We start from the raw sequence: 57,285 nt of genomic DNA, 5'->3' as shown, positions 1-57,285 counted from the left end.
TGCTTGGGTTCGGTGCGTACGCGGCGGGCCACGGCCACGTCACGATGGGCACCCTGGTCGCCTTCATCACGATGATGCTGTCGCTGGTGTGGCCGATCGCCTCGTTGGGTTTCCTGCTGTCGATGACCCAGGAGTCGTTCACCGCGGCCAACCGGATCGCCGAGATCTTCGATTCCCCGATCGACATCGCCGACGGCCCGGTGTCGCAGGCGCCGCGCGGCGGGCGGTTGGAGCTGCGGGATGTGGGCTTCAAGTTCCCCGACGGCGAGGACGAATGGGCCCTGCGGCACGTCAACGTGGTGGTGGAGCCGGGGCAGACGCTGGCGCTCGTCGGCGCGACCGGTTCGGGCAAATCGGTGCTGGCCGCGTTGTTCTCGCGGCTCTACGACGTCACCGAAGGCCAGATCCTGATCGACGGCCGCGACATCAGGGAGCTGAGCCTGCCCGTGCTGCGGCAGGCCGTGGCCACCGCGTTCGAGGACCCGACGCTGTTCTCGATGTCGGTGGCCGAGAACCTACGGCTGGGCCGTGCCGATGCCACCGACGAGCAGTTGGGCCAGGCCATCGAGATCGCGGCCGCACAGTTCGCCTACGACCTGCCGTTCGGCCTGGACACCCGGATCGGCGAGCAGGGCATGAGCCTGTCCGGTGGTCAGCGCCAACGTCTTTCGCTGGCCCGCGCGATCCTGGCGGCGCCCAAGATCCTGGTGCTCGACGACACGCTGTCAGCGCTGGACGTGCACACCGAGGCCGTGGTGACGGAGGCCCTCGGGCGCGTCCTGCGCGGGGTGACGGGCATCATCGTCGCGCACCGCGCGTCGACCGTGCTGCTGGCCGACCAGGTCGCCCTGTTGCAGGACGGGACCATCACCCACATCGGTACGCACACCGAATTGCTCACGCGGGTACCGCAATACCGCTACCTGCTGGCCGCCGATGACCAACTCGACGACGCGAGCGAGCGCAGTTGCGAATGGGAGGACGACGAGGAGCTGGGCCGGTTGCAGCGCGGGCAGGCCGAGCGTGCGGCCATCGACGAAGTGGGCGAGCCACCGTATCTCGGGGCGGAGGTGCAACGTCGATGACCACCACACAATGGCGTGGCCGGCTGACCGACGACGAGCAGGATGACTCCGACGGCACCCCCGCCGGCGCGTCCGCACTTCCGATCGACGAGAGCGTGCCCCGGCGCCGCGAGGCCCGGGCGCTGCTCATCTCATTGCTGCGCCCCTACCGCTGGACGGTCGCCGTGCTGGCGCTGGTGGTCGTCGTGGAAAACGCTGCCCGGCTTTCTGTTCCGATCCTGGTGCAGCGCGGTATCGACTGGGGCATCCCACCGATTCTGGAGGGCGGCCCGGCCCGTGAGCTGATGCTGATCGTCGGCACGCTGTGCGTGGTGGTGATCGTGCAGGCGATCAGCCGCATGTTCTTCCTGCGGCGCTCCGGCCGGGTCGGGCAGCGGGTGCTGTTGGAGTTGCGCCGGCGGGTGTTCCGCCATTTCGGCAAGCTCGATGTGGCCTTCCACGACCGGTATACGTCGGGCCGGGTGGTCAGCCGGTCCACCAATGACGTCGAGGCCATCCAGGACATGCTGGAAACCGGTTTCGACAGCCTGATCACCGCGGTGCTGACACTGTTCGGTACCGCGATCCTGCTGGTCGCGCTCGACTGGCGGCTGGGCCTGATGTGCCTGGCGGCGTTCCCGATCCTGGTCGCCCTGGTGTGGTGGTTCCGCAACGAGTCGGGCAAGACCTACCGGCTGGTGCGGGAAAGCGCGGCGCTGGTGATCGTCCAGTTCGTCGAGACCATGACCGGGATCAAGGCCGTGCAGGCCTACCGGCGCGAGCCGCGCAACCAGGAGATCTTCGACGACGTCGCCGACGAGTACCGGGCGATCAACGAGAAGACCTTCAAGCTGCTGGCGATCTTCATGCCCGGCGTCAAGCTGGTCGGCAACCTCACCACGGGCGTGGTGCTGCTCTACGGCGGCTCTCGGGTGCTGCACGGTGAGATGACCATCGGCACGCTGGCCGCGTTCCTGCTGTACCTGCGGATGTTCTTCGAACCGATGCAGGAGATCTCGCAGTTCTTCAACACCTTCCAGTCGGCGTCCTCGGCTCTGGAGAAGCTGGCCGGGGTGCTGGCCCAGCAGCCCGCCATCGCGGAACCCGCGCGGCCCGTCCCGCTGCCGGATTCAGGCGCGGACCCGAAGGGCGACATCGTGTTCCACGATGTGCGGTTCGAGTACGCGCCGGGCCGTCCGGTGTTGCCCGGGCTCGAGCTCTCGGTGCCGGCCGGTCAGACCGTGGCGCTGGTGGGCACCACCGGCGCGGGCAAGACCACCATCGCCAAGTTGATCGCCCGGTTCTACGACCCCACGGCCGGATCGGTGACGCTGGACGGCGTGGATCTGCGCGAGCTCGCCCAGGCGGACCTGCGCCGCCACGTCGTGATGGTCACCCAGGAGAACTTCATGTTCTCCGGGACGGTCGCCGACAACATCCGGTTCGGACGTCCCGGGGCCACCGATGAGCAGGTGCGGGAGGCCGCAGCCGCGGTCGGTGCGGATCGCTTCATCGAGACATTGCCCGACGGGTATGACACCGACGTCGCCAAGCGCGGTGGCCGCCTGTCGGCCGGGCAGCGTCAGCTGGTGGCGTTCGCCCGGGCATTCCTGGCCGATCCGGCGGTCCTGATCCTGGATGAGGCGACGTCCTCACTGGACATTCCGAGCGAACGAATGGTGCAGCGCGCGCTGGAAACCGTGTTGGCCGACCGCACCGCGCTGGTGATCGCACACCGGCTCTCCACGGTGCAGATCGCCGACCGGGTCCTCGTCCTCGAGCACGGTCGCATCATCGAGGACGGCGCACCGGCAGATCTCATCGACCGGGCCGACGGGGCGTATGCGGCGTTGCACCGGGCCTGGGTCGATTCGCTGGCCTGAGCTCCTCTTTATTGCGCGAGCAGACGTGAAAGCACCCTAAATTGTTCGAAACTGGGTACTTTCGTGTCTGCTCGCGCAGCCGTTATCGCTTGGCGGTGAAGCGCAGCGTGGCGTCGTAGCTCTGTGAGCCCGCACCGATGCGCACGATGACGTCCCACTGGCCCGGCACGGACAGGTCTATGTCGGCGCTGTAGTCGTCCGTGCCTGCGGGTGTGGCCTCGACGGTGGGGGCGGCCAGACCCATCTCCGGCAGGCGTGGTTCGAAGCGGACCCACTCCGGTGTCGGGGTTTCGCCTGCGCTTCCCAGGATCTCGATGGTCAGCGGGCCGACTCCCACCTTGGGTGGATCGCCCTTCAAGCGCACCAGGTACGGCCCCGCGGTGGCTTCGGCGACGATCGGTGTCCGCGGTTGCGGCCACAACAGCCACAGCATGCCGCCGCCCACGGCGACCACCATCACCGCGATGCCCAGCCAGCGCAGGCGGTTCACGGTGCTGGCTACAGCTTTTCGATGTCGGGAAGCGCCCAGGTCTTGTCGAACAGGGCGGGTTTCGGGCCGTAGAGCCGGAACAGTACCTCGAACTGGCCATCGGGTTTCGTCGGAATCCAGTTGGACTGCTTGCCTTCTGGGGCGGACGGGCCGAAGTAGACGTCGACGGACCCGTCGGGGTTCGTCACGAGGTCGGGCCGGTGCGAGGAGCGGCTTCCGTGCGGCAGGTCACGGATCAGCGCGTGTGTCGCCCGGTCGTACACCGTGGCCGACCAGTACAGCGAAACCGGCGGGTCGGCGGGTACCCGAAGTCGATAGGTGGCCGCACCGTCGAGCGACTGACCGTCGGCATCGACGATCGTCATCACGTAGAACTGGCCCTGCCCAAGGTGTTTGGCACTGAAGTAGATGAACGAGTACAGCAGGCCGCGATCGTCGACAGGGTAGCTGGCGGGGTCGGCGAATCCGCTCTGCATGCCCTGCACCACCTCTGGGGAGGCGGGCACGGCCCAGTGACTTCCATCGAAATACGGCGGCGTGAAGAACCGTGGATAGTTGGCGTCGAGCCAGTCGTGTGCATCGGCCGCCGCCGCCTCCAGTGCCGGCTTCAACTCGGCGTCGGGTTCGAACGGCTTGCCCTTCTCGATGCCGATCGATTTCAGCACCGAGATCATCACCCGGTCCCGCTGCAACCACGGCTCGCGCTGGACGAACTGGTGAAGCAGTTCGAAGAACCGGATGTCGTACGGGATCGTGCTGTCGTACAACGCACCTGATGCGTCGGCGAAGGCCGTCGGCTCGGCGCCGGACAGCGGGTAGACCTTGATGCGCTTGCCGTACTCGGCCGCCGTGGCGACGTCGGCGTCGTCACTCGACGCGACGTTGGACCGCAGCGCCCCGAACCCCGTGTACGTCGCCGACGGCATCGGGATGTAGCCGTCGGGAACCTCACCGTCGAAGCCCGGCGGCAGGATCAGGTACTTGCCGCCCGCGCCCTTGTCGACCCCGGCGGGCCCGACATCTTCGAGTGCTTCCTGCCAGCCGTTGTCCACCGACCCGGTGATCGAACCACCTTCTGCGGGTGGGATTTCCAGCACGACCGGGCCGGCCTCGGTGTTGTAGAGCGGGAAGAAGTACAGCGTGTCCGGATTCGGGGTCAGCGTCTGGTTCTTCCAGTCCAGCAGCTTCGACCAGAACACCACCTGGTTGTCGCCCGCGCCGACTCCGGCTGCCGCTTCGCGCAGCAGCTCGAAGTTGACGGCGGGCATACCCCAGATCACGGCCTGGACAGCACGGGAACGCACCAACGGGTCCATGCCCAAGACGCTAGTACGTCACCGCACGGTGTCGAAGAACGTCTTCACATCTTCGACGAACAATTCCGGCTGTTCGAAGGCGGCGAAATGTCCGCCGCGCGGCATCGTCGTGAAGTGGGTGACGTTGTAGCCGGTCTCGCACCAGCTGCGCGGGGCGCGCAGGATCTCCAGCGGGAACGACGCGATACCGGTGGGCAGGCTGACATATTCGCCGCCGGCGAAGGTGTTGGCGCTTTCCCAGTACAGCCGGGCCGACGAGGCCGCCGATGCGGTGAGCCAGTAGAGCATGACGTTGTCGAGCATCTCGTCTCTGGACACCACGCTCTCGGGGTTCCCGTCGCAGTCCATCCACGACCAGAACTTCTCCACGATCCACGCCAGCTGACCGACCGGGGAGTCGACGAGCCCGTACCCGACGGTCTGCGGCCGGGTGGACTGCTGCTTCATGTAGCCCGAGTCCCACTTGCGGTAGTACTCGATCCGGGCCAGGGCCGCCTGCAGGTCCTCGGTCATCTCGCCGATGCCCTCGGCCGGCGGCTGCGCGATCGGCATGTTCACGTGGATGCCCACGCACGAGCCCACGTTGCGGCCGATCTGCGTCGTCACCGCGGCGCCCCAGTCGCCGCCCTGCGCGCCGTAGCGGTCATAGCCCAACCGCGTCATCAGGGTGTCCCAGGCCTGCGCGATCTTCCCGATTCCCCACCCTGTCGCGCTCGGCTTGCCGGAGAACCCGTAGCCGGGCAGTGACGGGCACACCACGTCGAATCCGGCCTCGGTCAGCGGTTCGATGACCTTGTGGAACTCGACGATCGACCCGGGCCAGCCGTGGGTGATCAGTAGTGGGAACGCGTCCTCGCGCCCGGATCGCTGGTGGATGAAATGGATGTCCAGGCCGTCGATTTCGGTGGTGAAGTGGTCGAACCGGTTCAGGGCGGCCTCGCGGGCGCGCCAGTCGTACTCGTTGGCCCAGTAGGCCGCCAGATCCTTGGTGTAGTCCAGCGGGATGCCCTGGGTCCAGTCCTCGACGCACTCGGCCTCGGGCCATCGGGTCCGGTTCAGTCGCTGCTTGAGGTCGTGGAGATCGGCGTCGGGAATTGCGATGCGGAAGGGGCTGATCGACTGGTCGCTCGAGGTCATGTAGGCCATCCTGTCGCGCCGAAGCGTCCAGCGGTATCAATATTATGTTGACAACAAAATGTTGAAAAGTCACCCTGGATGCCATGACGAACGAATCGCTGCAGCCGCCCAATCCCAGCCGCGAGCGTGCTCAGCGCGAGTACGCGGGGCTGTTCCGAATCGCGGAGCGTCATGCCGATACCGCCGACAGGCGAGCCCGGAGCAGCAACGCGCACATGGTCGAGCCGCACGAGGCCGTCCGAATCGTCGCGGCATTGGCCGGGGGAACGTTCAGCCCGGAACCCGGCGAGCCCGACATCGATGAGGACGACCTGATGGCCGCGCTCACGCTGATGCCGAAAGTTCGCCTCGACCTGGACGAGCTCGAAGCGCTCCTGCTGTTGGCCGCGCATCGACGCGGATTCACGTGGCAGCGCATCGCGTTCGGCCTGGGGCTGGGCAGTGCGCAGGCCGCCCGGCAGCGCTACGAACGCTTGGTCCGGCGGACCGGCTGAAGGTGCGGTCAGGGAATCTGGCGTAACCGCCGCGCCTTGGAGACCGCCTCGTGACGGTTGCGGGCCCCGAGCTTGGCTGCCGCGCTGCGCAGGTAACTCTTCACGGTTTCCGGCTTGAGTGAAAGTCGCTGGGCTGCTTCGGCATTGGTGCAGCCCAGAGCAACCTGCGCCAGCACGTCGACCTCCCGCGCGGTCAGCGGGGCGCTGGCCGGCGGATCGCCACGCAGGGCGACCGCCAGCCGGTCCGCGAGCTCGCGCAACGGCCCGGCCAGGTCCGGGGTGTCGGCGGCCAGCCGTCGCAGGTCGGCGTGTACCTCGCGGATCTGCTCGGTGTCGGCCGGTTGGTCGGTGAAGTTGGTCAGCGCGGTCTCGCGCATCCGCAGGCGCCGGTCCACCTCGTCGCGGACGCGAAGCTCGTCGCTCAATCGCTGGGCCGAGGCCACCATCGCGGCCGCGGTCCGGTCGCCGATCGGGGCACTGGTGCGGTGCGCTCCGTAGAGCACGGCCCGCGCCGTGCCGTCGACGACCACCGGCACGGCCAGGATCGAGCGGATCCCCTCGGTCAGCACCGGCTCGTCGTAATCGTGGGTGATGGTCGACGAGCGCCGGTAATCGGGCACCGAGATGGGACGGCGGGACGCCACGCTGGCCCCGCCCAGCCCGGCGCGGGGCAGCACCGCGAGCCCGCGCATGGCGCCGGTGCGGGTGCCGAAGAACTCGCTCAACAGCAGGGTGTCGTCGTGCACCTGCCCGCCGAACGCCAGCGGAAGCCCGGTATCGGTGGCCATGCGGCGCAGCTCGGCGCGTACCGCGTCGCCGTCGCGGGGCCGCAATAACCAGGGGCGCATCGTCGGTACACACTTTCGGGGGTAGCGGGCGGGCGAGTGTGACGTAGAGCATAACTGTCATGAATGTCGTCGCGAGCAACACGGACCGCTACCGCGGTGCCCGTGACCAGCTGGTTGCCACCATCGCGGACTACGCCCAGGCGGTCGAGGAATTCGCCTGGCCGCAGATCAGCGGCACCTTCAACTGGGCGGTCGACTGGTTCGACGCCATCGCCAGGGGCAACGACCGCACGGCGCTGTGGATCGTCGAGGAGGACGGTTCCGAACAGCGGGTGACCTTTGCCGAGATGGCGCAGCGCTCCGACCGTGTCGCGGCCTGGCTGCAGGGACTCGGTGTGAGCAAGGGAGACCGGGTTCTGTTGATGCTCGGCAATCAGGTCGAGTTGTGGGAGGCCATGCTGGCCATCGCCAAGCTGGGCGCGGTCATCATGCCGACGACCGGGGCGCTGGGGCCGGCGGACCTGTCCGATCGCATCGCCCGCGGCGGCGCGCGGTTCGTCGTCGCCAACACCGCCGACGCGGTCAAGTTCGCCGAGGTGCCCGGTGACTACGTGCGGATCGCGGTCGGTGAGACGCCGGCGGGCTGGCATCGCTACGCCGACGCGCAGGACGTGGCACCGCAGCGGTTCGAGGCGTGCACCACGGTCGATGACCCGATGCTCATCTACTTCACCTCCGGCACCACGAGCAAGCCGAAGCTGGTCGAGCACTCCCAGGTGAGCTACCCCGTCGGCCACCTGACCACGATGGCCTGGATCGGCGTCAAACCCGGCGACGTGCACCTCGCGATCAGCTCGCCCGGCTGGGCCAAGCACGCCTGGAGTTGTTTCTTCGCACCGTGGATCGCCGAGGCGACGATCTTCGTCTACAACTACGCACGCTTCGATGCGGCGGCCCTGCTCGGTCAGTTGCGGCGGGCCGCGGTCAACACGTTCTGCGCCCCGCCGACGGTGTGGCGCATGCTGATCCAGGCCGACCTGGGGGAGCGGCCCGAGGGGCTGCGCGAGATCCTGGGCGCCGGTGAGCCGCTGAACCCGGATGTGATCGCCCAGGTGGAAAAGGCCTGGGGGCTGACGATTCGTGACGGGTTCGGCCAGACCGAGACCTCGCTGCTGGTCGGCAACACCCCCGGCCAGCCGGTGAAACCGGGATCGATGGGCCGGCCGATGCCGGGCGTCCCGGTGGTGCTGGTGGATCCGATCACGTCGACGCTCGCCGACGAGGGGGAGATCTGCCTGGACCTGGCCGCGCACCCGCGCAACCTGATGACCGGCTATCTCGGTGACCCGCAACGCAATGAGGCCGTGATGGCCGGCGGTTACTACCACACCGGCGACGTCGCCGGTGTGGACGAGGACGGCTACATCACCTACATCGGCCGCACCGACGACGTGTTCAAGTCCAGCGACTACAAGGTGTCGCCGTTCGAGTTGGAGAGCGTGCTGATCGAGCATCCGGCCGTGGTCGAGGCCGCGGTGGTACCGCAACCCGACGACACCCGGCTGTCGGTGCCCAAGGCGTATCTCGCGCTGGCCGATGGCTGGGAAGCCAACGCGGACACGGCGAAAGAGGTCATGGTGTATGCCCGCGACCATCTCGCCCCCTACCTCAAGGTGCGCCGGGTGGAGTTCTTCGACCTGCCCAAGACGATCTCGGGCAAGATCCGCCGCGTCGAGTTGCGTAAGCGTGAGGACGCGGCTCATGAAGCGGGCCAACCTATTTCCACCGAATTCCGATACGAGGATCTTGTGGAATGAACGCAGCGATGAGTTCCTATGACCGTGGCCCCACCGATGTAGCCGTGCTCGAAGAGACCATCGGGGCGAACTTCGAACGCATGGTGGCGGCCGGGCCGGACGCCGACGCGTTGGTCGAGGTGGCCACCGGGCGGCACTGGACCTATGCCGCGCTCGACGACGAGGTCGACGCGGTGGCACGTGGTCTCATGGCCCTGGGCGTGCAGAAGGGCGATCGCGTCGGCATCTGGGCGCCCAACTGTGCCGAATGGGTGATGCTTCAGCTCGCGACGGCCAAGATCGGCGCGATCCTGGTCAACATCAACCCGGCGTACCGCACCCACGAACTGGCTTACGTACTCAAGCAATCCGGCATTCGGACCCTGGTTTCGGCCACCGCGTTCAAGTCCTCCGACTACGTGACGATGGTGGCCGAGGTGCAGGCGGAATGTCCGGCGCTGAAAGACATCATCTTCCTCGGCACCCTGGACTGGGACCGGCTGCACATCGAGCAGGCCGGCGAGGATGAATTGCGGGCACGGACCGGCGAGCTGTCCAACACCGACCCGATCAACATCCAGTACACCTCGGGGACAACAGGATTCCCCAAAGGCGCGACGCTGAGCCATCGCAACATCCTGAACAACGGGTTCTTCGTCGGCGGGCTGATCAATTTCGAGCGCGGCGACCGGGTGTGTATCCCGGTGCCGTTCTACCACTGCTTCGGCATGGTGATGGGCAACCTCGGTGCGTTGACCCACGGGGCGACGATCGTCATCCCCGCACCGGGATTCGATCCCGGCATCACGCTGGCCGCGGTCGAATCCGAGCAGTGCACGGCGCTGTACGGGGTGCCGACGATGTTCATCGCGATGCTCGGGCATCCCGACTTCGCCCAATTCGACCTGTCCTCACTGCGGACCGGGATCATGGCGGGCTCGGTGTGCCCCGTCGAGGTGATGAAGCACGTGGTGGCCGACATGCACATGGCCGAGGTGGCGATCTGTTACGGCATGACCGAGACGTCACCGGTGTCGTGTCAGACGCTGGTCGAAGACGATCTGGAGCGCCGTACCGCCACCATCGGTCGCGCCCATCCGCACATCGAGGTCAAGATCGTCGACCCGGATACCGGCGAGACAGTCGAGCGCGGGGAGCCCGGGGAGTTCTGCACCCGCGGTTACTCGGTCATGCTCGGCTATTGGGATGAGCCTGCGAAAACCGCGGAGGCCATCGACACCGACGGCTGGATGCACACCGGGGATCTGGCGGTGATGCGTGAGGACGGCTACTGCACGGTGGTCGGCCGGATCAAGGACATGGTGATCCGCGGCGGTGAGAACGTCTATCCCCGTGAGATCGAGGAGTTTCTCTATACCCATCCCGACATCGACGACGCCCAGGTGATCGGCGTACCTGACGCCAAGTACGGCGAGGAGGTCTGCGCGTGGGTCCGGATGAAACCGGGCCGTGCGCCGCTGGACGCAGAGGCGCTGCGGGCGTTCGCCTGCGGGAAGCTGGCCCACTACAAGATCCCGCGTTATGTGGTTGTCGTGGAGGAATTCCCGATGACGGTGACCGGAAAGATCCGCAAGGTCGACATGCGGGACGAGAGCGTCAAACTCCTCGGCCTCGGCGACAGCTAGCTTTCAGGTGATCAGCCCCAGCGCTTGATCACGTCACCCACCGGCTTACCGGTGGCCAGTGCCGCCATCATCAGCACCCGCGCCTGGCTCGGCCGTAAGTGGGGGACCATCACCGCGCCGGCCTTGACCATGTCGTCGCCGGGACCGTATTCGGCGATGACCTCCCCGTCCGGGACGCGGCTGGAGATTCCGAATGCCACCCCGGCCGGTGCGTGCCGGCGTACCGCGTCCACCACACCGTCACCGGCGTTGCCGGATCCCAGTGCCTCCACGATGATTCCGCGTGCTCCCGCGGCCACGGCGGCATCGATGGGGCCGGGGCCGTCGCCGGGGTAGGCCGCGACGACGTTGACCCGCGGTGCACTGACCGCGGGCACTTCACCGAGGAACGGCCGCTGCGCGGGGTGGTCCAGCTTGAACGTGTTGTCGGCGACGGACCCGATCGGCGGGGTGCCGCCGAACGCGTGGAGATCCTGGGTGTTCACCTTGTGGGTCCCCAGGGCCTGAAAGACGTCGCCGGCGAACATGATCATCACGCCCTGGTCGCGCGCGGCGGGACTGGACGCCACGGTCAGCGCGTCCCGCAGGTTTGTCGGCCCGTCGGCATCCGGGGCGTCGGAGCTGCGTTGCGCCCCGGTCAGCACTATCGGCGCGGGCCCGTTGTAGGTGACGTCCAGCCACATCGCGGTGTCTTCCATCGTGTCGGTGCCGTGGGTGATCACCACGCCCGAAGCACCGTCGGCCACGGCCTTCTTGGCCGCCGCTCCGATCACATCCCAATCGGCGGGCGTGAGCTGCGAACTGTCCTTCTTCATCACATCCATGACCTGGACGTCGAGCCCGGCCGCCAGATCGGCACCGCTGACCGTCGGTCGGCGCACGCCGTTGGCGTCGGTGCTCGTCGCGATGGTTCCCCCGGTGGTGATCACCACGACGCGGCTCGCTGCCGATTCGCCGTTGGTACCTCCGGCCGTGTCCGTCGTCGTATCAGTCGAGTTCGTGTTGGTCGAACATGCGGCCATCAGCGCGACGGTGAGAAGGAATGTGCCCATCACCAGTGGCGACCGGGTCAGCCGGGCTTTGAAGTGGGTCATAGGGCAGACGCTACGGTGGTGGACGAACACGCACCGGGCTTTTCGCGGCCCATACCCGTTTCGGGCAGCGCGGGCTTGCCATTGCTGCGACGATGGAGCCATGTCGGCCGCGCACGCCTGCAGTGTTCTCGGGCGCCGGACGTGTGCCCTGCTGGCCGTGAGTTCGGCAGGGCTGCACGTGGTGATGCTCGGCGCGACCGCCAACCCGGTGGCCGCCGTGGTGCTCGCGGCGATGATCGTGGGTTGCCTGTACTGCGCGGGTCACCTGTGGCGCAACGGCACCCCCGCAGTCTGGTGCACGATCGCGTTGATGAGCCTGGCGATGATCGCCCTGCACACCCCGATGCCCATGCATCACCACACCGTGGCGGCCACTGCCCCGGCCTCGGCGATGATGACGACGGCGACGCTGCTGGCCCTGCTCGAGGTGATCATCGCCGCGGCGGTGCTGACCTACCGCACCCGGAATCGCTCGGTGATCAGCCCGTCGGTGGGATGAACTGGCTCAGGATCAGCGGCGCGCCCTGCGGGTCCTTGATCAGGGCGGTGTTCGTCCACTCGGTGTCCGAGCTGGAAACCACGGTGGCGCCGAGCTTTTCGGCCAGCGCCGCGGATTCGTCGCGGTTCGCCACGGCGAACACCACCTGCCAGTGCTCGGGCTGCTGCTCGTCGGACAACTGCCCCGTCCAGCCGATCGCGTCGGAGAACCCGGGAGGGGTACCCGGGGTGGCATGACGTTCCTTGATGCCGGGATCGATGGTGGCGGCCAGGTGGTCGCCGTATCCCGGACGTCGGATCATCGCCGCGCCGCCTGCGACATCGAACTCCCAGTTGAACAATGGCCCGTAGAAGGCCTCGGCAGCCTGCGGGTCCGTTGTCTGCAGGTTGCTGAAATTCCAGGCGCCGGGAACGTTGACCAGCTGGGCACCGAGGCGCCGCCGGGGCTGCCACAGCTTGAAGTGCGCGCCCCGGGGATCGGCGCAACCGGCCTGCCGCCCACCGGGTCCCGCGTCGACGGGACCGCTCGTCACGGTCCCGCCGGCAGCGGTCACCGCGGCCGCCGTGGCGTCGGCGTCGGCCACCGTGACATAGGTGTTCCAGGCGATCTCGTCCCCGGTCCGCGCCGACGCGATCGCGGCCACGTCGTGACCGTCCAGCGTGGCGATCAGGTACTTCTCCTCGGCGTCCTCGGGCAGCACGTTCTCGAATGTCCAGCCGAACAGCCGACCGTAAAAGTCTTGGGCGGCAGCCACATCCTGTTGATCGGTGTCCACCCAGCAGGGGACGCCGGGTGGGTAGGTCCTTGACTCGGTCATCTGCCCACCGTCGCACCCGATGCCACCGACCGCGCCGATCTCCGGCGCGGTCGGTGGCACTCAGCTGGTCAGAACCATTGACCGAACTTGCGGATGTAGATGGTCTTCATGGTCTGCGCGACGACGCAGTAGGACACCAACGTCGCGACGAGCCATCCGAAGTACGCCCACGGCAGGGGCTGCAGTCCGACGGCCGCCCCCAGCGGCGAGAACGGGATGAGGATCCCGAGCACGCAGACCGCCCCGGTCGTCAGCAGCACCGGCAGCGCCGCGGTGCTCTGGATGAACGGGATCTTCTGGGTTCGCAACATGTGTACGACCAAGGTCTGCGAGAGCAGGCTTTCGATGAACCAGCCCGACTGGAACAGCGATTGCATCTCGGGTGAGTTGGCCGCGAAGACGTACCACATCACCGCGAAGGTGGTGATGTCGAAGATCGAGGACGTCGGTCCCATCCAGATCATGAAGCGACCGATGTTCCTGGCGTCCCACTTGCGCGGCTTGAGCAGGAATTCCTTGTCCATGCGGTCCCACGGCAGGGCCAGCTGGGAGATGTCGTACAGCAGGTTCTGGATCAGCAGGTGGATCGCCAGCATGGGCAGGAACGGGATGAAGGCGCTCGCCACCAATACGGAGAACACATTCCCGAAGTTCGAACTGGCGGTCATGTTCAGATATTTGATGATGTTGCCGAATGTCTCGCGGCCCTTGATCACGCCCTCTTCGAGCACCATCAGACTCTTCTCGAGCAGGATGATGTCCGCCGATTCCTTGGCGATATCGGTGCCGGTGTCGACGGAGATGCCCACATCCGCATCGCGCAGTGCCGGTGCGTCGTTGATGCCGTCGCCCAGGAAACCGACCGTGTGCCCGTTGGCCTGCAGGGCCCGCAGCACCCGCGACTTCTGCAGCGGCGTCAGCTTCGCGAAAACGGTTCGTTCGTCGACGACGCGCTTCAGCTCGTCGTCGTCGAGGTCGTCGATCTGGGGACCGAGGATGGGCTGCCCGGGGTCGAGTCCCACCTCGTGACAGATCTTGGCGCTGACGACCTCGTTGTCACCGGTGAGGACCTTCACGGTGACGCCGTGTTCGGCGAGTGCCGTGATGGCCGGGGCGGCCGTCTCTTTCGGCGGATCGAGGAAGGTGAGGAAGCCATGGACGACGAGGTCCTTCTCATCCTCGATGCGGTAGCGGTGCGTGCGTTCGATGCGGGGGATCTCCCGGGTGGCCACCAGCAGCACCCGGAATCCTTCGCGGTTGTAGTCGCGCGCGGTTTCGGTCAGCGACTCGCGGTCGGTGTCGGTGAGCGGCCGGCACGTGGTGCCGTCCCACACCTGGGTCGACACAGCGAGCATCTCCTCGACGGCGCCCTTGCAGACCATCAGGTGATTCCGGTCGACGTCTGAGACGACGACGGACAGCCGGCGTCGCTCGAAGTCGAACGGAAGTTCGTCGACCTTGCGGTAGGCGGAGGCGGCGAGCAGCGCCTCGGGGGTGTCCTCGGCGAAGTGCAGGACAGCGCGGTCCATCAGGTTCTTCACTCCGCTCTGGTGAAAGCTGTTGAGCCAGGCCAGGGTGAGCACGTTGTCGTCCCGATCGCCCCGGATGTCCGTGTGATGCTCGAGGATGATCCGGTCCTGGGTGAGCGTGCCGGTCTTGTCGGTGCACAGCACGTCCATCGCGCCGAAGTTCTGGATCGCGTTGAGGCGCTTGACCACGACCTTGCGACGGGACAACGCCACGGCACCCTTGGCGAGATTGGACGACACGATCATCGGCAGCATTTCCGGGGTGAGTCCCACCGCTACTGCGAGCGCGAACAGGAACGCCTCGGGCCAGTCGCCCTTGGTGAAGCCGTTGATCAGCAACACGATCGGCACCATCACCAACATGAAGCGGATCAGCAGCCAGCTCACGCTGTTGACACCCCGGTCGAAGGCGGTCTCCGCGCGTGAGCCTACGATCGCCTTGGCCAGTGACCCGAAATAGGTGTGTATTCCGGTAGATACGACGATCGCGGTGGCCGTGCCGCTCACCACGTTGGTGCCCATGAAGCAGATGCCGGGCAGGTCGAGCGGGCCGGCCTCGTCGTCGGCGGCCACGGTCGCGGATTTCTCCGCCACCGCGCCGAGGGTGTCGTACTTCTCCACCGGCAGGGCCTCGCCGGTCAGCGCCGCCTGGCTGACGAACAGGTCGCGAGAATCAAGCAGGCGGATGTCGGCCGGAATCATGTCGCCTGCCGACAGGTGCACGATGTCGCCGGTGACGATCTGGGCCATCGGGATCTCGACGAGTTCGGGTGTGGCGTCCGGTGCGGCCCGGCGCTTCACCGTCGCGGTGGTCCGGACCATCGCCTTGAGGGTTTCGGCCGCCTTGCCCGAGCGGTACTCCTGCCAGAACCGCAGCAGGGCGCTGAGGATGACCATGGTCACGATGATCAGGACACCGGTGTAGTCCGCGGCCTGGCCGTCGCGCATCGGGAGGTAGATGTCGGTCACCGAGCTGATGGCGGCCAGCACCACGAGTACCGCGATGAACGGGTTCTTGAAGGCCTCGAGGAACTGGAGCAGCGCCGGAGGGGCCTTGTCGTGGGCGACCTCGTTGGGGCCGTCGGCCGCGAGGCGTTCGGCGGCGTCCTCGGTGGTCAGGCCGTCGAGGTGGCCCCCGACGTTCGCCAGCGTGACCTCGACTTCGTTGTGTGCTTCGGCGGCGGCGCGCAGGGACAAGCTGCGGCCGTCGGGCGCGGTTGGTGTCAGGGTGCTCTGGTCGACAGCGGTGTTCATCTGGCTGCTCCTGTCGGTGGTGAGCGCGCACCACAAGTCGCACCGAATCGGCTGGAGCAAGGCGAGATTCGGTGAGACTTGAGGTGGCGCGCGGTATTGGGAGGTGTCAGTTCACGTGGTTGAAGACGTGAAAGATGGCTTAATAGAACGGATCTGAGATGGGCCGGCTATCGAGCGGTATGCGAACCGCCGCCCAGGGACGCGGTCAGGACCGCCACCGGGGTGCTGCTCATCCTCAGGTTGTGCCGCTCCTGCGGGGTCAGTGACGCACGCGTGTGGATCCACGCGATGGGGCCCTTGACCACACCCTGGGCACGACGAAGAAAGGTGTTGCGCTGCATGGGATCAACTCCAGTTCAATCGGAGCTCTCCGCGTCGATGCGCATGCGGCAGTTGTCCACCGCGCCAGGCGCTCCGGCGTCCTGGAGTGGCGGATCTAGGCGGTCATCGACAGCGGAAAGGTGTTTATGGACAGACGTTTTCGAATCGGACTGGGATACGGACTGTCACTCGACGTCATGTCGTCGTCACCTCCTCGCTGTCGGGCGCACGCAACGCCGCTGATCTTGACGCAACCGTCAGATGCAAACACGCTGAAGAGGAAGTCGGCACGTGGCCAGACGCGCCGGTGGGCGCGAGCACTTCCTCATCAGAGCTTTGGCACTACACGACGTGTCCCACCAGGGGTGGGAAGCCACTTCGGGTCATCCCTTAGGCCGGGAAGACCTGTCCTAACCCTGGGCGTCTCTCGACGTCGTCGGATCAGTGGCCTGTGTTCGCATAGGAGCCTCACCTAACGAAGCGCGGGTTTCATTAGAACCTTACACCGGGCAATTGTCAACACGGTCCGCTGCCAGATCTCGCCTTCCAAATCGGTTGTGTCAGTTCGGTAATGGCACGTCGAGCATCGGACGTGACGGCCGTCACCGGAAGTCTCCAAGCGTTTCCGCAGGGTTCACCCAAGAATCGGCAGGGCAACGAGGTTTGCGGTTGCCTGTGCGCACCCGCTCGATGTGTTGTGATGTGCCTATGCCTGAGCAAAGTCCCGAGCCTGATGCCGGCGAGGACGAGCAAAAGCCACCGGCAATAACTGCACGCGCGATCACCATGCACGGTCCCTGGGGCCCTGTGTACGGGCCTGTCGACCTCGACATCGACGAAGGCGGCGTCACGGTGCTGGTCGCACCGGCGGGTACGGGTCGCACCGCTCTGCTGATGACACTGGCCGGACGGATGAAAACGGCGCGCGGTCAGCTGACGGTGTTCGGGCGCACCCGCGCCACCGATATCTTCCGTTCCGCGGCCCTGGCCGGGATCGATGAACTCGACACGGTGTCCGAGTCGGTGACGGTGCGCGACCTGGTGACCGAGCAACGCCGGTGGGATGCACCCTGGTACACCCTGGTGGGCCGGGCCGACGAAGACGCCCTGGCCGCCATGTGCGCGCCGGTGTTCGGCGATCTGCCGTTGCCGTCGCTGACGGCGTATTTCGACGGGCTCACCGAGCTCGATCAGATCCTGTTGCGCATCGCGCTGGCCAACACCTCGACCCCGCCGCTGCTGGTGGTCGGAAACCTGGACCACCTCACCGATGACCGCAACCGGGACATCCTGCTGGGGCGCCTGATCGCGCTGGGGGAGAACCAGACCGTGATCACCGCGACGGTCAACGGGGTGCCCGGCCATCTCGCCGCGGCGATGCGCGCGCAGGTGACAGTGCCCAATACGACGCCGGCCGAGCTGGCCGGTTCGCAGAAAGGTGGCGAATAGCCGTGCTGGCCGGAATGTCGTTGGGCACTGACCTCAAACGTTTCTCGCGCGGCACGATGCCGCGGATCGCGCTCGTGACGGTCATCCTGCTGCCGCTGCTGTACGGCGCGATGTACCTGTGGGCGTTCTGGAATCCGTTCGGTGAGGTGAACAAGGTGCCGGTGGCACTGGTGAACGAAGACACGGGCACCGTCGCCGATGGGCAACAGATCAAGGCCGGGGACGAGGTCTCCGATGCGCTGGTGGATTCGGGTCAGCTTCAGCTGCACCGGGTTTCGGCTCAGGAGGCGGCCGACGGGCTGGCCAGCGGCAGGTACTACTTCTCGATCACGCTGCCGGAGGATTTCAGCACCAGCATCTCGTCGCCGTCGGGCGGCTCACCGCACCAGGCCAACGTCCGGTTCACGTTCAACGACGCCAACAACTACCTGGGCTCGATCATCGGCCAGAACGCGGCGCGTGAGGTGATCAACCAGATCAACGCGAACATCGGTGAACGCACCGTCGGCACTGTCCTGACCGGGTTGACCGATGCCGGTGCAGGCCTGGTCAAGGCGGCCGACGGTGCGCAGCAGTTGGCCACGGGCAGCGCTGCGGCCAATGACGGTGCGCACCGGCTGTCGACCGGGGCCGGCGCGTTGACCGCGGGGCTGGTCACCGCACGCGACGGATCTGCGCAGCTGGCCGCGGGCACCAGGCAGCTGTCGACGTCGGTCGACACGGCGACCGATCCGTTGCTGACCGTGCTGGACCGGGTCAGCGGACTTGGCCTGGACCCCAACGAGGTCGGCATGGCCGCACAGCGGCTGTCTGGTGCCGTGCGCTCGACCACCGATCGGATCGCGGCGCTGAACATCGATCAGGCCCAGGCATCGGCGATCGTCGATCAGGCGGTCGGTTTCTTGCGCAACAGCCCCGACCCCGCAGTGCGCGACACCGGGGAGTTCCTGGCCGGCGCGCAACGGCTGCTACAGGCGCGCGGGCTCGACCCCACCACCGATGAGGGTCTGATCCGGTTGCGGGACAACGCCACCCAGTTGGAGAACGAGCTGGGTGACCCGAACAGCAAACTGCGGGTGTTCCTCACCAAGGCGGTCACCGGGGGTTTGCGCTCCGACGTCGTCAAATTGCGCGACGGCGCGCACCAACTCAACGCGGGCGCCCAGCGGCTCAACAGCGGCCTGGTGCAGCTGACCAACGGTGGACGTCAACTGTCCAGCGGGGCAGGCGAACTCGCCGCCGGTACCGAAAAGCTCCAGGCCGGCAACCAGCAGCTGGCCACCGCGCTCAAGGAGGGTTCGACCCAGGTCCCGTCCTGGACCCCGCAGCAGCGCACTCAGGTGGCGCGGACCCTGGCCGCTCCCGTGGCGCTGGACATCCAGACACACAATCCGGCCGCCACGTTCGGCACCGGTTTCGCGCCCTTCTTCCTGCCACTGGCGCTGTTCATCGGTGCGCTCATCATCTGGATGTTGTTGAAGCCGTTGCAATCCCGTCCGGTGGTCAACGGGTTGGGGGCGCTGCGTGTGGTGCTGGCCTCCTACTGGCCGGCCTTGCTGATCGTGTTCTGCCAGGTTGTGGTGATGTATGCCGTGGTGCACTTCGGGGTGGGCCTGCAAGCGAGATACCCCCTGGCCACCGTGGCGTTCCTGCTGTTGGTCGCGGGCACGTTCCTGGCCCTGATCCAGGCGTTCAACGCACTGTTCGGGGTATCGGTGGGCCGGGTGGTGACGCTGGCTTTCCTGATGCTGCAACTGGTCTCGGCCGGCGGTATCTATCCGGTGGAGACCACGGCCAAACCGTTCCAGATACTGCACCCGGTCGACCCGATGACCTACGCGGTCAACGGCCTTCGCCAACTGATCGTGGGCGGGATCGATTCCCGGCTGTGGATCGCGATCGCGGTGCTGTTCGGTGTCCTGGTGGTGTCGCTGGCCGGCAGTTCGTGGGCCGCCCGAAGAGACCGGCAGTACACCATGGACAGGTTGCACCCGCCGATCGAAGTCTGACAGCGATTTGTGGAGTTCCAGCCGTGCTGGTGACGGCTGAGACTCCACAAATCACTGGGAGTCAGAGCCCGATCCGCCGATAGCGGTCGAGCCGGGTCTGCAATCGCTGCTCGGCGGGCACCGTACGCAATTGGGCGAGCTCGCCGGCGATGGCCGTAGACAGCCGCTGGGTGAAGGCCCGTGGCTCGTCGGCGGCATCGGGATGTTCGGGGACGATAGCGTCGGCGATTCCGGCCCGCACCAGATCCGTCGAGCGAACCCCTTGCGCGGCAGCCAGTTCCGCGGCGTGTGCGGTATCGCGGTAGACGATCGCACTGGCGCCCTCGGGTGGCAGCGGAGCCAGCCAGCCGTTCGCGGCGGCCAGCACCCGGTCGGCGGGCACCATCGCCAGCGCGGGCCCGCCGCTGCCCTGACCCATCAGCACCGACACGGTCGGGGTGTCCAGCGTGACCAATTCGGCCAGGCAGCGGGCGATCTCGCCGGCAAGCCCGCCCTGTTCGGCCTCGATCGACAGGGCCGGGCCCGGGGTGTCGATCACCAGCACCAGCGGCAGCTGCAGTCCGGCCGCCAACGCCATGCCACGTCGCGCCTCACGCAGGGCGCCGGGCCCGATCAGCCCGCCCTCGCTGTGGCGCTGGCCCAGCACCACCGCGGGCTGCCCGTCGAACCGGGCCAGCGCCAGCAGCATCGTGGCGGCCTCGCCCCGTTCGGTGCCGGACAGCAGCACCCGGTCGGTGGCGCCATGCCGCAGCAGATAGCCGACTCCGGGGCGATCCGGCCGTCGCGACGCCAGCACCGATTCCCAGGCCGGCACGTCGGGCAGCGGTTCAGGCTCGGGAGCAAGAGGAGGTGGGACAGGAGTGTCCAAGACCACCCGCAGCGTGCGGTCCAGGGTGTCGCGCAGCAGCGCCAGGGGCACCACCCCGTCGATGACGCCGTGGGCATGCAGGTTCTCGGCGGTCTGCACGCCGGAGGGGAAGGGTTCGCCGTACAGGTGCTCGTACACCCGCGGGCCGAGGAAGCCGATCAGCGCGCCAGGCTCGGCGGCGGTGACATGCCCCAGCGAACCCCAGGAGGCGAACACGCCGCCGGTCGTGGGGTGGCGCAGGTACACCAGGTAGGGCAGGTGCGCCTGCTTGTGCAGTTCGACGGCCGCGGCGATCTTGACCATCTGCAGGAACGCCACGGTGCCTTCCTGCATCCGGGTCCCGCCTGAGCTCGGTGAGGCCAGCAGCGGCAGCCCCTCGGCTGTGGCTCTCGTCACGGCCGCGGTGATCCGCTCGGCGGCGGCCACGCCGATCGATCCGGCCAGGAAGTCGAACTCGCAGGCCACCACGGCCACGCGGCGGCCGAAGATGGTGCCTTCCCCGGTCAGCACGGATTCGTCGAGCCCGGTTTTCGCCGACGCTTCGGCCAGTTCGTGCTGGTAGTCCGCAGAACGGGCGATCTCAAGGGGCGGGGCGTCCCAGCTCTGGAACGAGCCCTCGTCGAGCACTGCATCACGAAGCGCGCGGGCGCCGATCCGACTCACGGCTTGAGCGTATATAGGCTGGCCGCATGATTGGTGTGACCAGAGACGGCGATGTCCTGACCCTGGAACTGCAACGCGAGGAGCGGCGCAACGCGCTGAACTGCGAGCTCGTCGACGCCCTGCGGGAAGCGGTCGAGCATGCCGCCGAGCAGGATGTCCGGGCCATCGTGCTGACCGGGGCCGGTCCGGTGTTCAGTTCCGGAGCCGACCTGACCGACGCTGCGGGGATGGCCGAGAAGCTGCCCGACAAGGCGCTGGCCCTGAACCTGGCGATCGACGCGGCCCCGGTTCCGGTCATCGGCGCGATCAACGGCCCGGCGATCGGCGCGGGTGTGATTCTTTCGATGATCTGCGATCTGCGGGTCGTCGCCCCCGACGCCTATTTCCAGTTCCCGGTCGCGCGGTACGGCCTGGCCCTGGACAACTGGAGCATCCGGCGGCTGACCTCGCTGGTCGGCTACGGCCGGGCGCGGGGCATGCTGCTCGGCGCCGAGAGGCTCACCGCCGAGACCGCGCTGCAGACCGGGATGGCCAACCGGATCGGCACGCTGGCCGACGCGCAGAAGTGGGCCGCCGAGCTGGCCGGGTTCGCGCCGCTGGCGCTGCAGCACGCCAAGCGCGTGCTCAATGACGACGGTGCCTACGAGGAGTCGTGGCCGGCCCACAAGGAGCTGTTCGACAAGGCGTGGGCGTCCAAGGACGTCATCGAGGCGCAGGTGGCGCGGATCGAGAAGCGGCCGCCCAACTTCACCGGGGCCTGACGTGCTGGGCGCGGCGCTGCGGTTGGGAGCGAGGTCGGCGTCACTGCTGGCCGGCGGGTGGTTGTTGCGCGCACTGAACGGGACCTATGCCTCGGTGGGGGCACTGCCCCGCGAGATCCGCCCGGTGGCGCAGCGGTCCCTGCAGTACGCCGACGGCGTGTTCGTCAACATCGAGCCGGCCTCGCCCGGGATCAGCATGAGCCGGGAAGAGTGGCGCATGCTGATCGCCGAGATGTTCGGCCCACGGTCGGCCACCCGGCCGCCCGGGCCCATCCCGCTGGCCGAACCGGTCGAGGCGGAGGCCGCATCATGCGCGGTGTCCTGGTACGGACACTCCACCGCGCTGGTCGAGATCGACGGCTACCGGGTGTTGACGGATCCGGTCTGGAGCCGTCGCTGCTCGCCGTCGCGGGTGGTGGGACCGCAGCGGCTGCACGAACCACCGCTGCCGCTGGAGGCGCTGCCTGCCGTCGATGCCGTGGTGATCAGCCACGATCACTACGACCACCTCGACATCGAGACCGTGCTGGGTCTGGCCCGCACGCAGCGGGCACCGTTCGTGGTGCCGCTGGGGATCGGTGCCCATCTGCGTAAGTGGCGGATACCGGAAGACCGCATCATCGAGCTGGACTGGAACGAGAGCCACCGGATCGGCGAGCTGACCCTGGTGTGCACGCCGGCCCGGCACTTCTCCGGCCGGCTGTTCCAGCGCAACACCACGCTGTGGGCCTCGTGGGCCTTCATCGGGCCGCAGCACCGGGCGTTCTTCGGCGGGGATACCGGCTACACCAAGAGCTTCTCCGAAATCGGTTCGGAACACGGGCCTTTCGATCTGACCCTGCTTCCGGTCGGGGCCTATCACCCGAGTTGGCCCGACATCCACATGAATCCCGAGGAAGCGGTGCGTGCCCACCTGGACGTCACCGATTCCGGCTTGCTGGTGCCGGTGCACTGGGCGACGTTCCGGCTGGCCCCGCACCCGTGGGCGGATCCGGTGCGGCGGTTGCTGACGGCGGCCGACCCGGCCGGTGTGCAGATCGCGGTGCCGCGCCCGGGGCAGCGGGTGGACGCCGAATCTGCGGCGCTCGACCCGTGGTGGGAGTTCTGACCGCCCCGGCGGTGGCAAACTGACGTTCGAGCTTGACGACACCGAACGGGACGAGGGCGAATGACGACGATCAGTGTCACTGGTCTCACCGATGCCGAGGTGGCCGAGCGGGTTGCGGCGGGTAAGACCAACGACGTGCCGACGCGTGCTGCGCGCAGCATCTCGGACATCATCCGCGGCAACGTGTTCACCCGGATCAACGCGATTCTGGGTGTGCTGTTCCTGATCGTGATGTCCACCGGGTCGGTGATCAACGGCGCGTTCGGCCTGCTGATCATCGCCAACAGCGCGATCGGCATCATCCAGGAGATCCGCGCCAAACAGACCCTGGACAAGCTGGCCATCGTCGGGCAGGCCAAGCCCACCGTGCGCCGCGAATCCGGTACTCGCGCAGTGCTGCCCAGTGAGGTGGTGCTCGACGACATCATCGAACTCGGGCCCGGCGATCAGATCGTGGTGGACGGCGAGATCATCGAGGAATCCAACCTCGAGGTCGACGAGTCGATGCTGACCGGTGAGGCCGACCCGATCGCCAAAGATGCCGGTGGCACGGTGATGTCGGGCAGTTTCGTGGTGGCGGGCTCCGGCGCCTACCGCGCCACCAAGGTGGGGCACGAGGCCTACGCCGCCAAGCTGGCCGAAGAGGCCTCCAAGTTCACTTTGGTGAAATCCGAACTGCGCAACGGCATCAACAAGATCCTGCAGTTCATCACCTACCTGCTGGTGCCCGCCGGCCTGCTCACCATCTACACCCAGCTGTTCACCACCCACGCCGACTGGCATGACGCGGTGTTGCGCATGGTGGGCGCACTGGTGCCGATGGTGCCCGAAGGTCTGGTGCTGATGACCTCGCTCGCGTTCGCGGTCGGGGTGGTGCGCCTGGGCCGGCGTCAGTGCCTGGTCAATGAGCTTCCCGCGATCGAGGGTCTGGCCCGGGTCGATGTGGTGTGTGCCGACAAGACCGGCACACTGACCGAAAATGGCATGCGGGTAAGCGATCTCAAGCCGTTCACCGAGGCTGATGTCGCAGCGGCCTTGGCGCAGCTGGCCGCCGACGACGCCAGGCCCAACGCCAGCATGGTGGCCATCGCCGAGGCCTACAGCGAGCCGCCGGGCTGGACGGCCACCGCGACAGCCCCGTTCAAGTCGGCCACCAAGTGGAGCGGTGCGTCCTACGGCGAGCACGGCAACTGGGTGATCGGCGCCCCCGACGTGCTGCTGGACTCCACCTCGCCGGTGGCCGAGCAGGCCGAACAGATCGGTGCCAAGGGACTGCGGGTGCTGCTGGTCGGGTCCTCCGATCAGGCTGTCGACGCACCGGGTGCGCCCGGAACCGTCACGCCCGTCGCCCTGGTGGTGCTCGAGCAGCGGATCCGCCCCGACGCCGGTGAGACTCTCGACTACTTTGCTTCCCAGCATGTTTCGGTCAAGGTGATCTCCGGCGACAATGCGGTGTCGGTGGGTGCGGTCGCAGGCAAGCTGGGCCTGCACGGCGAGACGATGGACGCCCGCCAGCTGCCCCACGAACCGGATCAGTTGGCCGACGCGCTGGAGGAGTACACCACGTTCGGCCGGGTGCGTCCGGACCAGAAGCGGGCGATGGTCCATGCCCTGCAGTCGCGCGGGCACACGGTGGCCATGACCGGGGACGGCGTCAACGACGTGCTGGCCCTCAAGGACGCCGACATCGGCGTCGCGATGGGTTCGGGCAGTTCGGCGTCGCGTGCGGTGGCCCAGATCGTGTTGTTGGACAACAAGTTCGCCACGCTGCCCTATGTGGTCGGCGAGGGCCGCCGGGTGATCGGCAACATCGAGCGGGTATCGAACCTGTTCCTCACCAAGACCGTCTACTCGGTGCTGTTGGCGATCCTGGTGGGGTTCGCCGGGCTGTCCGCCGAATGGTTCGGCACCGATCCGCTGTTGTTCCCGTTCCAGCCGATCCACGTCACCATCGCGGCCTGGTTCACCATCGGCATCCCGGCCTTCATCCTGTCGCTGGCGCCGAACAACGAACGGGCCCACTCGGGTTTCGTGCGCCGGGTGATGACGGCGGCGCTGCCCTCGGGCCTGGTCGTGGGCACCGTCACGTTCATCTCCTACCTGGTGGCCTATCAGGGCCGGGCGGCCAGCACGGTGGAGCAGACCCAGGCGTCGACGGCGGCGCTCATCACCTTGTTGGTGTCCTCGTTGTGGGTGCTGTCGGTGGTGGCCCGGCCGTATGAGTGGTGGCGGGTTGCCCTGGTCGCGGGTTCAGGGCTGGCGTATGTGCTGATCTTCTGTTTGCCGCTGGCTCAGCGTCTGTTCATGCTGGATCCGTCGAATCTCAAGGTCACCGCGATCGCGCTGGGCATTGGCCTGGTCGGGGCCGCGTTGATCGAGGCGCTGTGGTGGGTGCAGGGCGTGGTGCTGGGCGAGAAGCGCCGGTTGTGGAGATAGCTGGCAGCGAGGACAATGTGCGGGGTTCGGTTGAACACCGAGACGAAATCGAGAAGATAGGGTGGGCTGATGGGATTCCTCGACAAGGCCAAGGACCTTCTGTCGCAGAACGCTGACAAGGTCGAGCAGGCAATCGACAAGGCCGGCGACGTCATCGACGAGAAGACGCAGGGCAAGTTCTCGGGCGCGGTCGACAAGGCACAGGAAGCGGCGAAGAACGCCCTCGACAAGGAAGAACCACAGCAGTAGCTCATGGCCAAATTGTCTGTCTCCGTCGATGTTCCGTTGCCGCCGGAGAAGGCGTGGGAATACGCCTCTGATCTGTCCCGATACGACGAATGGCTCAGCATCCACCGGGCCTGGCGGTCGAAGCTGCCCGAAACCCTGGAAAAGGGCACGGTCATCGACTCGATCGTCGAAGTCAAGGGGATGCTGAACCGCGTGAAATGGACGCTGGTCAGCTACAAGCCGCCGCACTCCTTGACCCTCAACGGCGATGGCCGTGGCGGGGTAAAGGTCAAGCTGATCGGAAAGATCGCGCCGGCCGCCGTTGACGGAGTCGACGGCGCGAAGGTCACCTTCGACGTGCACCTCGGTGGGCCGGCCCTGTTCGGGCCGATCGGCATGGTGGTTGCCGCCGCGCTCAAGGGCGATATCCAGCAGTCGCTCAACAAGTTCAAATCGCTGTACGCGTCGTCGTAGTTCTCTCGCGAGCAGTCCCCAGCAGGCTCCCGCCGGCTGGGGACTGCTCGGCGTCACAGGGTGAGCAGCACCCAGATCGCCACGATCGAGCCCAAGACGGCCGCGCCGTAACTGCAGACCGCGATAGCCCGGTCGAAGCGGCCGAGCTTCAGGCCGTGTTCGAGCATGAAGCGGAACCTGTGGGCCCAGTGGAACAACCCCAGCACGAAGATGCCGGCCAGCACGATCCTGGTCAGCGGATTGCGCACCACGGCAAGTAGATGTGCGGCGTCGGGCGCGTCGATCAGGCCGAGCGGGAACACCACGCCGAACAGCAACATCAGCACTGGAAGCGTCAGCGCGGTCACCATGCCGCCGGCCGAGAACAGCAGCCAGAAGAACGGTTCCGGCGTCCGGCGGGCCGGCGCGCTCATGCCAGCACCACCCATACGATCACCACCGAGACCACAAGCCATGCGGCGTAATGGCCGGCGAGCACCGCACCCGCGGGAACCCGCCGGCCCCGCAGGTGCACAACCATCGCGCGAGGTGCGAGGCTGAACCAGGTCACGGTGTGCAACAACAGGAATGCCAATGTCACCACGTTCAGCGCGATCACCAACGGGTGGGTGCTGAAATGCCGAAACCAGTCGTAGTGGTCCGTGCCGAGCGCCCACACCAGCAATCCCAGGTACACCACCGACCAGGCCACGAACTTACAGCTGGCCTCGCGCAGCATGTACCGCAGGTAGGAAGGTCGTTTGACCCACCACAGCAGGGGGACCGGCTGTCGATACGTCGTCATCGCGCGCCCTTCGGGAGCAGCAGGCTCTTCGCCGAATGTGTTGCCGCCGTGAGCTTGTAGCGCTGGATCGCGCCGGCCGGATCGACACCCTTCGGGCAGGCCACCGAACATTCGCCGACATACGTGCACGCCCACGCCCCGTCGGCGGCGGCCAGCACATCGCGGCGGTCCTCTTCGCCCTCGTCGCGGGAATCCAGGTTGTACCGCTGGGCCAACGCGATCGCCGCGGGCCCGAGGAAGTCCGGATCCAGCGCGTAGACGGGGCACGCCGAGTAACACAGCATGCAGTTGATGCACATGCTGAACTGCTTGAACTCATCCATTTCGGCTGGCGTCTGGAGGTATTCGCCATCCTCGGCCGGCTCGTCGTCGTCGCGGATGATCCACGGCTTGACCCGGGGGAGCTTGGTCATGAAGTCGCTGATGTCGACGACGAGATCTCGGATCACCGGGAAGTTGCGCATGGGTTCCACCCGCACCGGCCCGGGCAGGTAGTCGACGAGAAACGTGGCGCATGCCAGTTTCGGGTCACCGTTGATCGTCATCCCGCAGCTGCCGCAGATCCCCATCCGGCATGACCACCGGAAGCTCAGCGTGCCGTCGAGCCGGTCCTTGATGTAGTTCAGTCCGTCCAGGATCGCCCACTCGCGCGTGAGCGGAACGTCGTAGGACTGCAGCACCGGCTCGGTATCGGTTCCGGGTCGATATCGAGCCACCTCCATGACAATTCGGTCTGCCATCTCATCTCCCGTACACGCGTTCGCCCGGAGGCCAGCGGGTGATGGTGACCGGCAGGTAGTCGATCCGCGCTGAGCCGTCGGGCTCTCGATGGGCCATGGTGTGGGCGAGGAACTGCTCGTCGTCGCGGCTGGGGAAGTCGGTCCGCTGGTGTGCGCCGCGGGATTCGGTGCGGTGGGAGGCGGATTCGATGATCGTCTGGGCGATGTCGAGCATCCCCGACAGCTCCAGAAACGCCAGCAGCTCGGTGTTGAAGGTGTGGCTGTGATCGTCGATACCGGCATTGGCGAAGCGTTCCTGCAGCTCCCGCACCTGCTCGGCGGCCTTGGTCAGGGTCGGGCCGTCGCGGTAGATGCCTGCCGCGGTCTCCAGAACGCTCTGCATGTCGGTGCGGATGTCGGCGATGCGTTCGCCGCCGCTTTCGGCGCGCCGGCTCAGGTCGCGTTCCAGTCGCTCTTCCTCGATGTCGGCCTGCGTCTGCACCGAGGCCGAGGCCGCGCCGGCCCGCGATACGTACTCGGCCGCGGCACATCCGGCGCGGGCACCGAACACCAGCAGTTCGGGCAGTGAGTTGGAACCCAGCCGGTTGGCCCCGTTGATGCTGACGCACGCGGTCTCGCCGGCCGCGTACAGTCCGGGAAGTGTTGTGGCACCGGTGATGTCGGTGTGGACACCGCCCATCATGTAGTGCACGACGGGGCGTACCGGCACCAGCTCGGAGACCGGGTCGATGTGCTGATAGTCGCGGCACAGTTCCCGGACGAACGGCAGCTTCGCGTCGATGAGCTTGGCACCCAGGTGTCGTAGGTCCAGGTAAACCACCGGACCGTAAGGGGTTTCATCGGTGCGGCCCTTCTCCAGCTCGTGGACGAACGCCTGCGACAACCGGTCGCGCGGGCCGAGTTCCATGCTGCGCAGTTTGGGTTCCGGTGTGGGCGTGCCCAGGTCGTAGTCCTGCAGGTACCGGTAGCCGTCCTTGTTGAGCAGCCATCCCCCCTCGGCGCGGGCCGCCTCGGTGATCAGGATGCCGGTGAACGGCAACCCGGTGGGGTGGTACTGCACGAACTCCATGTCCTTGAGCGGTGCTCCGGCCCGGAACGCCAACGCCATCCCGTCGCCGGTCTTGATGTTGGCGTTGGTGGTGAACGGGAACACCCGGCCGCAGCCGCCGGTGCACATGATCACGGCGTCGGCCAGGATGGTCTCGACCCGTCCGGTGGCCAGCTCGATCGCGACCAGACCGCGAACCGCACCGTCGTCGACGAGCAGTGTGGTGGCGAACCATTCGTCGTAGCGTGCGATCCCCGGATAGGACAGCACCCGCTGGAACAGGGTGTGCAGCAGATGGAACCCGGTCTTGTCGGCGGCGAACCACGTGCGCAGCTTCTTCATGCCGCCGAAGGCGCGAACGGCGATGTGCCCGTCCGGCGTCCGGCTCCACGGGCAACCCCAGTGCTCGAGCTGCATGAGCTCACGGGGCGCCTCGGCGACGAACGCTTCGACGGCGTCCTGATCGCACAGCCAGTCCCCGCCGGAGATCGTGTCGTAGGCGTGTTCGTCGATGCTGTCGTCGGCCCCTGCAACGGCGGCGGCCCCGCCTTCGGCCGAGACGGTGTGGCTGCGCATCGGGTACACCTTGGACACGATCGCCACGGACAGCCGCGGGTCGGTCTCGGCGATGGCGATCGCGGCGCGCAGACCGGCGCCGCCCCCTCCGATCACCACTATGTCGTGTGAGGCCGTCATCGGCTGATCTCAGACTTCGAAGGCCTCATGTTCGCGGCAGCGCTCGTCTCGGAGGACTTTGCCGTCGTGCCTGATGGTGCGGATGCTCACGCAGCCGTCGTGGTAGGTGTGCCGAGTCTCGCGGCAGCCACAGGCGAACGTGAAGTCGTCGAAGCTCAGGCCGTCGTCGTCATCCTCGATATGGTGGTCGCCCTGGGTGGTGCGTCCGCAGGGCGCCTTCTGGCTGGGGAAATGCGTCGTTGTGGCGGTCATCATCCCGCCTCCTCGGGTCCGGCATAAGTGATCCAGATCACATCAGAGTATGCCTGTCGAGACCCGCCCGTCTATCGCTGTACCAGCCGCTCCCGCAGTTCGCGTTTGAGCACCTTGCCGTAGCTGTTCTTCGGCAGGGCGTCGATGAACTCGTAGCGTTTGGGCCGTTTGAACCGGGCGATGCGTTCCAGCAGGTGAGCGTCGAGTATTGCAGTATCGAGCGCGGCGTCGGATACGACCACAAAGGCGACCACCACCTCACCCCAGTCCGCATCGGGTGCGCCCACCACGCCCGCCTCCACGACATCGGGATGTTCCAGCAGCGCTTCCTCCACCTCGCGGGGATAGATGTTGCTGCCCCCGCTGATCACCACGTCCTTGGAACGATCGCGCAGGGTGAGGTAGCCGCGCGCATCGAAGGAACCCATGTCACCGGTGTGCAGCCAGCCGTCCTTGAGCGTCGCTGCGGTGGCGGTCGGGTTGTTCCAGTACCCCGACATGACCACGTCACCGCGGCAGACGATCTCGCCGATCTCGTCGACGGCCGCGTGGGTTCCGTCGGAGGTGAGCACGGCGACCTCGACGCCGGAACGCGGATAACCGACAGAGCCCAGCGTCGCGTCGTCGGCATCAATGTGGTCCGCGCGGCGCAGCCCGGTGATCGTCATCGGTGCTTCGCCTTGCCCGTAGAGCTGCACGAAGATCGGTCCGTAGGCGGCCAGGGACTTCTTGAGGCTGTCGACGTACATCGGTCCGCCGCCGTAGACCACGGTTTTCAGGTTCTCGGGCCGGGGCCGGCCGGTCTGAATCAGGCGCTGCACCATGGTCGGTGCCAGAAAGGCGCTGCTGCCGGGGTGATGGCCGCACAGGTCCAGGAACTCGTCGGGCTCGAACGCGGCCGATTCCGGGATCACCTGACGGGCACCGCGCAGCACGTAGGGCGGGATATACAGACCGGAGCCGTGCGACATCGGGGCGCCGTGGATCAGACTGCAGTTCTGGTCCGGGTCGTCGAAGTCCGCCAGGTGCGCCACCGTCATCGCCATCAGGTTGCGGTGGGACAGCATGGCGCCCTTGGATTTTCCGGTGGTTCCGCTGGTGTAGAACAGCCAGGCCAGCGAGCCCGGATCAGTCGTGGGCACGGTTGACGGCCTGGAGGCGAACCGGGCCGAGTAGTCCGGGGTGCCGATGATCTCGACGGGTACTCCGGTGGATGCTGCCAGGCCGTCGGCGATCTTGTCCGACGCGAACACCTGCGCCGCACCGGAATCGGCCAGGATGTCGGCCATCTCGCGGGGATGCAGTTTGTAGTTGATCGGCACGAAAACGCACTCGGCCGCCCAGATGGCGAACATCAGCTCGACGATCTCGGGCCGGTTCTCGCTGGCGACGGCGACGCGGGTGCCGCGATCACCGAGCGCCTTCAGCGAGGTGGCCAGGCGCAGTACGCGGTCGCGCAGCTCCGACCAGGTGAGCAGTTGACGTTCGCCGAGAAAGACCGCGCCCCGGTCACCGAACCGGGCGGCGGCCTGATCGAGCACCGCGAAGACATTCATGACTGAGAACCGTCCTCAATCCAGTTGGCCCGCAGCGCGAAATCGGACAGGTACTTCGTCGAGCTCCAGCCGCCGTCGACGACGATGGTCTGTCCGTTGATGAAGGCACCGCCGTCGGAGCACAGGAACGCCACGGTGGCGGCGATGTCCTCGACCCGGCCCAGGCGGGTGTGCGGGGTCATCTCGGTCTGCATCTTGCGGAAGCCCGGATCGTTGAGACGCTGCTCCACCATCGGGGTGACGGTGACGCCGGGTGCCACCGCATTGCACCGGATGCCCTGCGCGCCGTACTGGCAGGCGATGTGGGTGGTCAGTGCGGTCAATCCGCCCTTGGCGGCCGAGTAGGCTCCGCCGCGCAGCCCGCCGACGACGGCGAACGTGGAGGTGACGTTGATGATCGCCGAGCCGGGGCCCATGTGCGGCAGCACATCTCGCGCCAACCGGAACGGCGCCCGCAGCATGATCCCGAGGAATCGGTCCAAGGTTTCGTCGTCGGTCTCGTGCAGGGGTTTGGGGCTGCCGATACCGGCGTTGTTGATCAGGAAGTCGATGCGGCCCCAGCGGGACAACGCGGCCTCCACGATGCGCTGCGGTGCGTCATCGTCGGTCAGGTCGACCGCCAGGGTCGCGATCCGGTCCGGGTCGCCCACAGCCCGTTCGAGTTCGGCGAGCCGGTCCACGTCGCGGCCGGTTCCGAGCACCGCCATGCCCGCCTCGGCAAGCGTGGTGGCACAGCAGAAACCGATGCCGCTGCTGGCTCCGGTGACGATCGCGACCTGCATTCTATTCGCCCTTCAACCGTGCTCGGATGTGATGCTTCAACACTTTGCCCGCGTCGTTCTTCGGCAGGGCGTCCCAGATCTCCACCCGCTCGGGTGTTTTGAACCGGGCCAGCCCGTGCTGGGCCAGGACCCCGCCCAGGTCGGTCACGTCCGGGCGCCGGCCGTCGGCGGTCACCAGTACCGCGCAGGCACGCTCCCCGGTGCGGTCATCGGGCAGGCCCACCACGGCCACCTCGAGGATGCCGAGGTGGCCGACCAGGAGGTCCTCGACTTCCTTGGGGGAGATGTTCTCGCCGTTGCGGATGATGAGATCCTTGGCCCGCCCGGTCACCTGCAGGTAGTCGCCGTCCACCCACCGGCCGAGGTCCCCGGTGCGGAAGAAGCCGTCCTCGTCGAAGGATTCGATCTCGTCCTCGGGGTGCAGATAACCCAGCAGCATCTGCGGGCCCCGGGCCCGGATCTCGCCGGAGACCAGCCGGATCTCGGCGATACCGGGACGGCCGTCGGTCTCGGCAGCGTGCTCGATGCCGCCGGGGGCCAGTGAGCCGACGGTGGTCACCGGCACCTCGGTGGAGCCATAGACCCGGCTGACCACGGCGCGCTCGAAGTAGTCCGACGCCCGCCGGATCAGCGACGGAGGCACCGATGCGCCACCGCAGATGAACACCTTGAGGTCGGGTAGCCGGGTACCGGCTCGTTCGGCGGCCCCTAGGAGCTGCTCCAGGAACGGTGTCGCCCCGGCCATGTGGGTGCACTTGCGTTCGGTCATCAGGGCCACGCCGTCCTCGGCGTTCCAGCGCTCCATCAGTACGGCGGTGCTGCCCAACAGCAGGGGGCATTCGAAGGCGTAGATGGAACCGCCGATGTGGGCGATGGGGGAGGGCACCAGGAATGTGTCACCGCGGTCGATCATCCAGTGCTGACGCAGCTGCAGGATCAGCGCGTTGATCGAGTTGTGGCTGTGCAGGACACCTTTGGGTCGTCCGGTGGTCCCGGACGTGTACATGATCATCCGGACGTCGTCCGGGTCGAGTGCGGGCAGGGCCCGGTCGGGCGCGGCCGGCAGGGCTTCGAATGAGCGGTGCGGGCCGGGATCCCCGCGCAGCACCACCACTTCCGGTGGCGTGGCCATCCCGTCGCACACCCGGGTGAGCATCGCGGCGTAGTCGTGGTTGCCTAACCGGGCGGGGATGAAGATCGCGCGGCTGTGCGCATCGTCGAGGATGAAACTCAGCTCCCGATCGCGCAGAGAGGGCAGGATCGGGTTGACCGCCATGCCGGCCAGCGTGGCGCCCAGGTAGATGATCGCGGCCTCGTGCCAGTTGGGCAGCATGAAGGACACCACGCTGCCCGCCGGCATCCAGTCGGTGAGCTGCAGTGCCAGTGCCCGTGCCCGGTCATGCAATTCGCGCGCCGTCAGGGTGATGTCGCCGTCGACCACCAGTGCCCGGTCGGGGGTCTCACGCGCCGCGTCCGCGAGGGCGTCGGCCAAGGTGGTGGACACCCACAGCCCCCGGGCGTAGGCGTCGTGCGAACGCGCCTCGTGCCGTCGCACCAGATTTCGCACGTGCCTCAGCCCTTGACCCGGCGCATCGTCATGGAGTGGCGGAACCGGTCGGACGGGTGGGTGTTGACGGTGACCTGGGCGATCTCCCCGTCTGAGGTGGTGTAGGTCCGCTGCATCTGCAGGGCCGCGGTGCCTGCGCCGACCTTGAGGCCCGCGGCGAGTTCGGCGGACGTGACGATCGCTGAGATCTCCTGGTGCACTTCGACGATGCTGACCCCGAACAGATCCTCGATCAAGGGGAAGATCGGACCGGAATGCCGCTGCAGCAGCCGCCCGACGGCGGCGAAGCTGCGGTTGATGAAGTACTCGGTGCGGCACACCGGTGCCGCATCGCCGTCGGCCTGCCGGTAGCCGCGGACCGCCAGCCACTCCTCGCCGAGCGGAAGCCCGGTGCGCTGGGCCAATTGGTTGTCGATCGTGACCATGGCGTTGGACTCGATGGTGAACTGAGCGCCGGTGGCGAAGGCCAGCAGGTCGTTGATCGAGACCACGTCCTGGGCATAGGTATTGGTAGCGGCCCGCTGGGCCACCGTGGTGCCTGCCCGCGGCCGTGACGTGACGAGGTTGTCGTCGCGCAGGCGCCGCAGCGCCTCACGCACGGTGTAGCGGCTGACCTCGAAGCGCTCGCACAGTTCGTGTTCGGTGGGCAACTGTGAGCCCACCGGATACACCCCGTCGACGATCTCTTTGCGTAGGGTCCGCGCGACCTGAAGGTAGCGGTGGTCAGCAGGGGTCAGTGTCATCGGTGTCAGCCTCTGCGCAGCGCCAGCACGCTGCCGTCGCCATCGCCCGAGATGTAGATCGTTCCATCGGCTCCCGCGGCGATCCCGGCGAACGGGCCCTGCGGACCGGAGAACGGCGGCATGCCCTTGAGCGGCTTGGGGGTTACTCCGGGTGGCGGGCCGACCGGCAGCCCGGTGGCGATCGTGGTGCGGCCCGCGTCGTTCAGGTCGTAGCCGATGAGCTCCTTGCTGCCGGAGTCGACGATGTAGAGCACGCCGTCGCGCACGAGAATGCCGTGCGGCGTGTGCAATCCGTCGACCAGCGGCGCGACACCTCCGCCGCTCACCCGCACAACCGCGCCGGCCACCGACACCAGTGGTGCGCCGTCAGGCCCGATCACCACACCGACCGGGGTGTCCAGGCCAGAGGCCAGGACGCTCACCGAACCGTCACGCACCGAAAGTAGCCGTCCCGCACCCTGTTCGACGACCACCACCGAACCATCGGGAGCCTGTGCCACGCCGTACGGCTGGTCGATGCCGCCGGCGAGAATCTGGCTCACCTCGTCCTCGGCCCCTGCCGGGCGGAACCGGGCCACCGTATCGGCGGCGGTGGTGACGATGAATTCGCCTGGGCCCGTGGCGATCACTCCACGGAGGAAGCCCGGATAGCCGGGGGAGAACAGCATTGCCACGGTCTGCAGGCCGCCGTCGGGGTTCACCCGGTAGAAGTAGGTGCCGTCGGCGACGTAGACATCGCCGTCGGGGCCGACCGCCAGGTCCAGCGGCCAGTTGAGCCCGCCCGGCAACAGGGCCTCGGTGCCGCCACCCGACAGGATCTCGGTGATCTCGCCGGTGAAGTTCGACACGAACAGCCGGCCGTCGACGAAGGTGCAGTTGTCCAGGCCGGGGTTCAGCTGGGCCAGCAGCGTCTGCTCGCCGTTGCGCGGGTCGATGCGCAGCACCTGCCCGCTGGCCACCTGCGTGGAGACGATGTAGCCGTCGGCGTCGAACTTGACCGAGTCCGGTACTCCGAGCCCGCCGGCCACCACCTGAGGGTCGCCGCCGCTGGGATCGATACGCCAGATCTCGTTCGCGCCCATCACCGGGAAATACAACAGTCCGTCGGGGCCGACTTCCATGGCGTTGGGTGAGGGCACGTCCTCCAACAGGATGCGCGGGGCGCCGCCGGCCAGGTCGAACTCCATGAGCCGGCCGCCCTCGCGGCATTCTCCGACGAACAGCCGGCCCTGGTGGAAGGTGATGCCGTTGGCCGAGGGGATGTCGTCGCGCAGAACGCGGGCGGTGCCGTCGGCTGCGCGCACGCTGACCCGGCCGTCCATCACCTCGGTGGCGTAGAGGTTGCCGCTCGGGTCGAAGGCCACGTCGTCGGGGGCGATGATGTCGCCGCCCTTGGCGCTGACGGTTTCGAGCTGTCCGGTTTCCAGGTCGAGCGCGCTGATCTGGCTGCCGGTGACCTGGGCGACGTAGATCCTGCCATCCGGGCCGGTGCGCAGGCCGTTCGCGCCGAACAGCCTGCTGGGGCCCGTGACCTGCTCCAGCGTCCAGTTCTCGGCCACGGACGGGTTTGCGGTGTACCTCGCGTTGGCGATGCCGGGATTTGCCGATAGGGCGCTCATGACCTCGGACGTTAGCAACTCGCCGTAGTCCAGACAATAGCCGCCGAAAACCTCGGATCGACCCTTGACGGTTGAATAAGTGCTGGGGAATAGTGTTCTCCAATATGAAGATCGTCATTTGTTGTCCGGACAATTAAGCCGATTGGGGTGCGGATGGACAGTTCCCTGAGCTTGGACGGCCGGGTTGTGGTGGTGTCGGGCGCCGGTGGCGGCGGCATCGGCACCACCGTCACGCGGATGGCGGCCGAGGCCGGGGCCACGGTGGTGGCGGTCAGCCGCTCCCAGGACAACCTCGACACCCACGTCGCACCGCTGGCCGACAAGGGACTGAACGTGGTGACGGTCGCCGCCGACGCGTCCACCGATGAGGGCATCGCGACGGTGCTCGACGCGGCCCGGGCCGCCGAGGGAACGCTGTACGGGCTGGTGAATGTCGCCGGCGGCGCGGCGCCGTCCACCTGGATGCCCGCCACCCGGGTCTCGCGGGCCGACTGGCGCGAGCTGTTCACCGCGAACCTGGAAACCATGTTCTTCATGAGCCAGGCTGTGGCCGCCGAGATCCGCAGCCAGGGGACCCCGGGCTCGATCGTGTCGGTGTCCTCGATCAGCGGGATGAACACCGCGCCCTATCACGTCGCCTACGGCACGGCGAAGGCCGCGATCGTGGCGGCCACCCGGACCATGGCCGCAGAGCTGGCCGCCGAAGGCATCCGGGTCAACGCCGTCGCCCCGGGGGTGACCGAAACCGCCGCCTCGGCAACCTATGTCGATGCCGACCCCGAGCGGGACCAGCGGGCGATCGCGATGGGCCGCCGCGGTACTCCCGAGGAGCAGGCCGGGGCCATCCTGTTCCTGCTCTCGGATCTGTCGAGCTATATCACCGGCCAGACCATCCTGGTCGACGGCGGGCTGAACCTGCGCTGGACTCACCTCGGCGCCGACAACACCTCGCTGTTCCTCAAGGACGACGACTTCCGCGAAGCCATCAGGAGGATCTAAATGGCTCATACCGAATCCCATCTCGACGCCGCCATGGAGGTCGACGCCGAACCGGACGACGCGAGCGGAGAGATCGCCGAGGATTTGTCCCAGCCGACCACCATCCCGGTCGACGCCTATATCTCCGAGAGTTACGCTCGCGCCGAACGGGATCGACTGTGGCGCAAGGTCTGGCAGCAGGTCGGCCGCGTCGAGGAGATTCCTGAGGTCGGAAGCTACCTGACCTACGACATCCTCGACGACTCCATCATCATTGTGCGCACGGGCCCAAATGAGTTCACTGCCCACCACAACGTCTGCATGCACCGTGGACGCAAGCTCATCGACAATCCCGAGGGCGCCAAGAACGCGACCGGCCGCGCGCGGAAATCTTTCGTCTGCGGATTCCACGGCTGGACCTACGGTCTCGACGGAACCTGCACGCACATCCGGGAACAGGACGATTGGCAGGGCAAACTCACCCCGCGCAACACCCACCTCGCGCCCGTGCAGGTGGACACCTGGGGCGGCTGGCTGTTCATCAACATGGATCCCGACTGTGAGTCGCTGACCGACTACCTGATGCCGGCCGCCAAGATCCTCGATCCGTTCGGTCTGGAGAACATGCGCTACAAGTGGCGCAAATGGCTGTACTTCGACTGCAACTGGAAGGTCGCGATGGAGGCCTTCAACGAGACCTACCACGTGTTCACCACGCACCCGGAGTTCAACAAGTTCGGCGAGTTCAAGGGCTGGGCCAAGGCGCAGGGCAAGCACAGCAACATCGGCTACGACGCGCCGAAAGGCATGGACGAGACCAAGTCCAAGATCCGTCTGGGAACCGGTGATCCGCGCATCTCCACCGCAGAGATGCAGGTCTACACCATGGAGGAGACCAACGCGACGACGACGAAGACCTTGGTGAACGCCGCCAAGCGGCTCGTCGACGAGCTGCCCGAGGGCACACCCGCCGACGAGGTGCTGCAGCACTGGCTGGCCTCGGCCCGCCGCGATGACGAGGCGCGTGGCGTGACCTGGCCGACCATCCCGCCCGACATCCTCGGGCAGAGCGGCACCGCGTGGCAGATCTTCCCGAACTTCCAAGTGGGGCAGGGCCTGACCAGTGCGCTGTGCTACGCCGCACGACCCGATCCGGGCTACAACCCGGACAAGTGCATCTTCGAGGTCGCTGTCTTCGAGCTGTATCCGAAAGGCGAAGAGCCGGAGACCGAATGGGCCTATACCCCGAAGGATTCACCGAACTGGCTGTCGGTGCTGCCGCAGGACTTCTCGAACATGGCTGCGGTGCAACAGGGAATGAAATCGGCAGGGTTCCCCGGAACCTTGCCCAATCCCTATCGCGAACGCAGCACGGTCAACCTGCACCACCAGCTTTCCAAGTACATGGGCACCGGAGCGCCCACCGACATCCAGTGATTTGTGGAGTCTCAGCCGTGGCGGACACGGCCAAAACTCCACAAATCACCCAATAAGGAGACAACATGAAGGTCAATCTGGGTACGGGAGCGCAGAACTCCCACGACTGGGAGCGCGTGCTCGCCGGTGACTTCAGCACCCCGCCTGCCACCCCGGACTACAAGTGCGTGCAGGCCGCGCTGGCCCTCGGCGACCTCGCCGAGCCGCTCGGCTTCGACGGGATCTGGTTCCCCGAGCACCACGGCACGCCATATGGCATGACGCCCAACCCGATTCAGGCCCTGACCTACTTCGCCGGACGCACCGAGCGGGTCAGTCTGGGCACGTTCGTGGCGGTGGTGCCGTGGTGGAACCCGATCCGGCTCGCCACCCAGATCGCCTATCTCGACATCGTCTCCAACGGCCGCTACACCACGATCGGCCTGGGCCGCGGGGTGTCCAAGGGCGAGTTCGCCGCGGTCGGCGTGCCGCGGGAGGAGAGCCGCGACCGCTTCAACGAGACGCTGGACATCCTCAAGCTGGCCTTCTCCGGCGAGCGGTTCTCCTACGAGGGCAAGATCTTCTCGTTCCCGGAGATGTCGTTGCGGCCCGAGCCGATCAGCACCGACCTGTTCGACCGCATCTACAGCTCGTCTTCGACCGCCGAGTCGCTGGAGATCCTGTCCCGGCGCGGCATGGTGCCGCTGTTCGTGGGCAACAAGCCGATCACCGATGCCGGTGAGGAGGTGCGCAAGGTCAACACCTTCCGTGCCGAGGAGGGCCTGGGGCCCTGTCAGCCCAAGAACGTGATGTTCATGTACTGCGTGGGCTCCGAGGACGAGGTGGCTCAGACCGAGGAATGGATCTGGACCGCGAACCGCGATGTCAACGTGCACTACGGCTTTGCCGACGCGTCCAACTTCAAGGGCGTCAAGGGGTACGAGGCCTACGCCGCCCGTGAGGCGAGCGCGACGGCCGTGCTGGCCTCGGAGGTCGGCAACCAGAAGAAGGGCGGCCCGCCCGGATACCACGCGTCCAATCTGCTGATCGGAACCCCCGAGACGGTGTTCGAGAAGCTCAAGGCCGCGCAGGAGGCGTGCTCGTTCTGCGAGGTCACCATCGTCCCGCAGTTCGGCACCATGCCGTACGAGAAGGCGATGGAGTCCACCAAGCTGTTCGCCGCCGAGGTGCTCCCCGCGGTCCATGACGTGCCGCCCCCCTGCACGCGGCCGCGCTCCCGGAGAAGGCCAACGCATGACCCAACCGAACACGTGCGGGCCCACCGAGACCCCAACCGATTTCGACGTCGACGCGATCCGGGAGAAGTACGCCGCCGAGCGGGCCAAGCGCCTGCGACCCGAGGGCGGTGACCAGTACCTGGAACTGGACGGTGATTTCGCCGAGTTCTCCGAGGTCGACCCGTACACCACGGTGACCGAGCGCGACCCGATCGTCGAGGACGCCGACGTCGTCATCCTCGGCGGTGGTTTCGCCGGCCTGCTGGCCGGGGCGTACTTGAAGAAGGCCGGTGTCGAGGGCATCCGGGTCATCGAGATGGCCGGTGACTTCGGCGGGGTGTGGTACTGGAACCGCTTCCCCGGAATCCAGTGCGACAACGACGCCTACTGCTACATCCCGCTGCTCGAAGAACTCGACTTCATGCCGAGCAAGAAGTTCGCCGACGGCGCCGAGATCTTCCAGCACTGCCGCAACATCGGTAAGCATTTCGGCCTCTACGATGGCGCGTTGTTCTCCACCCAGGTGCGCGAACTGCGTTGGGAGGACGAGACCCAGAGGTGGCGGATCAGCACCGACCGGGGCGATGACATCCGAGCCCGCTTCGTCGTCATGGCGCAGGGCTCCTACAACGTGCCGAAGCTGCCGGGCATCCCCGGTATCAAGGAATACAAGGCCGCGGGCGGACACGTGTTCCACTCGGCGCGCTGGGACTACGACTACACCGGAGGGACCGCAGACGGCGGCCTGCACAAGCTGGCCGACAAACGCGTCGCCCTTGTCGGCACCGGCGCAACCGGTATCCAGCTGGTACCCCACCTCGGCCGCGACGCCAAGGAACTCTTCGTCTTCCAGCGCACGCCGTCCTCGGTGGACGCCCGGACCAACCCGCCCACCGATCCGGTCTGGGCCGCGTCGCTGCAGCCGGGGTGGCAGGAGGAACGCAAGCGCAACTTCCACAACTGGTCGCCGTTCGTCGGAGTGGTGTTCGGTGAGCCAGACCTGGTGTGCGACTTCTGGACCGAGCTCGGACGCAACCTGACCGCCCGGATTGCGGCCAGCGAGGACCCGGCCTCGGTCACCATCGAGCAGATCATGGCGTTCCGGGAAGAAGAAGACTTCAAGATCATGGAGCGGCTGCGTCGCCTGGTCGCCGAGATCGTCGAGGATCCCGATACCGCCGAGGCGCTCAAGCCGTACTACCGCTTCATGTGCAAGCGGCCGACGTCCAGTGAGCACTATCTGTCCACGTTCAACCGCCCCAACGTGACGCTCGTTGATGTCTCGGCATCCAAGGGTGTCGAACGGTTGACCGAGAAAGGGATTGTCGCCGACGGCGTCGAATACGACGTCGACTGCGTGGTTTTCGCAAGCGGCTTCGAGATCTCCACTGAGATCAGCCGCCGGTTTGCGATCGACAAGATCGTGGGTCGCGACGGGCTGGAGCTGTTCGACTACTGGCAGAACGACTACAAGACCCTGCACGGGATGACCAGCCGTGGCTTCCCCAATCAGTTCTTCATGGGCTTCATCCAGGGTGGGGTGTCGGCCAATACCACGGCGATGTTCGAACAGCAGGCCAAGCACATCGCCTACATCATCGCCGAGGCGCAGAACCGGGGTGCCACCACGGTCGAGCCGAGCCAGGAGGGGCAGGATGCCTGGGTCGCCACGGTCGGGGAACTGGCGATCGACAACTCGGCATTCGAATTGTCTTGCACGCCTGGCTACTACAACAACGAGGGCCGTGGTGGCGCAGAGCGCAACGGCGCATTCCTCGGTGATTTCTACTCGCCCGGCTTCTACGCGTTCGACGAGCTGATCGCCGAATGGCGGGCCAAGGGCGACCTCGACGGATTAGAGCTCACCTCATGACGACATCGACCACGGCGCTCGAAACCCGGGATATCAAGCCGCGCATCGGAACCGAGATCCGGGCCGACAAGGCCACACTGCTCTCGGGCGAACATGCGGGGCGGATCCGGGAGCTGCTCGAGCAGCGCGGGGTGCTGGTGTTCCCGCAGATCGGGTTCACCGACGACGAGCAGATCGCGTTCACCGAAACCCTCGGGACGTTCGCCCCGGAACACGCCGGCGAGAAGCTGTACAAGGTCTCCCTCGACACCGAGGTGAACAAGCAGGCCGATTACCTCAAGGGCTCGCTGTACTGGCACATCGACGGAACGATGAACGAGGTGCCGATCCTGGCCTCGCTGCTGCAGAGCGTGGCTCTGGGCAACCCGGAGGAAGGCGACACCGAGTTCTGCAACACCTACGCCGCCTACGATGACCTGTCCGATGAGGACAAGGCCGAGATCGAGGGCCTGCGCGTCATGCATTCGGCGTGGAACACGATGTTCTACTACGACCCGGAACCCAGCGCGAAGGCGCTGCGCCGGATGATGGCGATCGGTGATCGGGAACTGCCGTTGGTGTGGACACACCAGTCCGGCCGCAAGTCGCTGGTGCTGGGCGCCACCGCCCGCCACATCGTCGATGCCGACGGCCCGATCGACTTCCGCAAGAGCGCCGAACTGCTGGTGCGGCTGCGGGATTGGGCCACCCAGCCGGACTTCACCTACCGGCACAAGTGGACCGTCGGCGACCTGGTGATCTGGGACAACACCGGGACCATGCACCGGGCCACACCGTATGACCCGACGTCGGGGCGGCTGTTGCAGCGCACCAAACTCGAGGGCGAGGAGCCCTTCGCTTGAGCACACTCAGATTCGACGATCGCGTCGCCGTCGTCACCGGCGCAGGCCGGGGACTGGGCCGCGAATACGCCCTGCTCCTCGCGTCGAGGGGCGCCAAGGTCGTCGTCAACGATCCCGGTGGCAGTCTCACCGGGGACGGTGCCGACTCGGGGCCGGCCCAGGCCGTCGTCGACGAAATCGTCTCGGCCGGTGGTCAAGCCGTCGCCGTCACGGATTCGGTGGCCACCGCCGAAGGCGGCCGGGCCATCATCGACGCGGCCGTCGGGCGCTTCGGTCGCGTGGACATCCTGATCCACAACGCGGGCACCGTGCGGCGCGACTCGCTCAAAGAGATGAGCTACGACGATTTCGATGCCGTGCTCGACGTGCACCTGCGCGGCGCGTTCCACGTTGTGCGACCGGCATTTCCGCTGATGTGCCAGGCCGGCTACGGCCGGGTGGTGCTGACCTCGTCGATCGGCGGGCTGTACGGCAACCATCAGGTGGCCAACTACGCGGCGGCCAAGGCCGGGATCCTCGGGCTGTGCAATGTGGTGGCACTGGAGGGCGCCGACGAAGGTGTGTTGTGCAATGCGATCGTTCCGGGCGCGGTGACCCGGATGGCCGAGGGCCTGGACACCTCGGCGTACCCGCCGATGGGCGCCGAGCTGGTGGCCCCGGCCGTGGGCTGGCTGGCGCACGAATCCTGTTCGGTCACCGGCGAGTTCTTCGTCGCGATCGCGGGGCGGATCGCCCGCGCCGTCGTCGCCGAATCGCCGGGCGTGTACCAGCCGTCGTGGACCGTGGAGGAGGTCGGTGAGCAGATGGACCGCATCCGCGATGTGAGCGAGCCGGTCATCTTCCCGGTGGTACCCGACGGTCATGCCGATCACATCCGGTACAGCTTCGGACGAGCGGCGGAAGAGGTCAAGTCATGACATCCGGTCCACTGCAAGGCATTCGGGTCATCGACCTCACCGCCATGGTGATGGGGCCGTACTGCACGCAGATCATGGCCGACATGGGCGCCGACGTCATCAAGGTCGAGACACCGGCCGGCGACAACACCCGCTACATCTCGGTGGGTCCGGCTCCCGGAATGAGCGGCGTGTTCGTCAACGTCAACCGGGGCAAGCGCAGCGTGGTGCTGGATCTGCGTTCGGAACAGGGCAAGGCCGACCTGCGCGCCCTGATCGCCGACGCCGATGTGTTCATCCACTCGATGCGGGCCAAGGCCATCACCAAGCTCGGTTTCGGCTACGACGATGTGGCCGCGATCAACCCGGGCATCGTCTACACCAACTGCTATGGATACGGCCGCCGCGGCCCGGACGCCGACCGGCCCGCGTACGACGACACCATCCAGGCCGAATGCGGATTGCCCGCGGTACAACAGCAATTGACCGGCGAGGCCTCCTACGTGGGCACCATCATGGCCGACAAGGTGGCCGGGCTGACCGCGCTCTACGCCACCACCATGGCCCTGTTCCACCGGGAGCGCACCGGCGAGGGCCAGGAGGTCGAGGTCAGCATGTTCGAGACCATGGCCTCCTTCATGCTGGTCGAACATGCCAACGGCGCCATGTTCGACCCCCCGCTGGGGCCTGCGGTGTACCCGCGCGCGGTCACCCCCAACCGCAAGCCGTACGAGACCAAGGACGGTCACATCGCGGCGCTCGTCTACAACGACAAGCACTGGAACGCCTTCATCGAGCGGGTGCAGCCGCCATGGAATAGCCCCGAATACGCGACGCTGGAACAACGAGCCAAGCAGATCGACACGGTGTACGCGCTGGTGGCCCAGACGCTCAAGGAGCGCACCACAGCGGAGTGGCTGGATCTGTTCACCGAGTTGGAGATTCCCGCCGCGCCCATGCTCACTCCGGACGCGCTGTTCGAGAACGAGCACCTCAACGCCGTCGGACTGTTCGAGACCGTCGACACCCCGCACGGCCGGGTGCGGATGCCTGGCGTGCCCACCTGGTTCTCCCGGACTCCGGGTCACGTCGCCGGGTACGCACCGGAACTGGGTGCCGACACCGCCGAGGTGCTTGCCGAACTCGGCTCACGGGACATCGCCGGGTAACGGGCGAATCAGAGCAGGAATAGGAAGGCCAGGAGTGGATTTCGATTTTGGCGAGGCGGCCGACACGCTGCGGGGTGAGCTGCGTGCGCTGATCGCCGACCAGGTTCCCGCTGATTTTCTCGGCGCGTTCACCGATGACCCCGCCGATCTGGCGGTGGCGCAGCAGTTCTGCCGGACGCTGGCACAGCAGCACCTGCTGTGCATGTCATGGCCGAAGGAGTTCGGCGGCGGCGATGCGTCGGTCTGGGAGCAGACCGTGGTGCGCGAGGAGATGTGGGCGCACCACGAGCCGCGCGGGGCCCAGTACATGGGCGTCAACTGGGTCGGCCCGATCATCATGCGACACGGCACCGAGGAGCAGCAGCGCAAGCACCTGCCGCCGATCGCCAACGGTGAAGTGATCTGGTGCCAGGGCTTTTCCGAACCCGAGGCGGGTTCGGACCTGGCCTCGCTGCGCACGTTCGCCCGCCGGGAGGACGACGGCTGGCGGGTCAACGGCCAGAAGATCTGGACTTCCTACGCCACCATGGCGCAGTGGTGCTTCCTGCTCGCCCGTACCTCCAAGGGCGAGAAGAAACAACAGGGCATGACCATCTTCCTGGTGCCGATGGATTCACCGGGTATCCAGGTGCGCCCGATCCGCACCATGATGGGCCCGCACCATCTCAACGAGGTGTTCTTCGACGACCTCAAGGTCACCGAGGCCGATGTGCTCGGCACCGTGGATCAGGGCTGGTCGATCGTGCAGGACGTGGTGTCCTTCGAGCGCGTCGGTATCGCCCGCTACGCGCGCTGCGAGCGGCTGCTGCAGACCGCGCCCGAGGTGCTCGGAGACAAGTGGGAGCAACTGCCCGCCGAACTTCGGGGCCGCTGGACGCGGATGCTGACGCACTGCCGCCGGGCCCGGCTGATGGCCTACCGGGTGGTGTCGATGCAGGCCACCGGGCGGGTGAATCCCGGTGACTCTGCGGCATATCGGATCGCGGTGACGAGGCTGGATCAGGAGAGCGCCGAGGTGCTCATGGAGATCGCCGCGGCCCTGCCGCGCGGCGAGGACAGCCGTGCCGAGTACTTCCGCGCCGAGGTGGAGGACCATTGGCGGTACTCGCAGGCGTCGACGGTGTCCTCGGGCAGCATCGAGATGCAGCGCATCCTGCTGTCGCGGACCATGCTGGCCGGAAAGGCGTGACGGCGATGATTCTGGATCTCAGCGAAGACGCCAAAGAATATGGCCGCGAGGCTCTGAAGGCATTCGAGTCCGCCGGCGGTGATCAGCTGCTGGCCCAGGCCGACGCCAAGCCGGACACCCGGGCCGGGCTGGTCATGCCTGTGCTGGAAGGCCTAGGCGTGTTCGAACTCGAACCACGCGGCGATGCGGACTCCTTGGAGGCCGCGGCCGCGGTGTGCCGCAGTGCCGGCTATTGGACGCTGCCGTATCCGGTCGCGGAGCGATTGGCGCGACCGGCGGATCTGGACGTCGACGGGCTGGTCGTCATCGATGCCGACGCGCCCGAGGCGGCGCTGCAGGGGCTCGACAACCGGTGGGCCGCTGTAACATTGGACGGTACGCGCAGCACGGTGACCGTAACCGGTGCCTCCGGTCCGTCGTTCGCCACCGCGCTGGAGCTGTCTTCCGTGGACGGTGCGGGCCTGAAGGACGTGGCGCTCGCCCTGGTGCTGCCGTCGTGGAGCCTGCTCGGCATGCTGGACCGGGCCATCGATCTGACGGTCGCACACGTCAGCCTGCGCAAGCAGTTCGGCCAGCCGCTGTCTTCGTTCCAGGGCGTGCAGTTCCAGCTGACCGATGCCGAGGTGGAGCGCAGCGGCGCCGACATCCTGGCCAAGTACGCGCTGTGGAGCCTGGTCACGAACCCCGCCGACGAGGCGATCAACGACGCACTGGCATTGCGCCTGGCCGCGATCGAGGCGGCCGAGGTGGTGTTCCGGGTGTGCCATCAGCTGCACGGGGCCGTCGGCTTCTGCGATGAAACCACGCTGTCCTGGCTGTCGCGTTACAGCCAGCCGTTGCGCCGCTTGCCATTCGGGGTGTCCAAGACCCGCGACACCCTGACCGCCCGGCTCGGCCGGCGCGGGCTCACCGGATTGTTCTCGTCATGACCGACCTCGACGAGTTCCGGGCCACGGTGCGGGACTGGTGCGCGGCCCACGTCCCGAAAGACTGGCGCGCCAACCAGACCGGTGTCGGAGACGACGAGTTCGTGTCGTTCCAGAAAGCCTGGTTCGCCGAGCTGCACACCGCCGGATATGCGGTCCCGCATTGGCCGGCGGAATGGGGTGGCGGCATGTCTGTGCCCCAACAGATCGTGCTGTATCAGGAACTGGCGAGGCACGATGCGCCCCGGCTGGTATTGGCCTTCGTCGGGATCCACCACGCGGCCTCCACTCTGCTCGCGGCAGGCTCCGAGGAACAGCGCCGTCACCTGCCCGCCATCCTCGACGGCGAGATCTGGGTGCAGGGGTTCTCCGAGCCGGAGGCCGGATCCGATCTTGCGGCCCTGCGCACGACAGCTCGCGCGGACGGTGACAACTTCGTCGTCAACGGCCAGAAGCTCTGGGCCAGTGGCGCTCTGCACGCCGACTGGTGTCTGCTGCTGGCGCGCACCGATCCAGAAGCACCCAAACGGCACGGCATCTCCTACTTCCTGATGGACATGACCACACCCGGCATCGATGTGCGGCCGATCCGAAATGCCGTGGGGGATTCACATTTCTGCGAGATCTTCCTCAACGACGTGACCGTTCCCGCGGCCAATCTGATCGGCCCGGTGAACAAGGGTTGGCAGGTGGCCCAGGCCACGCTCGGCGCCGAGCGCGGTATGACCATGCTCGAATTGTCCGAACGGCTGGGCAATGCGGGCTTCAACTGGCTGCTCGAAGCCGCACCGGTCGAGGATCCGGTGGTGGCAGATCGGCTGGCGCAGTTCGAGATCGAGCTGTCCGGCTTGCGCGGGCTGTGCCGGGACCTGGTGGAACGGACCGAGGCCGGGCAGGCCGGCGCGGCCGACGCCTCGATCGTCAAGCTGTACTACAGCGAGTTATTGCAGCGGATGACCGGATTCGGTGCCGAGATCGGTGGCCTGAACGCCCACACCGTACTGGCCAAACCGGCCTCCAGCGGGTGGGAGTCGGGCGCCTGGATGCTCGATTTCATCGGATCGTGGGAATGGACCATCCCCGGCGGAGCCAGCGAGATCCAGCGCACCATCATCGGTGAGCGCGGTCTGGGCCTGCCCCGAGAACCGAGTGCGGTGTGATGAGCGAGTTTTCCGAGCTTCATGACGAACTGCGTTCCGTGGCAGCTGATCTGCTGGCCAAGGACACCATCGACTGGCCACTGCTGATCTCGGCGGGGTGGGTCGGACTGGACGCCTCCGAGGAGGCGGGCGGCGCCGGCGCGACGTTCGCTGAAGTGGCGGTGATCTGCGAGGAGCTGGGCCGGGCCGCTGCGGCGACCGGCTACCTCGGCGGTGCCGTGCTGGCCATCGGCGCACTGAATGCGCTGCAACCCAACGAGAGCCGTGACGCGTTGTTGCAGGCGGTGGTGGCCGGGAACACCCGTGCTGCCCTGGCCCTGCCGGGTGCGGGCGAGCCGGCGCCGTTCGACCTGGCCACCACCCGGCTGGGCTGGCGCGTCCACGGGCGGGCCGCCTTTGTGCCCGATGCGGCCGGAGCTCGGCGGCTGCTGCTGCCCGCCCGTGACGCCGACGGTGTCGCGGTGCTGGTGGACGTGGCCGCCGAGGCGCCCGGACTCACGGTCACCGAGCAGCCGGTGCTCGACGAGACCCGCAGCCTCGCCACCGTGACGGCCGAGGGCGTGGAGGTCGACGAGGACGCGGTGTGGCGATTCGATGGCGAGCCTGAGGCGGGGCTGGTCGCGCTCACCGAACGCGCCGCGCTCGCGGTGGCCTGCGACAGCCTGGGCGTCGCCCAGGCCATGCTCGACACCACGGTGTCCTATACCGGGGTTCGCCGGCAGTTCGGCCGTCCGATCGGCTCGTTCCAGGCCGTCAAGCACGCGTGTGCCGACATGCTCGTGCGAATCTCGGTCGCCCGTCAGCTGGTGAATGCGGCCATCGCGGAGCCGACGCCGCTCACGGTGTCGATGGCCAAGGCCAATGCCACCGAGGCGGCGGTCGAGGTGGCGGGCAAGGCCATGCAGTTGCACGGCGGTATCGGCTACACCTGGGAGAGCGGCGTGCACGTCTATCTCAAGCGGGCCGCGCTCAACCGGTCGCTGTTCGGCTCGCCCGCCGAACACCGCGCGAGGATCGCCGCGCGCTACCGATGAGTTTTCTCTGCGGGGACGGTCGGTATGCATGACCGACCACTCACCGTGAAGGAGACACCATCGTGGTTACCCGTCAGAGCGCGCCGCTGGGCGCCCCCAACTGGATCGACCTGACCACGTCCGACCTTGAGCGTGCCCAGCAGTTCTACGGTGCGGTGTTCGGCTGGACGTACGAGACCGGCGGGCCCGAGTACGGCGGCTACGTCACCGCATCCGTCGACGGCAACGTGGTGGCGGGTCTGATGAGCAATGACCCGCAGTGGAACGCACCGGATGCCTGGACCACCTACCTGCACACCGCCGATGCCGATGCCACGGTGGCGGCGGCCATCGCTGCGGGTGGTGGCAACTGCGGCGGTGTGATGGACATCCCGGCCAAGGGCCGGATGGCGATGATGACCGATACCACCAACGGGTTCTTCGGTATCTGGCAACCGGGCGGGCACGAGGGTTTCGCATTGTTCAACGAGGCCGGCGCCCCGGTGTATCACCAGCTGACCACCAGCGACTACGCCAAGGCGCTGGACTTCTACCGCACGGTGTTCGGCTGGACCACCCAGACCGTCTCGGACACCGATGAATTCCGGTACAGCACAGCGTCGTTCGGCGGCGAGGAACTGCTCGGCGTGATGGACGGAACGGCCTTCATCCCCGAGGGCGCTCCGTCGACGTGGACCACCTTCTTCGGCGCCGATGACGTGGACAAGACGATCGAGCTGATCGTCGCCAACGGCGGCTCGGTGGTGCGCGCGGCCGAGGACACACCGTACGGGCGGCTTGCCGCGGTGGCCGATCCGACCGGTGCCGGGTTCAATCTGTCGTCGCTGCAGGACTGATCGCGTGTGAACCGGGGTGCGCGCGGGTAAGCATGAAGGCATGCCCGGCAACCCGACGTATCTCAAGGCGTGCGTGAACGGCGCGCGTACCCCGGATCAACACCCGGCCCTGCCGGTCACCCCCGAGCAACTCGCCGATGCGGCCGTCGCCGCACATCGGGCCGGGGCGCAGGCCGTGCATCTGCATCCCAAGACCGCGAACGGCACGGACTCGCTGGCGGCCGATGCCGTGGACGCAGCGGTTGCGGCGGTGCGGCACAAGGTGCCGGGCCTGCCGCTCGGCGTGACGACGGGCTACTGGGCACTTCCCGATCCGCGCGCTCGGCTGCGGGCGGTCGAGGAGTGGTCGGAGCTTCCCGATTTCGCGTCGGTGAACTGGCACGAGCCGGGTGCCGAGGATCTGGCCCGGCTGCTGCTGGACAGGGGCATAGGAGTCGAGGCCGGGTTGTTCCATGCCGATGCGGCCGCGGCGTGGGCCTCCTCCGAACTCGCCGAGCACTGCATGCGGGTGATGATCGAGCTGCCGCCCGACGGCGATACCGACACGGCCGATGCCCTGCTCACCGTGGTGGGCGCGGCTGCGCCGTCGGTGCCCGCGTTGTTGCACGGCATGGACGAAAGCTGTTGGCCGTTACTGCAACACGCAGGGGTTCGCGGTGCGCAGGCCCGGATCGGGCTGGAGGACACCCTGCTCCTGCCGGACGGCGGCATCGCATGGGACAACGAGGCGCTGGTGGCCGCGGCGGTGGACCTGCTCAGTCGGTAGTCGCGCCGAGCGCGAAGTCGGCGAAGTCGAATCCCGGCACCACCACACAACTGACCAGCGTGGGCTCGTCGTCGCGCGGCTTGGCGCGTTGCCAGTGGCCGGGTGGCACGAGCAGTTGCGGGTGCTGCCCGGCGGCGATGTCTGGGCCCAGCAGAAGGCTTTTCGCGGTGTCCTTTTCCTCGCCGATCTCCAGGACCAGGGGGCTGCCCCGGTGGTGGAACCACAGCTCGGCACTGCGCACGGTGTGCCACGCCGACTGCTGGCCTGGCATCAGCAGGAACAGGATCGCGGTGCCGGCGTCGCGCGGCCCCGAGTAGCCCGTCGGCAGCGAGGCCTGGCTGATCGTCAGTTCGCTGCGCCAGGTCTCGCGGTACCAGCCGCCCTCGGGGTGCGGAGCGAGATCGAGCTCTCTGGCCCAGTCAGGTAGTTCGGTCACACCCGATAGTCTCGTCGCTATGGTTCGTCTTCGTCCAGGTTGGCTGGTGGCACTGTGTGCTGCGGTTCTGGTGGTCGTGGCCTGGTTGCCGTGGCTGACCACCAGTGCCAACGGCGGCGGCCGGGCCAATGCGATCGGCGGGGCGGTGGGCAGCATCGTGCTGCCTCATGGTTTCGGCGCCGGGCAGCTGATCGTTTTGCTGGGGGCGGCCCTGATCGTGGCCGGGGCGATGGCCGGGCGCGGCCTGTCGCAGCGGTGGGCTTCGGCTGCGGGGCTGGTGCTTTCACTGGCCCTGGTGGCGGTGACGGTGTGGTACTACACGCTCAACGTGAAGGCGCCGGTGGCCGCGGGCTACGGCCTGTACGTCGGGGGCGCCATGGCGGTGCTGGCAGGGTTGTGTTCGGTGTGGTCGTTGTTGGCGACGTTCGGCGGCCGCCGATGAGCGAGAGGTAGAGCTGATGGGCGAATTCGTGAAACCCGTGGAGTTGACCGGGCAACGCTGGGTGACGCTGGAGCCGTTGACGACGGGACACGTCCCGGAGATCGACGCTGCGGCGGCCGACGGTGAGCTGGGGACGCTCTGGTACACGATGACGCCGAAGCCCGGCGGTGCCGCCGAGTGGGTGCAGCGCATGTTCGAGCTGCGCGCTGCCGATCACGGCGTGACCTTCGTGGTGCGGGACCTCGACGGCAAGCTGGTGGGGTCGTCGAGCTATCTGCATGTCGACGGCCCGAACAGGAGGCTGGAGATCGGGCACACCTGGTACACCGCTGCAGCGCGGCGCACCGGCATCAACGCCGAGACCAAGCTGTTGATGCTCGGCCATGCCTTCGACGAGTTGAATTGTGTGGCAGTGGAATTCCGCACCCATTTCTTCAATTTCGCCAGCCGTGCGGCCATCGAACGGCTCGGCGCCAAGCTCGACGGAGTGCTGCGCAGCCAACAGGTGCTGCCCGACGGCTCCCGTCGCGACACCGTCGTGTACTCGATCCTGGACATCGAATGGCCGGCGGCGCGCAACAATCTGCGGTTCCGGCTGGACCGGTGACGGGCGGATTTTCGGTTGCGCGACTGCCGGGGGCCTTTAGTAGGGTGGCGGAATGTCGAGTCCTGAAGCGCACACGTCGGGGGCTTTCGGTCACGCCGTCAGCCCCCTGAATCACTGACACTTCAGCTTCCTTCTCGGGGTGCTGGCCGTGGTGACGAGACGTCTCCTGTTCGTTCTCTTGCCTCGGAGTACTCGATGCCTCTCGCTCTTCATCTTCTTGCCCTGGCGGTTTTCGCCATGGGTACCTCGGAATTCATGCTTGCCGGGCTCGTCCCGGATATCGCTGCCGGTCTCGGCGTCACGGTCGGCGCGGCCGGCCTACTGACCTCCGCCTTTGCGGTCGGAATGGTCATCGGTGCGCCGGCCATGGCGGTGCTCGCGCGCCGGTGGCCGGCCCGCAGGAGCCTGCTCGGCTGTGTGGTGGTCTTCGCGCTCTGCCACATCGTCGGCGCGCTGACACCGAACTTCCCGGTCCTCTTCGGCACCCGTGTCGTCGCCGCGCTCGCCAACGCCGGATTCTTGGCGGTCGCGCTCAGCACGGCCGCCGCGCTGGTGGCGGCGGACCAGAAGGGGCGCGCGTTGTCGGTACTGCTCGGCGGGACGACAGTTGCGACCATCGCGGGTGTGCCCGGCGGCGCGATGCTGGGTGCGCTGTTGGGATGGCGGTCGGCGTTCTGGGCGATCGCACTGCTGTGTCTTCCCGCCGCACTCGGCATCCTGCACGGGATTCCTCGTCGTGCTGAAGGGAATTCGGTCCCCGCGGTCGATGCCCCGGCGCTACGTGATGAGCTCGCTCAACTCAAATCGCGGAGATTGGCATCGGCCCTCCTCCTCGCCGCGCTGGTCAATGCGGGCACCTTCGCCACTTTCACGTTCCTGGCGCCCATCGTCACCGACATCGCCGGCTTGCCGGAGCTGTGGGTGCCGGTGGCGCTGGTGCTCTTCGGGTTCGGGTCGTTCATCGGTGTGACGCTGGCCGGCCGGTACTCCGATCATCGTCCCCGCCTCGTCATCGGAGTGGGTGGTCCGCTGTTGCTCGTCGGCTGGATTGCGGTGGCCACCTTGGCGGCTCATCCGGTGGTGTTGCTGATTCTGGTCCTGGTGCAAGGAATCTCGGCGTTCGCGGTGGGGAGCACGCTCATCGCCCGAGTGCTCTACGCGGCGTCGGGGGCTCCGACGATGGGCGGCGCGTACGCGACGGCGGCCCTGAACACCGGAGCGACCTGCGGCCCGGCACTGGCTGCCGCCGCGCTCGCCGGCCCGGCGGGACACCTCGGGCCGGTGTGGGTCGCTGCAGTGCTCACCGGGATCGCGCTACTGACAATGCCGGCCATCACGATTCGACGGCGGACACCGCTGCCCCGGTGAGCCGCTCGCCGCATTGATCGCACCTCAGCACCGGGGAGAAGCCGTGTCCACATCCGGTGTGCGTGAGGATCACCGCGGGGCCCTCGACGCCTGGGAACGACCGCTGCGCCCAGGCCAGCGCCGTCACCAGCACCGGCAGGAACGCGGCACCCTTCGGCGTCAGCCGGTATCGGGGGTCCTCGTCTGCGGTGGTGAGAATGCCGTTGGCCCGGAACGTCTGCAAGCGGTCGGCGAGCGACGCGGGCGGCGCCGCCAGCACCCGTTGGAAGTCCGAGAACCTGGAGATGCCGGTGAAGGCGGCGACCATGATCGCGAAGGCCCAGCGGTTTCCGAGCACGCTCATGGTCTGAGGGAACAGGCCCGAGGGGGAGTCGCGCCGGTCGTCGGCGGATCGGCGCCGGGTCGTCACCTCCGGCAGCGACCGCGACCAGCCCCCGCTCGGCCCCCACGCGGCGGCCACCTCGCCGGCCGTCGTCGGGGCACCGCAGCCGGCGCAGGTGAGGACCGGCGTGAAATCGGCGCCGCAGCGCAGGTGCCGCATCTTGGGCAGTGGCTCACGGTGTTCGGGCACCCAGTGGCGCTCCCATTCCCAGATCGACACCAGTACCGGCCACAGTGCCCGCCCGCGTGCGGTGGTCAGGTACTCGTCGCGTGGCGGCCGCTCCTGATAGCGGTGGCGTTGCAGCAGGCCGTCTTCGGTCAGGGAGGCCAGGCGGCGGGTCAGCACCGAGTTGGAGATCGGGAGCCGGGTGGTGAACTGGCCGTAGCGGGTGGCGCCCAACAGGGCCTGTTGCATCACCAGCAGCGTCCACTCGTCGCCGACCAGGCCCAGCATCTGCCCGACGGCGTTGGTGCCGCCGGGTGCGTCAGTCACGTACGAGCCATCGGCGCAGCTGGTCACCCGGAGCCCAGGTGGAATGGGTTCCGCTGGAAACTCGTTCCGGCAGAGCAAGTTTGCACACCGGACCGTCGGCGACCCGGGCGGCCTCGAACACCAGGCAGTAGGACGCGTCGTCGTTCATGTCGGTGGTGATGGTGACCAGGTAGCCGTCGTCCTCGCCACGGCTGCCCACTCGAGGCGCCATCGCGGTCTCGCTGCCGTATACCCCGTCCTCGAAGGCGAAGCGCTGTTCGGATCCGGTGTGCAGGTCGTGGCGGACGAGGCCGTCGAACAGGAACCAGCCCGGCTTCCCCGTGGCGGCATAGGCGTAGCGGTAGTCGCGTCCGGCATAGCCGGGGTTGATCATTCCGAATTCGGTGATGCTGTCCGACAATTGCTCCTCGCGGGTCTGGCCGGTGAGGAGGTTGAACCGCCAGCGGTGCAGCCTGGTCTGCATCTTGTCGAGCGCCAGCGCCGGTGCCGCGTTGCCTTGGAAGAATCCGTCGAGCACGATTTCGTCGCCGTCCTCGTAGGCGTTGGTGAAATGCAGGACGTAGGTGGTGTCGGCCTCGAACCACTTGACGTCGCCGGACGTTCCGCGGCGGGGGAGGACGGCGAAGCGGGATGGCATGTCGCGGTGCAGCTTCGGCAGGTACACGTTGTTCTTGAGGAACTCGGCATCCCAGAACAACGGAAAGTCGTTGAGAATCACGTAGTTTTCGGTGAACGCCATGTCGTGGGGCAACCGGGGCCCGGGCAGTTCGACGTCGGCGTAGTGCACCAGGCGGTTGTCGGCGTCGACCACGCCGTAGTGCATGTACGGAGCCTGCTTGCCGTAGTTGAAGAACAGCAGTTCACCGGTCGCGTCGTCGGCCTTGGGATGTGCCGACACGCCCCATTCGGCGGGGAAGGCCCCACCCCAGTCCTCCTTGCCCAGGGTGTCCCCGGTGTACGGGTCGATGCGGTACAGGTCGCCGCACTGGTAGAAGCTGGTGAGCGCGACCCCGCGGTGCACGGTGACATCCGTGCTGGAGGCGTCCTTCATCAGCGTGCGGGCACCCCAGCCGTGGTCGCGGCGGGCCAGTTCGACGGGCTCGGCGATACCGGGCCACAGCGGGCCACCGGCCTCGTTCTCGGCCAGGAAGCCGTCGGTGCGGATGAACCTGTTGCGGTAGAACGCTTTTCCGTCGCGGAAGCCGACGATGTGCAGCATCCCGTCCCCGTCGAACGGGTGGTAGGTCTGAAACGCCGGATGCAGCGGGTTCTCGGTGTTGCGCAGGTAGACACCGTCGAGGTCGGAAGGGATCTCGCCGTCGACGACGCGCAGATCGTCGGCATCGAATTCGGTGGTCTGCGGCCGCCACGCCCCGGTGCGGTAGGGGTGGGTGTCGTCCTCGGGCAGGGTGGACAGGAACTTGGTGACGATCTCGGTGTGCATGTCTACTCCTTGCTCGCCGATACGACGAAGCTGACGGTGGTTGCGGTGCTGCCACCAAAATTCAAGGTGCCGAAGGTTTTTGCGTTCTCGACCTGGTAGGGCCCGGCGGTGGCGCTGACCTGTTTGGCGGCGTCGAGCAGCATGCGGACTCCCGACGCGCCGACTGGATGGCCGCCCCCGAACAGCCCGCCGCTGGGGTTGATCGGCAGCCGCCCGCCGATTTCGATCTCGCCGTTCTCGATGGCCTTCCAGGATTCGCCGGGGCCGGTCAGCCCGATGTGGTCGATGGCCAGGTACTCGCTGGGGGTGAAGCAGTCGTGGACCTCGAACCCGTCGAGATCGTCGAGCCTCACTTCGGCGCGGCCGAAGGCGTCCAGCACGGCGTCGCGTACGTGCGGCAGCAGGTACGGATCTGCGGCGCTGCGGTCGAGCTTCTGTCGCAGGCCGAGGCCGACCGTGCGATGGCCCCACCCGTCGATGCGGGCGATCGGCCGGGCGTGTGGGTGCGCGCGCAGATAGGCATCGCTGACCAGCACCAGCCCCGCTCCGCCGTCGGTCATCTGGCTGCAGTCGAAGCGGCGCAGCCGGCCCTCCACCACCGGATTGGTCGCGTCGTCGTCGCCGATCGGATCGGGCACCGTCCAGTCGCGGGTCTGGGCGTTGGGGTTGGCACGCGCGTTGCGGAAGTTCAGCGCCGCGATGGCACGGAGATGCTCGGCATCGAGGCCATAGCGTTGGTCGTAGGCGTCGGCCACCTCGGCGAACATCGACGGCCAGACGAACTTGGCCCCGTCGGCTTCATGGCCGGTCCAGGCGGCGGCGCCGAGGTGGGCTGCGGCGGTGTCGCCGGGCACCGTCTTCTCCAGTTCCACCCCGATGACCAGGGCGTTGTCATAGGCGCCCGATCGCAGGTCGGCGATGGCCGCGAGGATCGCGATGCTGCCCGACGCGCACGCGGCCTCGTGACGGGAGGCCGGGGTGCCCCACAGATCGGGATGCACGGTGGCCGGCATGGCGCCCAGCTGGGTCTGCCCGGCGAACAGCGCACCGAAGGCGTTTGCGACATGGACGACGCCGATGTCGGTGGCCTCGATTCCGGCGCTGTTCAACGTGTGGTCGACGACCTCAAGGGTGATCGCGGCGAAGTCGATCTGCTCGCGGGTGAGGTTGCGCGCGAAATCGCTCTGGTAACCGCCGAGAATCCAGACGTCCTCCATGGCGGTGACGCTACTACAACTAAGAGAGTGACTCGAGCCTTGAAATGAACAACGCCGTGGCAGAAATCCATGCCTGGATTCCCGCCACGGCGTTACCCGTGGTTAAAGCCGGATCAGTCGTCGTGACCGTGGCCGTGTCCGTGGCCGCGGCCATGCCACCCGTTGTCCCACCCGTTCCAGCGGCCCCAGCCGGGACCTTCCACGCAAGCCTGTACGTAGCCGTACGGTCCGCTCGCGCAGATCTCAGGACCGGCCGATGCCGGGGCTGCTCCTGCGACTGCGACGCCGACCGGAATTGCCAGCGCACCCAGCCCGACCACAGCGGCCTTCATCAGTTTCGAACGCATCTTTTCTCGCCTCCGGGTTGTTAGCTGTATACGAGCCCAAGACCCCCGTCCATAGATAACATTAGTGCATCTCACGATGTTCCTGGGAATCGGCTGGAACCTCACGGTGCAGCGGATTTGCTCTCAGAAAGCTCTTCCCGGTCAGAACGTTGAATTCATTTGCCAAGGGAAACAGGGGTCGCCGACACCTTTTCGGAGTGTTGCCAGGCTGGGCGCGTGACTCGTGGGTCGCGTGGTGCGGTCGCACGTGTCGACGAGTTTTGCCACCGCAGATGGTCTGTATTCAAGGACCGAAATATGGGAGGGATCTGCATGG

53 protein-coding genes and 1 riboswitch (1 of these 54 running past the window's edge) are annotated in these 57,285 nt (G+C 67.1%); of the genes, 29 read left to right on the top strand and 24 right to left on the bottom strand.

The genetic code is table 11. From position 1 onward, the window contains the following. Positions 1-1,085, top strand: the 3' portion of a protein-coding gene (locus TX88_RS23480; protein ID WP_209447087.1) for an ABC transporter ATP-binding protein. 814 nt of this gene lie to the left of the window's left edge; 1,085 of the gene's 1,899 nt are visible here — the last part of the coding sequence; its start codon lies beyond the left edge, outside the window; its stop codon occupies positions 1,083-1,085. Beyond that, on the top strand, positions 1,082-2,947 hold the full coding sequence (locus TX88_RS23475) for an ABC transporter ATP-binding protein (RefSeq protein WP_044520270.1): 1,866 nt from the start codon (positions 1,082-1,084) through the stop codon (positions 2,945-2,947). The genes TX88_RS23480 and TX88_RS23475 overlap by 4 nt, the downstream gene beginning before the upstream one ends. 82 nt (positions 2,948-3,029) lie before the next feature. Here TX88_RS23475 and TX88_RS23470 read toward each other — a convergent pair whose 3' ends face one another. The 3 genes from TX88_RS23470 to TX88_RS23460 are packed head-to-tail and all read right to left on the bottom strand — an operon-like array spanning position 3,030 to position 5,890. Beyond that, entirely contained in the window at positions 3,030-3,437 is a 408-nt protein-coding gene (locus tag TX88_RS23470; protein WP_044520265.1) for a hypothetical protein, read from the bottom strand. Positions 3,438-3,445: 8 nt separating this feature from the next. After that, on the bottom strand, positions 3,446-4,753 hold the full coding sequence (locus TX88_RS23465) for a DUF1254 domain-containing protein (protein WP_044520261.1): 1,308 nt from the start codon (positions 4,751-4,753) through the stop codon (positions 3,446-3,448). A gap of 18 nt (positions 4,754-4,771) precedes the next feature. Next, entirely contained in the window at positions 4,772-5,890 is a 1,119-nt protein-coding gene (locus TX88_RS23460) for an epoxide hydrolase family protein (RefSeq protein WP_044521806.1), read from the bottom strand. Between the two features lie 83 nt (positions 5,891-5,973). Between TX88_RS23460 and TX88_RS23455 the strand changes: the two genes are divergently transcribed. Continuing rightward, on the top strand, positions 5,974-6,384 hold the full coding sequence (locus tag TX88_RS23455; RefSeq protein WP_044520257.1) for a hypothetical protein: 411 nt from the start codon (positions 5,974-5,976) through the stop codon (positions 6,382-6,384). Positions 6,385-6,392: 8 nt separating this feature from the next. Here TX88_RS23455 and TX88_RS23450 read toward each other — a convergent pair whose 3' ends face one another. Further along, positions 6,393-7,232: a LuxR C-terminal-related transcriptional regulator gene (locus TX88_RS23450; RefSeq protein WP_044520256.1), complete on the bottom strand. Its 840-nt coding sequence runs from the start codon at positions 7,230-7,232 to the stop codon at positions 6,393-6,395. A gap of 59 nt (positions 7,233-7,291) precedes the next feature. Between TX88_RS23450 and TX88_RS23445 the strand changes: the two genes are divergently transcribed. Further along, positions 7,292-8,989, top strand: coding sequence for an AMP-binding protein (locus TX88_RS23445; protein ID WP_044520255.1), 1,698 nt, complete (start codon positions 7,292-7,294; stop codon positions 8,987-8,989). 8 nt (positions 8,990-8,997) lie between these two features. After that, the gene (locus TX88_RS23440) at positions 8,998-10,614 is read left to right on the top strand and encodes an AMP-binding protein (RefSeq protein ID WP_044521800.1); all 1,617 of its coding nucleotides are present in this window, start codon (positions 8,998-9,000) and stop codon (positions 10,612-10,614) included. Positions 10,615-10,625: 11 nt separating this feature from the next. On the opposite strand, the gene TX88_RS23435 is transcribed toward TX88_RS23440, so the two are convergent. Further along, positions 10,626-11,708: an asparaginase gene (locus tag TX88_RS23435; protein WP_110918139.1), complete on the bottom strand. Its 1,083-nt coding sequence runs from the start codon at positions 11,706-11,708 to the stop codon at positions 10,626-10,628. Between the two features lie 100 nt (positions 11,709-11,808). Between TX88_RS23435 and TX88_RS23430 the strand changes: the two genes are divergently transcribed. Continuing rightward, on the top strand, positions 11,809-12,207 hold the full coding sequence (locus TX88_RS23430) for a hypothetical protein (protein ID WP_044520254.1): 399 nt from the start codon (positions 11,809-11,811) through the stop codon (positions 12,205-12,207). Here the strand turns inward: TX88_RS23430 and TX88_RS23425 are convergent. The 3 genes from TX88_RS23425 to TX88_RS34585 form a co-directional block, all read right to left on the bottom strand. Beyond that, positions 12,188-13,024, bottom strand: coding sequence for a VOC family protein (locus tag TX88_RS23425; protein ID WP_044521796.1), 837 nt, complete (start codon positions 13,022-13,024; stop codon positions 12,188-12,190). The two genes, TX88_RS23430 and TX88_RS23425, sit on opposite strands and share 20 nt — an antisense overlap. A 68-nt stretch (positions 13,025-13,092) precedes the next feature. Beyond that, on the bottom strand, positions 13,093-15,807 hold the full coding sequence (gene mgtA, locus TX88_RS23420) for a magnesium-translocating P-type ATPase (RefSeq protein ID WP_044520253.1): 2,715 nt from the start codon (positions 15,805-15,807) through the stop codon (positions 13,093-13,095). Positions 15,808-15,974: 167 nt separating this feature from the next. Next, on the bottom strand, positions 15,975-16,148 hold the full coding sequence (locus TX88_RS34585; protein ID WP_110918138.1) for a hypothetical protein: 174 nt from the start codon (positions 16,146-16,148) through the stop codon (positions 15,975-15,977). A gap of 294 nt (positions 16,149-16,442) precedes the next feature. After that, a riboswitch (M-box (ykoK) riboswitch) is annotated at positions 16,443-16,615 on the bottom strand. Positions 16,616-16,836: 221 nt separating this feature from the next. On the opposite strand from TX88_RS34585, the gene TX88_RS23415 reads away from it, so the two are divergent. Together TX88_RS23415 and TX88_RS23410 are read left to right on the top strand one after the other, a co-directional pair. After that, entirely contained in the window at positions 16,837-17,577 is a 741-nt protein-coding gene (locus TX88_RS23415) for an ATP-binding cassette domain-containing protein (RefSeq protein ID WP_044520252.1), read from the top strand. A gap of 14 nt (positions 17,578-17,591) precedes the next feature. Next, entirely contained in the window at positions 17,592-19,586 is a 1,995-nt protein-coding gene (locus TX88_RS23410; protein ID WP_044521793.1) for a YhgE/Pip domain-containing protein, read from the top strand. 61 nt (positions 19,587-19,647) lie between these two features. On the opposite strand, the gene TX88_RS23405 is transcribed toward TX88_RS23410, so the two are convergent. Next, complete coding sequence (locus TX88_RS23405; protein WP_044520251.1) at positions 19,648-21,117, bottom strand: carboxyl transferase domain-containing protein; 1,470 nt, start codon at positions 21,115-21,117, stop codon at positions 19,648-19,650. 26 nt (positions 21,118-21,143) lie between these two features. Here TX88_RS23405 and TX88_RS23400 point away from each other — a divergent pair, with 26 nt between their 5' ends. From TX88_RS23400 to TX88_RS23380, 5 genes are all read left to right on the top strand, one after another. Next, positions 21,144-21,878, top strand: coding sequence for an enoyl-CoA hydratase (locus tag TX88_RS23400; RefSeq protein ID WP_044520249.1), 735 nt, complete (start codon positions 21,144-21,146; stop codon positions 21,876-21,878). A gap of 1 nt (position 21,879) precedes the next feature. Beyond that, complete coding sequence (locus TX88_RS23395) at positions 21,880-22,986, top strand: MBL fold metallo-hydrolase (protein ID WP_044520247.1); 1,107 nt, start codon at positions 21,880-21,882, stop codon at positions 22,984-22,986. 60 nt (positions 22,987-23,046) lie between these two features. Next, a complete protein-coding gene (locus TX88_RS23390; protein WP_044520246.1) occupies positions 23,047-25,422 on the top strand; it encodes a cation-translocating P-type ATPase in 2,376 nt (791 codons plus the stop codon). Positions 25,423-25,491: 69 nt separating this feature from the next. Beyond that, entirely contained in the window at positions 25,492-25,671 is a 180-nt protein-coding gene (locus TX88_RS23385) for an antitoxin (protein WP_044520245.1), read from the top strand. Positions 25,672-25,674: 3 nt separating this feature from the next. Further along, positions 25,675-26,124: a type II toxin-antitoxin system Rv0910 family toxin gene (locus TX88_RS23380; protein WP_044520242.1), complete on the top strand. Its 450-nt coding sequence runs from the start codon at positions 25,675-25,677 to the stop codon at positions 26,122-26,124. A 53-nt stretch (positions 26,125-26,177) separates the two neighbouring features. Here the strand turns inward: TX88_RS23380 and frdD are convergent, their stop codons facing one another. The 10 genes from frdD to TX88_RS23330 all read right to left on the bottom strand — a co-directional run bounded on the left by frdD (position 26,178) and on the right by TX88_RS23330 (position 35,911). After that, complete coding sequence (gene frdD, locus TX88_RS23375; RefSeq protein WP_044520240.1) at positions 26,178-26,537, bottom strand: fumarate reductase subunit FrdD; 360 nt, start codon at positions 26,535-26,537, stop codon at positions 26,178-26,180. Continuing rightward, complete coding sequence (locus TX88_RS23370) at positions 26,534-26,908, bottom strand: fumarate reductase subunit C (RefSeq protein WP_044520239.1); 375 nt, start codon at positions 26,906-26,908, stop codon at positions 26,534-26,536. Before TX88_RS23370 ends, frdD begins: the two co-directional genes overlap by 4 nt. Continuing rightward, positions 26,905-27,648, bottom strand: coding sequence for a succinate dehydrogenase/fumarate reductase iron-sulfur subunit (locus TX88_RS23365; RefSeq protein WP_044520238.1), 744 nt, complete (start codon positions 27,646-27,648; stop codon positions 26,905-26,907). The genes TX88_RS23370 and TX88_RS23365 overlap by 4 nt, the downstream gene beginning before the upstream one ends. A 1-nt stretch (position 27,649) precedes the next feature. Beyond that, positions 27,650-29,392 (bottom strand): fumarate reductase (quinol) flavoprotein subunit, encoded by a 1,743-nt coding sequence (gene frdA / locus TX88_RS23360; protein ID WP_044520235.1) that lies wholly within the window; start codon positions 29,390-29,392, stop codon positions 27,650-27,652. Positions 29,393-29,401: 9 nt separating this feature from the next. Then, entirely contained in the window at positions 29,402-29,644 is a 243-nt protein-coding gene (locus TX88_RS23355) for a hypothetical protein (RefSeq protein WP_044521792.1), read from the bottom strand. A 71-nt stretch (positions 29,645-29,715) separates the two neighbouring features. Next, positions 29,716-31,200 (bottom strand): acyl-CoA synthetase, encoded by a 1,485-nt coding sequence (locus TX88_RS23350; protein WP_044520233.1) that lies wholly within the window; start codon positions 31,198-31,200, stop codon positions 29,716-29,718. Continuing rightward, positions 31,197-31,982: an SDR family NAD(P)-dependent oxidoreductase gene (locus tag TX88_RS23345; protein ID WP_044520231.1), complete on the bottom strand. Its 786-nt coding sequence runs from the start codon at positions 31,980-31,982 to the stop codon at positions 31,197-31,199. Before TX88_RS23345 ends, TX88_RS23350 begins: the two co-directional genes overlap by 4 nt. A gap of 1 nt (position 31,983) precedes the next feature. After that, positions 31,984-33,537: an AMP-binding protein gene (locus TX88_RS23340; protein WP_044521789.1), complete on the bottom strand. Its 1,554-nt coding sequence runs from the start codon at positions 33,535-33,537 to the stop codon at positions 31,984-31,986. A gap of 17 nt (positions 33,538-33,554) precedes the next feature. Further along, complete coding sequence (locus TX88_RS23335) at positions 33,555-34,292, bottom strand: GntR family transcriptional regulator (protein WP_044520230.1); 738 nt, start codon at positions 34,290-34,292, stop codon at positions 33,555-33,557. 5 nt (positions 34,293-34,297) lie between these two features. Continuing rightward, positions 34,298-35,911, bottom strand: coding sequence for a Vgb family protein (locus TX88_RS23330; protein WP_044520229.1), 1,614 nt, complete (start codon positions 35,909-35,911; stop codon positions 34,298-34,300). Positions 35,912-36,064: 153 nt separating this feature from the next. Here TX88_RS23330 and TX88_RS23325 point away from each other — a divergent pair, with 153 nt between their 5' ends. The 13 genes from TX88_RS23325 (at position 36,065) to TX88_RS23265 (ending at position 50,234) form a co-directional block, all read left to right on the top strand. Then, complete coding sequence (locus tag TX88_RS23325) at positions 36,065-36,910, top strand: SDR family NAD(P)-dependent oxidoreductase (protein WP_044520227.1); 846 nt, start codon at positions 36,065-36,067, stop codon at positions 36,908-36,910. Beyond that, positions 36,911-38,326 (top strand): aromatic ring-hydroxylating oxygenase subunit alpha, encoded by a 1,416-nt coding sequence (locus TX88_RS23320; protein ID WP_044520226.1) that lies wholly within the window; start codon positions 36,911-36,913, stop codon positions 38,324-38,326. It abuts the gene before it with no gap. A 65-nt stretch (positions 38,327-38,391) separates the two neighbouring features. Then, positions 38,392-39,675, top strand: a complete 1,284-nt coding sequence (locus TX88_RS23315; protein WP_244438592.1) for an LLM class flavin-dependent oxidoreductase — start codon at positions 38,392-38,394, stop codon at positions 39,673-39,675. Beyond that, positions 39,560-41,416, top strand: coding sequence for a flavin-containing monooxygenase (locus TX88_RS23310; protein ID WP_044520224.1), 1,857 nt, complete (start codon positions 39,560-39,562; stop codon positions 41,414-41,416). The genes TX88_RS23315 and TX88_RS23310 overlap by 116 nt, the downstream gene beginning before the upstream one ends. Then, a complete protein-coding gene (locus TX88_RS23305; protein ID WP_044520223.1) occupies positions 41,413-42,258 on the top strand; it encodes a TauD/TfdA dioxygenase family protein in 846 nt (281 codons plus the stop codon). Before TX88_RS23310 ends, TX88_RS23305 begins: the two co-directional genes overlap by 4 nt. After that, entirely contained in the window at positions 42,255-43,175 is a 921-nt protein-coding gene (locus tag TX88_RS23300; protein WP_044520222.1) for an SDR family NAD(P)-dependent oxidoreductase, read from the top strand. The genes TX88_RS23305 and TX88_RS23300 overlap by 4 nt, the downstream gene beginning before the upstream one ends. Continuing rightward, the gene (locus TX88_RS23295) at positions 43,172-44,323 is read left to right on the top strand and encodes a CaiB/BaiF CoA transferase family protein (RefSeq protein WP_044520220.1); all 1,152 of its coding nucleotides are present in this window, start codon (positions 43,172-43,174) and stop codon (positions 44,321-44,323) included. Before TX88_RS23300 ends, TX88_RS23295 begins: the two co-directional genes overlap by 4 nt. Positions 44,324-44,357: 34 nt before the next feature. Next, positions 44,358-45,512, top strand: a complete 1,155-nt coding sequence (locus TX88_RS23290) for an acyl-CoA dehydrogenase family protein (RefSeq protein WP_044520218.1) — start codon at positions 44,358-44,360, stop codon at positions 45,510-45,512. 5 nt (positions 45,513-45,517) lie between these two features. After that, complete coding sequence (locus TX88_RS23285) at positions 45,518-46,441, top strand: acyl-CoA dehydrogenase family protein (RefSeq protein WP_044521786.1); 924 nt, start codon at positions 45,518-45,520, stop codon at positions 46,439-46,441. Then, entirely contained in the window at positions 46,438-47,598 is a 1,161-nt protein-coding gene (locus tag TX88_RS23280) for an acyl-CoA dehydrogenase family protein (protein WP_044520217.1), read from the top strand. The genes TX88_RS23285 and TX88_RS23280 overlap by 4 nt, the downstream gene beginning before the upstream one ends. Further along, positions 47,598-48,632 (top strand): acyl-CoA dehydrogenase family protein, encoded by a 1,035-nt coding sequence (locus TX88_RS23275; RefSeq protein ID WP_044520215.1) that lies wholly within the window; start codon positions 47,598-47,600, stop codon positions 48,630-48,632. The genes TX88_RS23280 and TX88_RS23275 overlap by 1 nt, the downstream gene beginning before the upstream one ends. 62 nt (positions 48,633-48,694) lie before the next feature. After that, positions 48,695-49,468, top strand: coding sequence for a VOC family protein (locus tag TX88_RS23270; RefSeq protein WP_044520214.1), 774 nt, complete (start codon positions 48,695-48,697; stop codon positions 49,466-49,468). A 40-nt stretch (positions 49,469-49,508) separates the two neighbouring features. Continuing rightward, positions 49,509-50,234: a 3-keto-5-aminohexanoate cleavage protein gene (locus TX88_RS23265; protein WP_044521784.1), complete on the top strand. Its 726-nt coding sequence runs from the start codon at positions 49,509-49,511 to the stop codon at positions 50,232-50,234. On the opposite strand, the gene TX88_RS23260 is transcribed toward TX88_RS23265, so the two are convergent. Next, positions 50,224-50,670 carry a cupin domain-containing protein gene (locus tag TX88_RS23260; RefSeq protein ID WP_044520212.1) on the bottom strand — a complete coding sequence of 149 codons (447 nt, stop codon included), beginning with the start codon at positions 50,668-50,670 and terminating at the stop codon, positions 50,224-50,226. The genes TX88_RS23265 and TX88_RS23260 overlap by 11 nt on opposite strands. Before the next feature lie 19 nt (positions 50,671-50,689). Between TX88_RS23260 and TX88_RS23255 the strand changes: the two genes are divergently transcribed. From TX88_RS23255 to TX88_RS23245, 3 genes are all read left to right on the top strand, one after another. After that, positions 50,690-51,112, top strand: a complete 423-nt coding sequence (locus TX88_RS23255) for a hypothetical protein (RefSeq protein ID WP_044520210.1) — start codon at positions 50,690-50,692, stop codon at positions 51,110-51,112. Between the two features lie 16 nt (positions 51,113-51,128). Continuing rightward, a complete protein-coding gene (locus tag TX88_RS23250) occupies positions 51,129-51,719 on the top strand; it encodes a GNAT family N-acetyltransferase (protein ID WP_044520209.1) in 591 nt (196 codons plus the stop codon). Positions 51,720-51,914: 195 nt separating this feature from the next. Continuing rightward, positions 51,915-53,087: a Cmx/CmrA family chloramphenicol efflux MFS transporter gene (locus TX88_RS23245; RefSeq protein WP_044520208.1), complete on the top strand. Its 1,173-nt coding sequence runs from the start codon at positions 51,915-51,917 to the stop codon at positions 53,085-53,087. Here TX88_RS23245 and TX88_RS23240 read toward each other — a convergent pair. The 4 genes from TX88_RS23240 to TX88_RS23225 form a co-directional block, all read right to left on the bottom strand. Further along, positions 53,053-53,922, bottom strand: coding sequence for a winged helix-turn-helix transcriptional regulator (locus TX88_RS23240; protein WP_044521782.1), 870 nt, complete (start codon positions 53,920-53,922; stop codon positions 53,053-53,055). The two genes, TX88_RS23245 and TX88_RS23240, sit on opposite strands and share 35 nt — an antisense overlap. 31 nt (positions 53,923-53,953) lie before the next feature. Continuing rightward, positions 53,954-55,405, bottom strand: a complete 1,452-nt coding sequence (locus TX88_RS23235) for a carotenoid oxygenase family protein (protein WP_044520207.1) — start codon at positions 55,403-55,405, stop codon at positions 53,954-53,956. Between the two features lie 2 nt (positions 55,406-55,407). Next, positions 55,408-56,622, bottom strand: a complete 1,215-nt coding sequence (locus tag TX88_RS23230) for an acetyl-CoA acetyltransferase (RefSeq protein ID WP_044520206.1) — start codon at positions 56,620-56,622, stop codon at positions 55,408-55,410. Between the two features lie 113 nt (positions 56,623-56,735). After that, positions 56,736-56,969 carry a hypothetical protein gene (locus tag TX88_RS23225; RefSeq protein WP_044520205.1) on the bottom strand — a complete coding sequence of 78 codons (234 nt, stop codon included), beginning with the start codon at positions 56,967-56,969 and terminating at the stop codon, positions 56,736-56,738. Positions 56,970-57,285 lie beyond the last annotated feature (316 nt).

The organism is Mycolicibacterium septicum DSM 44393 (assembly GCF_000455325.1).
Classification (GTDB): Bacteria; Actinomycetota; Actinomycetes; order Mycobacteriales; family Mycobacteriaceae; genus Mycobacterium; species Mycobacterium septicum.
The sequence above is the reverse complement of the archived record's forward strand: the minus strand, read 5'-3'. Positions and strand labels throughout refer to the sequence as shown.

Coding starts and splice junctions, on each gene's coding strand:
- TX88_RS23385 (WP_044520245.1), top strand. CDS start 25,492: ATGGGATTCCTCGACAAGGCCAAGGACCTTCTGTCGCAGAACGCTGAC.
- TX88_RS23305 (WP_044520223.1), top strand. CDS start 41,413: ATGACGACATCGACCACGGCGCTCGAAACCCGGGATATCAAGCCGCGC.
- TX88_RS23320 (WP_044520226.1), top strand. CDS start 36,911: ATGGCTCATACCGAATCCCATCTCGACGCCGCCATGGAGGTCGACGCC.
- TX88_RS23250 (WP_044520209.1), top strand. CDS start 51,129: ATGGGCGAATTCGTGAAACCCGTGGAGTTGACCGGGCAACGCTGGGTG.
- TX88_RS23240 (WP_044521782.1), bottom strand. CDS start 53,922: ATGCTGGGCCTGGTCGGCGACGAGTGGACGCTGCTGGTGATGCAACAG.
- TX88_RS23245 (WP_044520208.1), top strand. CDS start 51,915: ATGCCTCTCGCTCTTCATCTTCTTGCCCTGGCGGTTTTCGCCATGGGT.
- TX88_RS23330 (WP_044520229.1), bottom strand. CDS start 35,911: ATGAGCGCCCTATCGGCAAATCCCGGCATCGCCAACGCGAGGTACACC.
- TX88_RS23410 (WP_044521793.1), top strand. CDS start 17,592: ATGTCGTTGGGCACTGACCTCAAACGTTTCTCGCGCGGCACGATGCCG.
- TX88_RS23450 (WP_044520256.1), bottom strand. CDS start 7,232: ATGCGCCCCTGGTTATTGCGGCCCCGCGACGGCGACGCGGTACGCGCC.
- TX88_RS23430 (WP_044520254.1), top strand. CDS start 11,809: ATGTCGGCCGCGCACGCCTGCAGTGTTCTCGGGCGCCGGACGTGTGCC.
- TX88_RS23460 (WP_044521806.1), bottom strand. CDS start 5,890: ATGACCTCGAGCGACCAGTCGATCAGCCCCTTCCGCATCGCAATTCCC.
- TX88_RS23230 (WP_044520206.1), bottom strand. CDS start 56,622: ATGGAGGACGTCTGGATTCTCGGCGGTTACCAGAGCGATTTCGCGCGC.
- TX88_RS34585 (WP_110918138.1), bottom strand. CDS start 16,148: ATGCAGCGCAACACCTTTCTTCGTCGTGCCCAGGGTGTGGTCAAGGGC.
- TX88_RS23445 (WP_044520255.1), top strand. CDS start 7,292: ATGAATGTCGTCGCGAGCAACACGGACCGCTACCGCGGTGCCCGTGAC.
- TX88_RS23335 (WP_044520230.1), bottom strand. CDS start 34,292: ATGACACTGACCCCTGCTGACCACCGCTACCTTCAGGTCGCGCGGACC.
- TX88_RS23235 (WP_044520207.1), bottom strand. CDS start 55,405: ATGCACACCGAGATCGTCACCAAGTTCCTGTCCACCCTGCCCGAGGAC.
- TX88_RS23295 (WP_044520220.1), top strand. CDS start 43,172: ATGACATCCGGTCCACTGCAAGGCATTCGGGTCATCGACCTCACCGCC.
- TX88_RS23465 (WP_044520261.1), bottom strand. CDS start 4,753: ATGGACCCGTTGGTGCGTTCCCGTGCTGTCCAGGCCGTGATCTGGGGT.
- TX88_RS23310 (WP_044520224.1), top strand. CDS start 39,560: ATGACCCAACCGAACACGTGCGGGCCCACCGAGACCCCAACCGATTTC.
- TX88_RS23365 (WP_044520238.1), bottom strand. CDS start 27,648: ATGGCAGACCGAATTGTCATGGAGGTGGCTCGATATCGACCCGGAACC.
- TX88_RS23345 (WP_044520231.1), bottom strand. CDS start 31,982: ATGCAGGTCGCGATCGTCACCGGAGCCAGCAGCGGCATCGGTTTCTGC.
- TX88_RS23435 (WP_110918139.1), bottom strand. CDS start 11,708: ATGACCCACTTCAAAGCCCGGCTGACCCGGTCGCCACTGGTGATGGGC.
- TX88_RS23265 (WP_044521784.1), top strand. CDS start 49,509: ATGCCCGGCAACCCGACGTATCTCAAGGCGTGCGTGAACGGCGCGCGT.
- TX88_RS23455 (WP_044520257.1), top strand. CDS start 5,974: ATGACGAACGAATCGCTGCAGCCGCCCAATCCCAGCCGCGAGCGTGCT.
- TX88_RS23390 (WP_044520246.1), top strand. CDS start 23,047: ATGACGACGATCAGTGTCACTGGTCTCACCGATGCCGAGGTGGCCGAG.
- TX88_RS23350 (WP_044520233.1), bottom strand. CDS start 31,200: ATGAATGTCTTCGCGGTGCTCGATCAGGCCGCCGCCCGGTTCGGTGAC.
- TX88_RS23425 (WP_044521796.1), bottom strand. CDS start 13,024: ATGACCGAGTCAAGGACCTACCCACCCGGCGTCCCCTGCTGGGTGGAC.
- frdD (WP_044520240.1), bottom strand. CDS start 26,537: ATGAGCGCGCCGGCCCGCCGGACGCCGGAACCGTTCTTCTGGCTGCTG.
- TX88_RS23440 (WP_044521800.1), top strand. CDS start 8,998: ATGAGTTCCTATGACCGTGGCCCCACCGATGTAGCCGTGCTCGAAGAG.
- frdA (WP_044520235.1), bottom strand. CDS start 29,392: ATGACGGCCTCACACGACATAGTGGTGATCGGAGGGGGCGGCGCCGGT.
- TX88_RS23475 (WP_044520270.1), top strand. CDS start 1,082: ATGACCACCACACAATGGCGTGGCCGGCTGACCGACGACGAGCAGGAT.
- TX88_RS23285 (WP_044521786.1), top strand. CDS start 45,518: ATGATTCTGGATCTCAGCGAAGACGCCAAAGAATATGGCCGCGAGGCT.
- TX88_RS23380 (WP_044520242.1), top strand. CDS start 25,675: ATGGCCAAATTGTCTGTCTCCGTCGATGTTCCGTTGCCGCCGGAGAAG.
- TX88_RS23280 (WP_044520217.1), top strand. CDS start 46,438: ATGACCGACCTCGACGAGTTCCGGGCCACGGTGCGGGACTGGTGCGCG.
- TX88_RS23400 (WP_044520249.1), top strand. CDS start 21,144: ATGATTGGTGTGACCAGAGACGGCGATGTCCTGACCCTGGAACTGCAA.
- TX88_RS23225 (WP_044520205.1), bottom strand. CDS start 56,969: ATGCGTTCGAAACTGATGAAGGCCGCTGTGGTCGGGCTGGGTGCGCTG.
- TX88_RS23415 (WP_044520252.1), top strand. CDS start 16,837: ATGCCTGAGCAAAGTCCCGAGCCTGATGCCGGCGAGGACGAGCAAAAG.
- TX88_RS23370 (WP_044520239.1), bottom strand. CDS start 26,908: ATGACGACGTATCGACAGCCGGTCCCCCTGCTGTGGTGGGTCAAACGA.
- TX88_RS23255 (WP_044520210.1), top strand. CDS start 50,690: ATGGTTCGTCTTCGTCCAGGTTGGCTGGTGGCACTGTGTGCTGCGGTT.
- TX88_RS23275 (WP_044520215.1), top strand. CDS start 47,598: ATGAGCGAGTTTTCCGAGCTTCATGACGAACTGCGTTCCGTGGCAGCT.
- mgtA (WP_044520253.1), bottom strand. CDS start 15,807: ATGAACACCGCTGTCGACCAGAGCACCCTGACACCAACCGCGCCCGAC.
- TX88_RS23325 (WP_044520227.1), top strand. CDS start 36,065: ATGGACAGTTCCCTGAGCTTGGACGGCCGGGTTGTGGTGGTGTCGGGC.
- TX88_RS23315 (WP_244438592.1), top strand. CDS start 38,392: ATGAAGGTCAATCTGGGTACGGGAGCGCAGAACTCCCACGACTGGGAG.
- TX88_RS23355 (WP_044521792.1), bottom strand. CDS start 29,644: ATGACCGCCACAACGACGCATTTCCCCAGCCAGAAGGCGCCCTGCGGA.